Below are 45,706 nucleotides of genomic sequence, written 5' to 3' on the forward strand. Positions count from 1 at the left end.
CTCTACTCTCCCTTGTCTAAAACGTGGTTTTGGGCGGCCCACCCCCGCGGCCCCCGGGGGGGGGCGGCCCCCCCGGGGGGGGGGGGGGCGGCCCCCCCCCGTCCACGCGGGCGGCGCTCCACGCCCTGCCCCGGAGGGCCTGCCTATGCCTCCCCGTCAGCGAACGGCCGCGGCCAACGCGTGTCGTACGTCCGCCACCAGGTCGGCGGTGTCCTCAGCGCCGGCCGAGAAACGGACGAAGCCCTCCGGCACGGCGTCGCCGCCCCATCGGCCGCGGCGTTCGGCGCTGGACCGGACACCCCCGAAGCTGGTGGCTTCGTCTACGAGCCGCAGCCCGGCCAGGAATCTTTCGGCGTGCGCGCGGTCGGGGAGGGTGAAGGAGAGTACGGAGCCGAATCGGTGCATCTGGGTTGCCGCGATCGCGTGCGAGGGGTCGTCGGGCAGCCCGGGATACCGCAGCCCGGTCACCTCCGGGCAGTTTCCCAGCGCCAGGGCGACGGCGAGCGCGTTCGCGCACTGGCGGTCTGTCCGCAGCTGCAGGGTGGCCAGGGAGCGGTGGGCGAGCCAGGCTTCCATGGGGCCGGGGATCGCACCGACGATCTTGCGCCAGCGGCGCACGCGGGCCGCCGACTCCGCGTCGCGGCAGACGACATAGCCGAGCAGCAGGTCCCCGTGACCGGTGAGGCCCTTGGTGCCGCTGGCCACGGCGAAGTCGGCGCCGAGCGCCAGCGGCCGCTGGCCGAGCGGGGTCGCCAGCGTGTTGTCGACCGCTACCAGGGTCCCTGCGGCGTGGGCCGCGGCCACGAGCCGCCGTACGTCGCACACATCGAGCCCGGGGTTGGACGGTGTCTCGATCCACAGCAGCTTCGCGCCGTCGAGTACGGAGAGCTGGGCGTCGCCGCCCGTCGGCGCGGTGCGGACCTCGACCCCGTAGGCCTCGAGCTGCTCACGCACGAGCGGCAGCGCCTGGTAGCCGTCGTCCGGGAGTACGACCGTGTCGCCCGCCTGTGCGTGGGACAGCAGCACCGCGGAGATCGCCGCCATGCCGGAGGCGAAGACCACGGTCTCGGGGGCCTCGGCGGCCCCGGCATCGCCGGACGGTGCTTCGAGCTCACCGATGGCCCGTTCCAGCAGGGTCCAGGTCGGATTGTCGTCCCGGCCGTAGGCGTAGGGACCGGTCGGCTCGCCTGGCAGGTGGTAGTGGGCGGCGAACACGGGACCGGGAAGCGTCGGCTCGTGCTTCCTGGCCTCGGGGAGGCCTGCCCGTACGGCTCTGGTGCCCTCGCCCGTGTTCTCGGTCCCGTTGACGCCGTTCATGGTGGTTCAGTCCTTCTCGGGCAGCACGATGTTCAGCGCCCACGACACGATCGAGATGACAAGACCGCCCAGCACGGCCGTCCAGAAGCCTTCGACATGGAATCCAAGGTCCAGCTTGTCGGCCAGCCAGGAGGTCAGCAGCAGCATCAGGGCGTTGATCACCAAGGTGAAGAGCCCCAGCGTGATGACGAAGAGCGGGAGCGTCAGCAGCTTCGCGATCGGCTTGACGAAGAAGTTCACCAGGCCGAAGAGCAGCGCGACGAGGACCAGAGTCAGGGTCTTCTGCCCGGTGGTGTCACCGGTGAGGGTTATGTCCTGGATAAGCCAGATCGCCACGGCCAGGGCGCCGGCGTTGGCGATCGTCTTGACGAGGAAATTCATCATGTGTCTGATCGTGGCAGACGTGATGGGACCAAGTGCAGGGGCAGGCAGGTAGTAACGGCGATGAAGGCATTCCGACTGGATGAGCTGGAGGCGGAGCGTGCCGCCAATGACGGGGCGTATTTGCAGTTTCTGCGCGAGCGGAACATGTCGGCGGGGCTCTACGCGCTGGACGCCGGGGAACTCGACCCCCAGCGCCCGCATGGCCAGGACGAGATCTACTTCGTGGTGAGCGGCCGAGCTTTGATCACGGTCGGGATGGAGACCACACAGGTCGGTCGGGGGAGTGTGGTCTACGTACCGGCGGGAGTGGCCCACAAGTTCCACCACATCACCGAGGATCTGCGGGTCCTGGTGGTCTTCTCTCCGCCTGAGAGCTGACCCGCCACCCCGGCTTTCCCTAGGGGGCGGATCAGGGGACTCCAAGGGCTGCCGGGCCCCCGCAAGACCCCTGTCCCGCCCTAGCATCGAATCAAGCCGGAACAACTCTCACAGAGGCGAGGTAGGGGCGATGGCGGTACAGGAAGTGCTTTCGGGGATGCCGTGGTGGGTGAAGTGGGTCGCGATCCCGCTGATCGCCATCGTGGTATTCGGTGGGCTCATCGCGACGGTGATCGGTTTCGTCATAGGCCTGCTCTTCAAGGTGCTGCTGTTCGCGGCGCTGGTCGGTGGGCTCGTTTACCTCGTACGGAAGTTCAAGGGATCGTCTGCCAACTCCTCGCACAGCGAGTGGTAGTACGTACGCGTGTTAGCCCGCTCGGGGGAAGGTGGGCATGAGCCCATGCGGCAGGGGGAGGGTCCTGGCGGACGGGCACGCGGCCCGTCACCACGCCTTCCTTGGCCTTCCCCGCGGCCAAGCCTCAGCGGGCACAAACGGAATATGCGCGGGGCATCCCACCCAGCGGGCGCTCTCTGTCAGTATCTGAAAAATCACTCCTTGTGATCTCCGGGCATGTGCAGCACCATGTCGGGCAAGAGGGCCAAGGCAAAGCATTCCTTGGCCGTTTTCATCTACTGCGGGGTACTGATGCGCGAGTCCGTTCGGGCCGAGGTCCTGATGAGCTTCTTGGTCTCCGAGGAGCTGTCCTTCCGGATCCCGGTGGAACTCCGATATGACACAGAGGATCCGTATGCGGTTCGGATGACCTTCCATTTGCCCGGCGATGCCCCCGTGACCTGGGCCTTCGCTCGTGAGCTGCTCCTGGAAGGCATCGGCGCGCCCAGCGGTGACGGCGATGTGCGCATCGCGCCGACCGACTCCGAGGCGGGCTCCGAGGTCGCCATCCGGCTCCAGGTCGGGGGTGAGCGGGCGCTGTTCCGGGTGGGCGCCGCTCCCCTGGCCGCGTTCCTCGACCGTACGGACAAGCTCGTACCGCTCGGTCAGGAGCGCACACTCGGCGACTTCGAGGAGCATCTGGAGGAGACGCTCGGGCGCATCCTCGCTGAGGAGAACGCCGGTTGAGGATCCCATGGGGACTCGCGGGTCGGAGCCCGACGAGGGAGCGGCGGGTGCGCTCCGCCCTACGTGCCCGTGGTCATGTACGGCGCCGACGGCCCTTGCCGCCGCGTGCCCGTGCTGCCGTACCGGCGGTGGTGCCCGGTCGGTCCGCGGAGACCACCAGGGCGGCCAGCGCGGTGGTCAGCGGGACCGACGCGACGAGGCCGATCGATCCCACCAGCGTCCGCACGATCTCCTCGGCCACCAGCTCGCTGGTGGCGACCGTGCCCACGCTGGACTGCGCGATGGAGAACAGCAGCAGCAAGGGCAACGACGCGCCCGCGTAAGCGAGTACCAGAGTGTTGACCACCGAGGCGATATGGTCCCGGCCGATCCTGATGGCGGACTGGTACAGCCTGCGCGGACCCATGGTGGGATCAGCCTGGTGCAACTCCCACACCGCCGAGGTCTGGGTCACCGTCACATCGTCCAGTACACCCAGCGAGCCGATGAGCACGCCCGCGAGCAGCAGACCGGACATGTCGATCTCCGGGTAGAGACCGTGGATCAGACCGGTGTTGTCGTCAGTGTTCCCGCCCAGCACCGCCCAGCCGATGAACAGCGAGCCCAGCAGCCCGATCAGCAGCAGCGAGATCAGGGTGCCCAGCACCGCGACCGAGGTACGGGCGGAGATCCCATGGCACATGTAGAGCGCGATCAGCATGATCGCGCTCGCCCCGACCACCGCCACCGCAAGAGGATTCGAGCCCTGCAGGATCGCGGGGAGGATGAAAAGGGTGAGCACCGCGAAGCTCACGGCCAGTGCGATCAGCGCCATCACCCCGCGCATCCGCCCCACCAGGACCACGGCGAGCGCGAAGAGCCCGGCGAGCAGCGCCATCGGCAGTTCCCGGTCCACATCGGTGACCGAGTACTGGAGCTCGCGCGGTGCGTCGGGGGCGTACGCCACCACCACTCCCTGGCCCGCACGCAGTTGCCGCGAGGAGTCGGGCTGCACGATCTCGATGAACGTACGCCCCTTGTCCTTGCCTGTGGTGACCTCGACGGTGGCCTTTCCGCACACACCCTGCTGCGGGTCCTCCGCAGGTCCCTCGGGCGTGGTGGTCTCCCCGGTCGGCGGCACCTGTCCGGCGTTAACGTCGGCGCAGTCGACCCGTTCGACCCGTACCACCCGTCCCTGCTCGGTCTGCCGGTCGAAGCCGACACCGGTGCGTTCATGGTCCGGCGCGCCACCGGGCCACAGCACCACCAGACCCACCGCGACGGCGGCGGCGAAGGGGATCACCACCGCGGCGATGATCCGCCGCAGATGACGGGATACGGGCGCGGGCGGGCCGTGCCCGTGGCTGTGCGCGTGACCGGGCTCAGGAGCGTGCGCGGGGCCGTGGGCGCCATCCGGTTCGTGGTCGGGTCCGTGGGACTGCGGCGAGGAAGTCACCGCCCGATCATCCCAACCCCGGAGGGGGCCCACTGTTCAGCACGCCAGACGGGGCGCTAGCGTGGTGACACCTTTGCACACGCGGGAGCTCGGAGCACCGGGCTGAGAGGGCGCTGAGATCAGCTGCGCCGACCGCCGAACCTGTTACCGGGTAATGCCGGCGTAGGGAGTAGGTCACGATGACCGTTCAGGACACACGCATGCCCGCCTCCGGCCCGAACGAGGGCGAGAACGAGGGCGGGAGGTCCATCGGCTGGCACAAGGGATACATCGAGGGCTCCCGCCCCGACATCCGCGTGCCGGTCCGTCAGGTTCACCTCACCAATGGCAAGGACGTGACCCTGTACGACACGTCCGGACCGTATACCGACCCCCGCACCGAGACCGACGTCCGCCGCGGGCTGCCGCCGCTGCGCGAGAACTGGATCATCGCCCGCGGGGACACCGAGGAGTACGCCGGCCGCCCCGTGCGCCCGGAGGACGACGGGATCAAGCACACCTCGCCGCGTGGCGGACTGCGCAACCTCGACGCGGTCTTCCCCGGCCGCCCGCGCCAGCCCCGCCGTGGTCGTGGCGGACAGGCGGTGACCCAGCTCGCGTACGCCCGCCGCGGCGAGATCACCCCGGAGATGGAGTACGTGGCCATCCGGGAGAACGTCTCCCCCGAGGTCGTACGCGAGGAGATCGCCGCCGGGCGCGCCGTCCTCCCGGCGAACGTCAACCACCCCGAGATCGAGCCGATGATCATCGGCAAGCGGTTCCTGGTGAAGGTCAACGCCAACATCGGCAACTCCGCCGTGACCTCATCCATCGAGGAGGAGGTGGAGAAGATGACCTGGGCGACCCGCTGGGGCGCGGACACGGTCATGGACCTCTCCACCGGCCGCAACATCCACACCACCCGCGAGTGGGTGCTGCGCAACTCCCCCGTGCCGATCGGCACCGTGCCGCTCTATCAGGCCCTGGAGAAGGTCGACGGCAGGGCCGAGGAGCTGACCTGGGAGATCTACAAGGACACCGTCATCGAGCAGGCCGAGCAGGGCGTCGACTACATGACGGTCCATGCCGGAGTGCTGCTGCGGTACGTGCCGCTGACCGCGCGCCGCAAGACCGGAATCGTCTCGCGCGGCGGCTCGATCATGGCGGCCTGGTGCCTCGCGCACCACAAGGAGTCGTTCCTGTACGAGAACTTCGAGGAGCTCTGCGAGATCCTCGCCGCGTACGACGTGACGTACTCGCTCGGCGACGGCCTGCGGCCCGGCTCGATCGCAGACGCCAACGACGAGGCGCAGTTCGCCGAGCTGAGGACGCTGGGCGAGCTCAACCGGATCGCCAAGCGGCACAACGTGCAGACCATGATCGAGGGCCCGGGACACGTCCCGATGCACAAGATCAAGGAGAACATCGACCTCCAGCAGGAGATCTGCGAGGAGGCGCCGTTCTACACCCTCGGCCCCCTGACGACGGATGTGGCACCCGCCTACGACCACATCACCTCCGGCATCGGCGCCGCGATGATCGCCTGGTGGGGCACGGCGATGCTCTGCTACGTCACCCCCAAGGAGCACCTGGGCCTGCCGAACCGGGACGACGTCAAGACCGGCGTCATCACCTACAAGATCGCCGCCCACGCCGCCGACCTCGCCAAGGGCCACCCGGGCGCCCAGGAATGGGACGACGCACTCTCGGACGCCCGCTTCGAGTTCCGCTGGGAGGACCAGTTCAACCTGGCCCTGGACCCGGACACGGCCCGGGAGTTCCACGACGAGACACTTCCCGCGGAACCGGCGAAGACCGCGCACTTCTGCTCGATGTGCGGGCCGAAGTTCTGCTCGATGAAGATCAGCAGAAGCATCACAGAGCAGTTCGGCGGCGATGCGGACGCCACCTCGGAGGAGATCGAGGCCGGGATGCTGGAGAAGTCCAAGGAGTTCGCGGCGAGCGGGAACCGGGTCTACCTGCCGCTGGCGGACTGAGCCGCGGCACCACGGGACCGACCGGCGACTACCGGGGGGAGTCGCCGGTCATCCGAGGTCAAGAGCGCTGGGCGGCCCGCGGCCGCAGCGCAAGGCCGTGCTTGGGAACTCCGCCTGGCTCGCGACGCCTGGTACGCACTCCCCCTGGCTTCTCCCCCTGCTGTTGCGGGGGCCCCAGGAGGTGCCTCCACGCTGCGTTGTCGACGTCAGCGGCGTCATCCAAGGATGCCCGGTACGAGGATGACGTCCCCCTGCCTGCGGCGGGGGGACCCCACCGCCTTGCGATCGCGTCCCCTCGGCCCTTGCGGGCCTGGGGAGGCCCCACCCCCTCGGGCTCCTGCGGGCCGGGGAGGCCCCATGCACCAGACGCCGCGGGCCCCGCCCTCCGGGCGGACGGCGCTATTCGTCAGACACGGCCTAGTCGGGCTGGTGTTCCGGGGGCCCGAAGTCCGGGCTGGTGAAGTCCGGGCTGGTGAACGCCGGGCGGGATGAGCCTGATGAACCCTCGCTGGGGCTGGTGAAGTCGGGGCCGCTGTAGCCGACCTTCGGGATGCGGTTCAGCGGGCGGGGTGTGGTGGACGAGGCAGAGCCCGCGCTGGGGTCGGCCAGGGCGGAGCGGAGGAACGGGATGATCCCCCGTTCCAGCAGGGCGTGGCGCCAGGCTTCGCGGGCCCGGGCGACTTCCGCCACCTCCTCCGGGACCTCGCCGCTTGTCCCGTCGGCGGGGACCTCCGTCGCGCTGTTGCGCAGTGCGGTGATCAGCAGCCCTATCACCGCCGCGAGCAGGCTCACCGCTGTGAGCGCCCCGAAGAACCAGCCTGCTGCCAGCAGGGTTCTGGCGAAGGACGGCTCAGGTTTGAGGGCCTTCAGCACATAGCCCACGAAGAGCAGGATCACCGCGGCGGTGCCGGCCAGTACGGGGGCCAGTACGGTGAGCACCGCGCCGAGGCCCGCGCCTGAGCCGGTTTCCGCCAGGTCGGACGAAGCGGGGTCGGACCCGCTGCCCTGGGTGGGTGACGACGCGCTGGAAGAGCGCAGCTCTTCGCGGACCTTGACGAAGTGCTCGTACTCGGCGGCGGCCGCGCTGGTTATCAACGCGGTGGCGCCGAGGGCCATGGTGCGCAGTTGTTCGGCGTTGAGCCGTTCACCGACCGAGGCCAGATCCGGGCGATCGGGTGCCTGGCGCAGCACATCATCGAGGATTCGCTCGTACGCGGCGCGATCCTCGGACAGCAGGTGCGGAGCGCTTTTCATCTGCATCCCCCGATGCTCCGTAGGGCCGTATCGCCCGCTTGGGTGGGCGGTTGGGCGGAAACGGAGGAGAGCCTGCTACGGATAAGCCGATGGTAGAGCGGTCACGGCACGGGGTGACAGGGGGTTTCCGGAAATCGCTGATGCCGTATCGCCGCGGCTGCCACTCAGTCGGCGAGGGGAAGCTCGACCACCAGCAGTTTCCCGGCCATGGTCACTCCGCCGTCCATCGCGATCGCAAGTCCGTCCGCGTACACGTGCGGGCCGTCGACGACCGGTCCTGAACTCTCTTCACCGTCGGCGGCGTCCTCGGTCCCGACCTGCCCGAGCAGATAGGGGATGGGACTGTGGCCGTGCACGACGCGCGTGCCGCCGTACGCGTCGAGCAGCTCGCGCACCGCGTTCGGTCCGTCCTCGTCGTCACGGAAGGAGAAGCGCTTGGTGAACTTGCGGAACAGGTCCCAGCACTCGTCCGCGTCGTTGCGGGTGAGGATCTCGTGGACGGTGTCGTTGACGTCCTCGATGGTGGAGCCGTACTCCAGGTAGGCGGTCGTGTCGGAGTGCAGCAGCAGATGGCCGTCTTCCTCGGCCACCGCGTCCAGCCGGGACATCCACTGGAGATGGACGTCCTGGAGCCGGTCCATGTCGCTCTTCTGGCCCCCGTTGAGGAGCCAGGCGGCCTGGAAGGTCGCGGTTCCGGCGCCGGAGTTGACGGGGGTGTCGCTGAAGCGCTTGGCGCCGATCAGCAGCAGTTCGTGGTTGCCCATCAGGGCCTTGCAGTAGCCGCCGGCCGCCGCGGCCTCCGCGGAGAGCCGCATGACAAGGTCGATGACGCCGATCCCGTCGGGACCGCGGTCGGTGAAGTCGCCGAGGAACCACAGCCTGGTGCTGCCGGCAGACCAGTGGCCGTCGGCGTCGATCAGGCCCTGCTCTGTGAGCGCGGCGACGAGCTCGTCCAGGTAGCCGTGCACATCGCCGACGACATACAGGGGGCCGAGGCCGTCGGGCGCCTGCTGCGGTGCCTCGGCCTCAGCGAGTACCACCTGCACGGTGTCCCCGCGGCGGCTGATGACCGGAAGGTCGCGCTCGGTAGGGGTGTAGCCCTCCGGCAGCTCGTCGTCGGGGTGGGCATCGCCCGGATGGACGGGAGGCTGGGGGACAGGCGCAGGGGCAGGGGCGGTACGGGGATCGCTGGGTACCGCGGGCGCGCTCATGGCTTCCGCGGGCAGCCGCTCGGTGTCGGCGGGCGGCTGCTCGGAGTGTGCGGGCACCGTCGGTTGGGGCGCCGCCTGCTCCGGCCGGCCGGGCATCCCGTCGGGCAGCGGGACCTGCGACTGCACCGGGACCTGGGCGTACGGGGGCACCCGGAAGTCGCGCACCGTATCCGTCCGCACCACGGGTCCCTGACCGGCCCCCTGCGTCATCGACCCCTCCACCACCGTCGCACCGCCGTACACCGTCGGACCGTCCTGGTCGGGGAGCTCCCCGGTGTCGTGCGCCCATCATAGGAATGCGGCCCGTGTTGTGTGATGCACCAGGGGTGCTGAATCCGGGTACACCCCGGATTCAGGGACCGTTTCACCCTGATTTGGGAGCTCTCAGTCCTGGGAGGGCGAACGCGGCGGGCTGACGGTGGTCCTGGGTGAGCGGCGCTGTGAGGAGGTGCGGACGATCAGCTCCGTCGGTATCACCTGCTCGACCGGTCCCCCGCCGTCGACGCCCTCGATGGCGTCGATGAGGAGTTGCACGACGGCGGTGCCGATACGCCGGGGCTTGAGCGAGAGGGTGGTGATGGGGGGCTCGGTGTTGGCGTACACCGTCGACTCGCTGCAGCACACCAGCAGCAGATCGTCGGGTACGCGCAGACCGTAGCGGCGGGCGGCGGCCAGCAGATCCGTGCCGTTGGGGTCGAAGAGCCCGTACACGGCGTCGGGGCGGTCGGGGCGGGCGAGCAGCCGGTCGGCGGCGACGGCGCCAGCGCAGGGGTCGTGCGCCGGATAGGACTCGTAGACCGGGTCCTGGCCGACCCGCTCGCACCAGTCGAGGTACGCGGTGGTGGACAGACGGGTGTACGTGTCCGTGCTGGTGCCGGTGAGCAGTCCGATCCGGCGCGCACCGGCCGCCGCGAGGTGGTCCAGCAGATCGAGTACGGCCGCTTCGTGGTCGTTGTCGACCCAGGCGGTCACGGGCAGGGTGCCCGCCGGGCGGCCGTCGGAGACCACGGGCAGGCCTTGGCGGACCAGTTCGGTGACGACCGGGTCGTGGTCGGAGGGGTCGATCACGACGGTGCCGTCGAGTGCGACGTTGGACCAGACGTCGTGGCGGGAGGTGGCCGGGAGGATGACGAGCGCGTAGCCGCGGGCGAGCGCCGCGGAGGTCGCGGCCCTCGCCATCTCGGCGAAGTAGGCGAACTCGGTGAAGGTGAAAGGTTCATCCCCGTAGGTGGTCACCGTCAGACCGATGAGGCCCGACTTGCCGGTACGGAGGGTCCGGGCGGCGGCCGACGGGCGGTAGCCCAGCCGGTCGGCGACCTCGCGTACGTGGCGGCGTGTGGCGTCCGGGAGTCTGCCCTTGCCGTTGAGCGCGTCGGAGACCGTCGTGATGGAGACACCGGCCGCGGCGGCCACATCCCGGATGCCCGCCCTGCCCTGCCGACGGCCCCGGCGCGCTGTCTCTGTCCGGCTTACCTGGTGCTTCCCTGCTGCTGTCATGGCGAGCCGATAGTAGGGCGATGGCGAGCGGTTGGTCCGGTCGCATATGCAGCCGTTGACAGACACGATTCTGCATGGAGGTATGGGCATAAAGGCCTTTGAAACAAAGGCTGTTGAGTGCCTTCGGGATGGTCTTATGGGTTGGGTGGGGGAGGTGCCTGTCGATGGGGCTATGTCTCGAAGAGGTCTCAACTCACTACTACGGGTGATGCGCGCCACGGAGTGAGCCACCGGCGCGCGGTGTCGGAAAGGCGCTCCCCCACCCCCGTGCACAGCGGCTGGGAATCCTCATATGGTGAGCAGTATTGGCGAGTGAGTGCGTGAGTGCCTCAATGCCTGAAACGCGTGTACGACGGTCGAGGAGGACCTGCGGTGAGCGAGACAAGCCCCAAGCTGCGCGCCGAGCTGGACGGCATCCCCACCTACAAGCCGGGAAAGCCCGCCGCCGCCGGCGCCGACGGGCCCACCGCCTTCAAGCTGTCCTCCAACGAGAACCCGTATCCGCCCCTGCCCGGGGTGATGGAGTCGGCGGTCGCCGCGGCGTCGGCCTTCAACCGCTACCCGGACATGGCCTGCACCGGGCTGATGAACGAGCTCTCGGATCGCTTCGGCGTGCCGCTGTCGCATCTGGCGACCGGCACCGGCTCGGTCGGCGTCGCCCAGCAGCTGATCCAGGCCACCGCGGGCCCGGGTGACGAGGTCATGTACGCGTGGCGGTCCTTCGAGGCCTATCCGATCATCACCCGGATCAGCGGTGCCACACCGGTGCAGGTTCCGCTCACCGCGGGTGATGTGCACGATCTGGACGCGATGGCGGACGCGGTGACCGACCGCACGCGGCTGATCTTCGTCTGCAACCCGAACAACCCCACCGGCACGGTGGTGCACCGCGAGGAGCTGGAGCGGTTCCTGGACCGGGTGCCGTCCGATGTGCTGGTGGTGCTGGACGAGGCGTACCGCGAGTTCATCAGGGACACGGATGTGCCCGACGGGCTCGAGCTCTACCGGAGCCGCCCCAACGTCGCCGTCCTGCGTACCTTCTCCAAGGCGTACGGACTGGCCGGGCTGCGGGTCGGATTCGCCGTCGCGCACGAGCCGGTGGCGGCTGCCCTGCGCAAGACGGCGGTGCCCTTCGGGGTGAGCCAGCTCGCGCAGGACGCGGCGGTCGCGTCGCTGCGGGCCGAGGACGAACTGCTGGGGCGGGTCGGTTCGTTGGTGGGCGAGCGCAACCGTGTGTACGAAGGGCTGGTGAAGCAGGGCTGGACCGTGCCGCCGACCCAGGCGAACTTCGTCTGGCTGCGGCTCGGCGAGCGTACGGTCGACTTCGCGGCGGCGTGCGAGCGGGCCGGGGTCATCGTGCGGCCGTTCCCTGGGGAGGGCGTACGCGTCACCATCGGCGAGTGCGAGGCCAACGATGTGTTCCTGCACACGGCGGAGGCCTTCCGTACGGAGATGTAGCCCAGCCGTGGCCGATGCGGGTTGCCGCGATCGGCGCCTTCCGAGCCCTGGTGAGCCGCCGCTCACCAGGGCTTTCGGTATTCAGCGCGGGCTTTCGCGGTCGCCGGGCTTCCCGGGGCCTCGCGGCCCCCGGGCCGAGCCGGGTTGCTGATCACTCACAGGGAGGGGGGCCCGCCCACCAGTGCGGTTTTGAGGTGGGGCATAATGCTTGTGAATGTGAACGCGTTCACAAGCTCGCCCGCAAGGAGGACGACGTGGACCCAGTCCTGGCCTTGGCGCCGGAGACCCTGGCGCGCTGGCAGTTCGGCATCACCACCGTCTATCACTTCCTCTTCGTACCGCTGACGATCTCGCTGGCCGCCCTGACGGCAGGCCTCCAGACCGCCTGGGTGCGGACGCAGAAGGAGAAGTACCTCAAGGCGACCAAGTTCTGGGGCAAGCTCTTCCTGATCAACATCGCGATGGGTGTGGTCACCGGTATCGTGCAGGAGTTCCAGTTCGGTATGAACTGGTCCGACTACTCCCGCTTCGTCGGTGATGTGTTCGGCGCCCCGCTCGCCTTCGAAGCCCTGATCGCCTTCTTCTTCGAGTCGACCTTCATCGGACTCTGGATCTTCGGCTGGGACAAGCTGCCCAAGAAGATCCATCTCGCCTGCATATGGATGGTGTCGATCGGCACCATCCTCTCGGCGTACTTCATCCTGGCCGCCAACTCCTGGATGCAGCACCCCGTCGGCTACCGGATCAACAAGGCGAACGGGCGGGCGGAGCTCACCGACTTCTGGCTGGTCCTCACCCAGAACACCGCGCTCACCCAGGCCTTCCACACCCTGACCGCTGCCTTCCTGACCGGTGGCGCGTTCATGGTCGGCATCGCCGCCTTCCACCTCAGGCGCAAGAAGCACATTCCGGTGATGAAGACCTCGCTGCGGCTGGGACTGGTCACCGTCGTCATCGCGGGCCTGCTCACCGCGCTCAGTGGTGACCTCCTCGGCAAAGTGATGTTCAAGCAGCAGCCGATGAAGATGGCCGCGGCCGAGGCACTCTGGGACGGGGAGCAGCCGGCGCCGTTCTCCCTCTTCGCGTACGGCGATGTGGACGAGGGCCACAACAAGGTCGCCATCGAGATACCCGGCCTGCTGTCCTTCCTCGCCAACGACGACTTCACCTCCTACGTGCCGGGGATCAACGACACCAACAAGGCGGAGCAGGAGAAGTACGGGCCCGGCGACTACCGGCCCAACATCCCCGTCACCTACTGGGGCTTCCGCTGGATGATCGGCTTCGGCATGACCTCGCTCACCCTGGGCCTCATCGGGCTCTGGCTGACCCGAAAGAGGTTCCTGCTGCCGGCAGCGCTACGGGTGGGCGAGGACGAGGTGCCGCATCTGGTGCTCTTCAGGAAGCCGCTCGGTGCGAAGCTCAGCCGGCTCTACTGGCTCGCGGCGGTCTGGACCCTCGGTTTCCCGCTGATCGCCAACTCGTGGGGCTGGATCTTCACCGAGATGGGCCGCCAGCCCTGGGTGGTCTACGGCGTGCTGCGCACCCGCGACGCGGTCTCCCCCGGTGTCTCCCAGGCCGAGGTGCTCACCTCGATGATCGTCTTCACCGCGCTGTACGCGGTCCTCGCGGTGATCGAGGTCCGGCTGCTGGTGAAGTACGTCAAGGCCGGGCCCCCCGAACTCACCGAGTCGGACCTCAACCCGCCCACCAGGATCGGCGGCCATGACCGCGACCCCGACCGGCCGATGGCCTTCTCGTACTGAACCCGCGACTGAGTCTGGGACTGGGAGCTGACACATGGAACTCCACGACGTCTGGTTCGTCGTCATCGCCGTCCTGTGGACGGGCTACTTCTTCCTTGAGGGCTTTGACTTCGGGGTCGGCATCCTGACGAAGCTGCTTGCCCGCGGCCGGGCCGAGAAGCGCGTCCTCATCAACACGATCGGTCCCGTCTGGGACGGAAACGAGGTGTGGCTGCTGGCGGCCGGCGGTGCCACCTTCGCCGCCTTCCCCGACTGGTACGCCACCCTCTTCTCGGGCTTCTATCTGCCGCTGCTGGTCATCCTGGTGTCACTGATCGTGCGCGGTGTCGCCTTCGAGTACCGGGTGAAGCGGGCGGAGGAGCGCTGGCAGCGCAACTGGGAGCACGCCATCTTCTGGACCTCCCTGGTTCCCGCCGTGCTGTGGGGCGTGGCCTTCGGCAACATCGTGCGCGGGGTCAAGATCGACGCGGAGATGGAGTACGTCGGCACCCTCGGCGATCTGCTCAACCCGTACGCGCTGCTCGGCGGTCTGGTCACGCTCTCCCTGTTCACCTTCCACGGAGCGGTGTTCGCTGCGCTCAAGACCGTGGGGGACATCCGGGGAAGGGCACGAGGTCTCGCGCTGAAGCTCGGACTGGCCACAGCGGTGCTCGCGGTCGGCTTCCTGAGCTGGACCCAGGCGGACAAGGGCGACGGCGCCAGCCTGGCCGCGCTGCTCGTGGCGGTGGTCGCGCTGCTCGGGGCGGTCGGGGCGATCCGGACGGGCCGTGAGGGCTGGTCGTTCGGACTGTCCGGAGTCACCATCGCGGCCACGGTGGCGATGCTGTTCCTGACGCTCTTCCCGAACGTGATGCCGTCCTCGCTCAACGAGGCATGGAGTCTGACGGTGACCAACGCATCGTCCAGCCCCTACACGCTGAAGATCATGACGTGGTGCGCGGTGATCGCCACCCCGCTGGTGATGATCTACCAGGGCTGGACCTACTGGGTGTTCCGCAAGCGGATCGGTACACAGCACATCGCCGACCCGCACTGAATCCGCCGACCGGGCCGAGACCGTACCGGTCGGCACCGGCCAGCGGTGACCCCGCCGAGACCGTACCGACCTCAAGCGAGGGATGTTTCACGTGAAACCCATCGACCCGCGCCTGCTCCGGTACGCACGTTCCACCCGCCGTTTCATGGTGGCGGTGGTGGTGCTGGGCGCGATCGGAGCGGCGCTGGTCGTCGCCCAGGCGATGCTGATCGCCGAGGTGGTCGTGGGGGCGTTCCAGCAGGGGCTGGATGCCGCCGCGCTGGGGCTGCCGTTGTCCCTGCTGGCCGCCGTCGCCATCGGGCGGGCGCTGGTGAGCTGGTTGACGGAGCTCGCGGCCCACCGGGCGAGCGCCGCGGTCAAGAGCGAACTGCGGATGCGGCTGCTGGAGCGGGCGGCACGGCTGGGCCCGGGGTGGCTGAGCCGGCAGCGCACGGGCTCGCTGGTGGCTCTGGCGACGCGTGGTGTCGACGCGCTCGATGACTACTTCGCGCGTTACCTGCCTCAACTGGGGCTCGCGGTGGTCGTGCCTGTGGCGGTGCTGGCCCGGATCGTCACCGACGACTGGGTGTCGGCGGCGATCATCGTAGGGACGTTGCCGCTGATCCCGGTCTTCATGGTGTTGATCGGCTGGGCCACCGAAGCACGGATGAAGCGTCAGTGGGCGCTGCTGTCCCGGTTGTCCGGGCACTTCCTGGACGTGGTCGCGGGGCTCCCGACGCTGAAGGTGTTCGGGCGGGCGAAGGCGCAGGCCGATTCGATCCGCACGATCACCGGCGAGTACCGGCGGGCGACGCTGCGGACGCTGCGCATCGCGTTTCTGTCGTCGTTCGCGCTGGAGTTGCTGTCGACGCTGTCGGTGGCGCTGGTGGCCGTGGGTATCGGTATGCGCCTCGTGCACGGCGAACTCGACCTGTACACCGGTCTGGTGGTGCTGATCCTCGCCCCTGAGGCCTATCTGCCGATCCGGCAGGTCGGGGCGCAGTACCACGCGGTGGCAGAGGGGCTGTCGGCCGCTGAGGAGATCTTCGAGGTACTGGAGACCCCGGTGCCCGCGGCGGGTACGGGCGTGGTGCCGGGTCCTGGCGGGATCCGGCTGGAGCTGGACTCGGTGACCGTACGGCACAAGGGGCGCCCGGCGCCCGCGCTGGAGGGTGCCTCGCTGACCGTACGGGACGGTGAGACCGTCGCGTTGGTCGGGCCGAGCGGGGTGGGCAAGTCGACCCTGCTGGACGCGGTGCTGGGCTTCGTCCGCCCGGACGAGGGCGCGGTACGGATCGGGGCGGCCGATTCCGCGGCGGTGGACCTGTCCGGCGTAGACCTCGACGCATGGCGTGAACGCATCGCCTGGGTGCCGCAACGGCCGTATCTCTTCGCCGGAACGATCGCCGAGAACATACGGCTTGCCCGCCCGGACGCCAGCGACGGGCAACTCGCGGCGGCGCTGCGGGACGCCGGGGCCCAGGACTTCGTGGCCGGGCTGCCGGACGGAGTGGAGACCGTGCTGGGGGAGGACGGCTCGGGCCTGTCCGCGGGGCAGCGGCAGCGGCTCGCGCTCGCCCGCGCGTTTCTGGCCGACCGGCCACTGCTGCTGTTGGACGAGCCGACCGCCGCGCTGGACGGCGAGACCGAGGCGGGCGTCGTGGCCGCGGTAAGGCGGTTGGCCGAGGGACGCACAGTGCTGCTGGTCGTGCACCGGCCCGCCCTGCTGGCCGTGGCGGACCGGGTGGTGGAGCTGCGCCCGGGTGCGGTGGTGGGGGGAGGCGGTACGGGCGCCGCTGCCGGCAGCGGCGCGCGGGCGGTGCGTGGGGCGTACGGCCCGGAGGTGGGTCTGGAAACCGGCCAGGCCGGAGCCGCGCCGGTTGCTGCCGCGCCGGCCGGAGCCGCGCCGGTTGCTGCCGCGCCGGTGTCATCCGTGGACGCGCTGTCCGCGGTGGGCTCTCCAGGCGGGGTGCTGCGCCGGGTGCGTGCGATGGCCGGCGTGTCGCGCAGGCGGCTCGTACTGGCGCTGCTGCTGGGAAGTCTGGCGCTAGGGTCCGCGGTGGGCCTGATGGCGGTGTCCGGCTGGCTGATCTCCCGGGCCTCCGAACAGCCGCCCGTGCTCTATCTGATGGTGGCGGTGACGGCCACGCGTGCCTTCGGGATCGGCCGTGCCGTGTTCCGCTACGCCGAGCGGCTGGTCTCCCATGACGCCGTGCTGTCGATGCTCGCCGAGCTGCGGGTCGGCGTCTACCGGCGGCTGGAGCGCATCACCCCCGCAGGACTGCGCGACACCCGGCGCGGCGATGTGCTGTCCCGGCTCGTGGCCGATGTGGACGCGCTCCAGGACTACTGGCTGCGCTGGCTGCTGCCCGTGGGAGCGGCCGTCATCGTCGGTGCCCTGTCCGCCGGATTCACGGCCTGGCTGCTGCCCGAGGCCGGCGCCGTACTGGCCGTGGGGCTGCTGGTCGCCGGAATCGCCGTGCCGATGGCCGGCGCGGCGTGGGCGCGGCGGGCCGAACGCGCTGTGGCTCCGGCGCGCGGTGTGCTCGCCACCCGGATCGTGGAACTGCTCCGGGGCACAGCCGAGCTGACCGTGGCCGGAGCGCTCGGCAGCAGGGTGGGCGCGGTGCGCGAGGCCGATGCGCGGCTCGCCCGGATGGAGGCGCGCACCGCGTCGGCGTCCGCGCTCGGGGGCGCGCTGTCCGCCCTGACCTGCGGGCTGACCGTCGTGCTTGCGGCGTACGTGGGTGTGTCGGCCGTAATCGCGGGCCGAATCGAGGGCGTGGAGCTGGCCGTGGTCGTACTGACCCCGCTTGCCGCCTTCGAAGCGGTCAGCGGACTGCCGCTCGCCGTCCGCTACCGGCAGCGGGTGGTGCGCAGTGCGGAGCGGGTCTTCGAGGTGCTCGACGCCCCGGTGCCCGTCCAGGAGCCGGTGGATCCGGCACCTGCGCCCGGCTCGGCCTTTCCGCTCCGGCTGCGCGGGCTCTCGGCGCGGTACCCGGGACAGGAGCGTGACGCTCTCAACGGATTCGAGCTGAGCCTCACCGAGGGCAAGCGGATCGCCGTCGTCGGCGCGTCCGGATCGGGCAAGACCACCCTCGCCCAAGTGCTGCTGCGCTTCCTCGAAGTGAGGGAGGGGACGTACACCCTCGCCGGCAGGGATGCGACCGCGCTGGACGGCGACACGATCCGTCGTCTCGTCGGGCTCTGCGCACAGGACGCCCATATCTTCGACAGCTCCATCCGGGAGAACCTCCGGCTCGCCCGTACCGACGCGTCCGAGACCGAACTGCGCACCGCACTCGCCGGAGCACGGCTGTCGGAGTGGGTCGAGAGCCTGCCGGACGGCCTGGACACCCTGGTGGGCGAGCACGGTGCCCGGCTCTCGGGTGGTCAGCGCCAGCGCCTGGCCCTCGCCCGTGCGCTGCTCGCCGACTTCCCCGTACTGCTGCTCGACGAGCCGGCCGAGCATCTGGACCTCGCCACGGCGGACGCCCTCACGGCGGATCTGCTGGCGGCGACACAGGGACGCACCACTGTGCTGATCACCCACCGGTTGCATGGTCTCGATGCCGTGGACGAGGTCCTGGTGCTGGACGGCGGCCGGACCGTACAGCGCGGTCCGTACGCCGAACTGGCCGCTGTGGAAGGCCCGCTGCGGCGCATGCTGGAGCGGGAACACGCTGCTGAGCTGCTTGCCCTGCCGCACCGCTGATTGGGCCGATTGGCGCTACGACACCAACTAAATGCCACACAGCAGACAAATGTGGTGTGACGATCCGTGAATGGGTCATCACCACGGAGACCGCTGCCGGCTGCTGGAACACGGCCTGGTGCAGGGCCTGGTGGTGCTGGCCTGCCTGGTGCTCCTCCTGCCCGCGCTGCCGGCCGCCGCCAGCGACGGGCCCACCGTCAGCGCCCAGGTGGCAAGGCTGTATGAAGAGGCGTCAGAGGCGGCCGCGTCGTACGAGCAGGGCAGACGCGAAGCCGATGCCGAACGGGCCCACACCGAGGAGCTTGAGGAGCGGCTGTGGCAGGCGCGCGGTGAACTCGGGCGGCTGCACGACAGGATCGGCGGTGTTGCCCGCGCCCAGTACCGCAGCGGCGGGTCCCTCGCGGTCACGGCGAAGCTGCTGCTGGCCGACGATCCCGAGGAGATGATCCGCGGCTGGCAGCTGGCCTGGCGCATGGAGCTGACCGTGAACCGGCTGCTGGACGACGCGAGGCAGGCCGAGCGCCGCAGCGCCGAGGCCGAGCAGAGGGCGCAGGAGGCGCTGGCGGTACTGGATGCGCAGGCCGCCCGGCTGGCCGAGATCAAGAAGAAGATCGAGACCAAACTCCAGGCGGCTCAGTGGCTGCTCCAGGACAAGGCGAACCGCAGCGCCGCCGCCGGCCAGTGCGCGGGAGCGGTACGGCTGGACCAGTCGGAGCAGCCGGACGGCTCCCAGTGGGTGGCGCCGGTGCGGAACTACTCGCTTTCGGCCGGCTTCGACAGTGCGGGTGAACGCTGGGCGAAGCGCCACACCGGCCAGGACTTCGCCGTCGGCATCGGCACTCCGGTGCGGGCCGTCGGCGACGGCCGGGTGGTGTCGGTGTCGTGCGGTGGCGGCTTCGGCATCGAGATCGTCATCCAGCACGAGGACGGCTGGTACACGCAGTACGCGCATCTCGCCGCGGTCACCGTGGACCAGGGGGAGTGGGTGAGCGCCGGGCAGTGGATCGCCCAGGCGGGGACCACAGGGAACTCGACCGGGCCGCATCTGCACTTCGAGGCGCGGGTCACCCCGTATCTGGGGTCGGGGGTGGACCCGGTGGGGTGGCTGGCGGATCGCGGGGTCTTCGTCTGAGGGGCGCGGCCCCCGCGCCTCAGGCCTTGAGCGAGGCGAGGATCTCCTCGATGACGACGGCGACGCCGTCCTCGTTGTTGGCGACGGTGCGCCCGGACGCGGCGGCGACGACCTCCGGGTGAGCGTTGCCCATCGCGTACGACCGGCCCGCCCAGGTCAGCATCTCCACGTCATTGGGCATGTCCCCGAAGGCGACGACCTGGTCCGACGAGATCCCGCGCTCGGCGCAGCAGAGCGCGAGCGTGGATGCCTTGGAGACGCCCTTCCCGCTGATCTCCAGCAGGGCGGTGGGGCTGGAGCGGGTGAGGGAGGCGATGTCACCCGCGGCGGTCCTCGCCAGGGCGAGGAAGCCGTCCGGGGTCAGCTCGGGATGCTGGGCCAGCAGTTTGAGCACCGGGGCGGCGGGGTCCGGGCCGTCGTCGCCGAGCAGTTTCTCCGCGGTGGCGGTGGTGGCGCCCGGGTCCAGATAGAAGGGCGGGTAGTCCGGCTCGTAGTGGATGCCGGTGCTCAGCTCGACCGCGAAGGTGGTGCCGGGCGCGGCGTCACGCAGGGTCCTGACGACCTTGAGCGCGGTCGACCGCTCCAGCGGCCGCGCCTGGATCAGCTGTCCGCCGGCGTGCAGATCCACGACCGCGGCGCCGTTGGCGCAGATCGCCAGACCATGCCCATGGACATGGTCGCTGACGACGCCCATCCACCGGGCCGGGCGGCCGGTGACGAAGAAGACCTCGATCCCGGCGTTCTCGGCGGCGGCGAGCGCGGCGATGGTCCGGTCCGAGACGGACTTGTCGTCGTGCAGCAGAGTGCCGTCGAGATCGGTGGCGATCAACCGGACGACGGCGGGGAGCGGCAGGGGCTCGGTAGCTGAGGTCACACTCGCATTCTCGCGTACCTGCCGCACGTGCGTGCGGCAGGGTGCACATATGAGTAGGCGCACGGAGACACAGCGTGGTCGTCATGAACATGGCTTGCTGCTCGGCACTCAGGCTCCGCCGAGATGCTGCCGAGCCTCTGCCGGGCGCTGCCGGACCTTCTGCCGGGACGTCTGTGCGAGGGACGTAGGCTCGACTTCATGAGCCTGCGTCTGAGCACCGTGATCCTCCCCGTCGACCGCTGGCGTGAGGGAGGCCGCGAGAAGTGGCAGCGGGCCGAGGAGCTCGGTTTCCACGCTGCCTACACCTACGACCACCTGTCCTGGCGCACCTTCCGGGACGGGCCGTGGTTCGGCGCTCTGCCCACACTCACGGCCGCTGCCACGGCCACCGACCGGCTGAGGCTGGGCACCCTCGTCACCTCGCCCAACTTCCGGCACCCCGTGACGCTCGCCAAGGAGCTGATCTCCCTGGACGACGTCTCGGACGGCCGGATCACCCTGGGTATCGGGGCTGGTGGCAACGGCTTCGACGCGACGGCGCTCGGGCAGGAACCATGGACGCCGAAGGAGCGGGCCGACCGGTTCGCCGAGTTCGTAGCGCTGCTCGACCGGTTGCTCACCGAGGGCGCGGTCAGCGCACAGGGCAGCCACTACTCCGCCGTGGAGGCGCGCAACGTTCCCGGTTGCGTCCAGCGCCCCCGCCTTCCCTTCGCGGTGGCGGCCACCGGCCCGCGCGGGCTGAAGCTGGCGGCCCGGTACGGACAGGCCTGGGTGACGACGGGTGACCCGAAGCTGTACGAGGAAGGCACCCCCGAGCAGTCGGTAGCCGCGATCAGCGGCCAGGCGGAGAAGCTCGCCGGGGCCTGCGCGGACATCGGACGGGCGGCGCCGCTCGACAAGATCCTGCTCACCGGCTTCACCCCGGATCGCGCCCGACCCCTGGAGTCACTGGACGCCTTCGTGGACTTCGCCGGGCGGCACCAGGACCTGGGCTTCACCGAGCTCGTGATCCACTGGCCCATCCCCGACTCGGACTTCGCCGCTGACCTGTCCGTCTTCGAGAAGATCGCCACCGAGGCCCCCGCCCAGCTCCGCTGAACCGCGTGCTTCGCCGGGCGGGGAGCTCAGCCTCTCCCGTCCGGGAAGCGCAGGAACTCCGGGGGCACCGTGTCCGCGAGCCAGACGCCGTTCGCGCTCACATGGAAGACATGGCCGGCTCGGTGCATGGCGCCCGCGTCCACGCTGAGGACGACCGGGCGGCCCCGGCGGGCACCGACGCGGGTCGCTGTCTCGCGGTCGGGTGACAGGTGTACATGGTGGCGGGCCATGGGACGCAGCCCTTCGGCGCGGATCGCGTCCAGGTGCCGGGCGACGGTGCCGTGGTAGAGGTACGGAGGTGGTTCGGCGACCGGGAGTTCCAGGTCGACCTGGACGGTATGCCCCTGGCTGGCTCTGATGCGGTCGCCGTCGATCGTGTAGCGCCGTTTGTCGTTGACGGCGACGACATGTTCCAGCTCCTCCCGGGTGATGGGGAAGCCATGCGCGTCAGCGGCGCGGATCAGCTCCTCAATGGAGATCCAGCCGTTCGGGTCGAGAGTGATCCCGATCCGCTCCGGCTGATGCCGCAGATGCTTCGCCAGGTACTTCGACACCTTCACGGTGCGTCTTTCGTCCATCCCGCTCGACCTGTCCGTCCCGCTCATCCCGTCCACCTCGTCAGCGTGCCCGGCCGGTCGTCTCAGCGCCAACGAGATTTCATCCGGACGATAGTGCTCCACATGTTTGATCCACAGCCAAGTCCGTTATCCACAAGGAGACTTGACTGTCCTGTGGACAACCTTCCTTTGATTCATAGCATTTGATCAACTTAACCTGATTTGGACTGAATTGGTGCCATTGAGTCCAAGGTCCGGGCGTGCAGCTCGCGTTCCACCGCCGAAGTGATGAACGTCCTCGCCTGTGCCGCCCCAACAAGACGCTCGACGGCATGGATTGTCGTGAGCGGCAGGATCACCGAGCGGGTCTCCTCATCGCGGATCGGCGGGCTTTGCGTCCTCAGGTGATGGTCGAGCTCCCTGGTGGCGAACAGTCGCATGGCCCGAGCCAGTTCGGCAACGACGGCCTGCCGCGCCAGCGGCCTGAGTCGCCGCACCATCACCGCCGCCTCCGCGGCGTCCGCGTCAGTCGGCGAGTGATGGCCCAGGTAGCGGGCGAAGACATGCTCGGTGGTGAACTCCAGGAAACGGGAGGCTATGTGCTCCATATGTACGCGTAGTTCCCGTAGGTGAAGGCCGATCGCGGCGAGTGGCACCCCTGCCTCATACAACTCGAATGCCACGGAGAGCTCTTGGGGGCTCGGCACCAGGAACTCATCGTCCATGCCTGGGATGCGTTCCAGCACGCCGAGCTCCAGGGCCTCGGCGATGGCCGCCTCGCCTGGTGACTCCGGGAACCTCGCGGCTAGTTGGGCGCGGCTGATGCGGTCGGGCACCTCGTCGCTCCAAGGGCCCTGGACCTCGGCGACCAGGCCGAGTATGCCGCCGAGTCCCCGGCCCGTGTCCCACGCCTCCAGCAACTCCTTGATCGAGGCCAGTGTGTAGCCCCGGTCGAGGAGTTCGGCGATCTGACGCAGCCGGGCCAGATGTGCGTCTCCGTACACATTGGACCGCCCGCGCCGCTCCGGCTTGGGCAGCAGGCCCCGGTCCTGGTAGGCGCGTATCGTCCGGACCGTGGCGCCACTGAGGTGTGCCAGGTCCTCGATGCGGTACCCGGCACGGTAAGCGGGCGTCGGCTGCCCGGACATACTCACAGCCGTGGCTCCCAGCGGGCCATCGCGCGTGTCGCCCCGGGAGCGGCGCGGGACAGCAAGCGGGCACCGCGGGCCTCCGGTGTCACCGGGACCACCGCCTCGTTCCGCAGCACCGCGCGCAGCACCGCGTCGGCGACCCGCACCGGGGGGTAGTTGCGCCGTGCGTACAACCGTGACGACTTCTGCCGCCGGCGCCGCTGCTCCTCGTCCGACACTCCGGTGAACCGTGTGGTGGCGGTGATGCGCGTGTTCACGATGCCCGGGCAGATCGCCGAGACACCGATGTCCCGGACCGCCAGCTCTGCCCGCAGGCACTCGCTGAGCATCAGCACGCCCGCTTTCGACGTGGCATACGCGGACAGTGTCCTGGACGGCTGAAACGCCGCCGCCGAAGCGATGTTGACGATATGGCCGCCCTGGCCGCGCTCGACCATCTGCCTACCGAAGATCCGGCAGCCGTGGATGACACCCCACAGATTGACGTCGAGCATCCTGCGCCAGTCCTCGTCCGTGGTGTCGAAGAACGAGCCCGCGAGCCCGATACCGGCGTTGTTGACCAGCACATCGACGATGCCGTAGTCGGCGGCGACCCGTCCGGCGAGCTTCTCCACCGCCTGCTCGTCACCGACGTCGGCCTGCTCTCCCCAGGCTTCCGGAGCGCCGAGCTGCCGGGCCTTGGCGGCGGTCCTGGCGGCTCCCGCGGCATCCACGTCGACGGCGACGATTCGTGCCCCCGCCCTGGCGAAGGCCAGCGCGGTGGCCTGCCCGATCCCGCTCGCCGCGCCTGTCACGAGCACCAGCTGTCCACCGAAGCGCTCGGCGAAGGTGCGATGCAGGCGCCGATGTCGCCCGGCGCTCCGGGAGGCGCCTTTCGTACCGGTCGCCGGAGCGGGTATGGCATCCGCGTCCGCTTCCTGTGCGTTGACGAAGTCAGTGATCCAGACAGCCAGTTGGTCCGGCCGTGTGCGCGGCAACCAGTGCTTGGCGGGCAGGGTGTGGCGCACCAGCCGTGGCGCCCACTGCCCGAGGTCGTCGTAGAGCCGCCCGGACAGATAGGCGTCCTTGGTCGGGGTGATCAGCTGCACCGGCACGTGCGCGTACGCGTCCGAGCGGGGGCGCCGCAGCCGGGCGCGCACATTGTCACGGTAGAGCCAGGCGCCGTGCGCGGCATCGGACGGCAGCGAGGCCGTGGGGTACTCCCCGCTGGGCAGCTTCTCCATCCGCTGGAGGAGCTTCGGCCATCGCCTGCCGAGTGGACCGCGCCACGCCAGCTCGGGCAGTGCCGGGGTGTGCAGCGCGTACACGTACCAGGACTTGGCCCACTGGTCGACGAGCTGGCCGACGCGGCGCGGCGTCGGCCGGGTGATGCGCTGCTTGATCCAGTGCCCGAAATGGTCGAGAGAAGGCCCGGACATCGAGGTGAACGAGGCGATCCGGCCCCTGGTCCGCTCGACCGTGGCGAACTCCCAGCCCTGCACGGACCCCCAGTCGTGCCCGACCAGATGCACCGGCCGGTCGGGGCTGACCGCGTCCGCGACCGCCAGGAAGTCGTCCGTCAGCTTCTCCAGGGTGAAGCCACCGCGCAGCGGCAGCGGAGCCGTCGAGCGCCCGTGCCCCCGCACGTCGTACAGCACCACATGGAAGCGCGTGGCCAGCCGGGAGGCGACCTCGGACCACACTTCCTTGCTGTCGGGATAGCCGTGCACCAGCACCACCGTCGGCCGGGTCTCGTCGCCGAGCTCGGCGACGCACAGCTCGATCCCGCCCGTCCGCACCCGTCGTTTGCGTGCGCCCTCAAGGCTCATGCTCACACCGCCTCCCACCGCTTCGGCCCCGTTTCGCCCCGAGCTTCCACCCGTGCCGCATCGCGCTCTGTATCCGCAATGTGACAGTGATGAATGTGACAATGCCCGGCGACTGCGTCAAGGGCAGTGCACAAGCCTGTGGATAACTCCGCCGGCGTCTCCTCGACCGGCTCCGCTCTCCCCCAGCCTGCTCCTCCTCTCGGTGCTGCCGCCCCTACGGGCCCGTACGACCAGAGTCTGATGTGGAACAACCGCCAAGGCTGACGACGGCTGTGGCCCCCGCCACTACCGTCGAAGCGTGACTGTGATCGTGACCGAAAGCCTCAGCAAGCGGTTCCCCCGGGTGACCGCGCTTGACCGGCTCTCCCTGGACATCGGGCCCGGCGTGACCGGACTCGTGGGCGCCAACGGGGCCGGCAAGTCCACACTGATCAAGATCCTGCTGGGTCTGTCCCCCGCCACGGAAGGCCGCGCGGAAGTGCTCGGCCTGGACGTCGCCACCTCCGGCGCCGCCATCCGCGAGCGGGTCGGCTACATGCCCGAGCACGACTGCCTGCCGCCGGACGTCTCCGCCACGGAGTTCGTCGTCCATATGGCGCGAATGTCCGGACTCCCGCCGACCGCGGCCCGCGAGCGCACCGCGGACACCCTGCGCCATGTCGGGCTCTACGAGGAGCGCTACCGCCCCATCGGCGGCTACTCGACGGGTATGAAGCAGCGGGTCAAGCTCGCTCAGGCACTGGTCCACGATCCCCAGCTCGTGCTCCTCGACGAGCCGACCAACGGCCTGGACCCGGTCGGCCGCGACGAGATGCTCGGCCTGATCCGCCGCGTCTACACCGACTTCGGCATCTCCGTCCTGGTCACCTCCCATCTGCTGGGAGAGCTCGAACGCACCTGTGACCATGTGGTGGTCGTGGACGGCGGCGCCCTGCTGCGCTCCAGCTCCACCAGCGACTTCACCCAGACCACGACCACCCTGGCGGTCGAGGTCACCGACAGCGACGCCCACCCTGACGGGGCCACGGCGCTGCGAAAGGCCCTCACCGCCGCCGGGATCACCCTGCACGCCGGAGTCGAGGAGGGACTGCCGGGCGCCGGCCACATCCTCCTGCTGGAGGCGACCGGCGAGGAGACCTACGACATCGTCCGCGACACCGTCGCCGCCCTCGGCCTCGGACTCGTACGGATGGAACAGCGCCGCCACCACATCGCGGAGGTCTTCCGCCCGCAGGCAGCGGCCCAGCCCATGGAGGTCCCGGCGCGATGAGCACCCCGACACCCCGCACCGTGGACGCCCACCGCGACACGGGCGAGCGCGGCAGCGTCACCCGTATCCACAACATCGGCTACCGAAGCTACGGCGGCGCCCGACTGGGCCGGGCCTACGCCCGCCGCTCGCTCTACTCGCAGTCGCTGCGTGGCGCTTACGGCCTCGGCCGGAGCGCCAAGTCCAAGGTGCTGCCAATGATCCTTTTCGCCGTGATGTGCGTGCCGGCGGCGATCATCGTCGCGGTCGCGGTCACCACGAAGATGACGGCGCTGCCGATCGAGTACACGCGCTACGCGATCATCATGCAGGCGGTCATCGGCCTCTTCCTGGCCGCACAGGCGCCGCAGTCGGTCTCCAGGGACCTCAGGTTCAAGACGGTGCCGCTGTACTTCTCCCGCCCGATCGAGCGGGTGGACTACGTGCTCGCCAAGTACGGCGCCATGGCGTCCGCGCTGTTCGTGCTCACCGGCGTGCCACTGCTGATCCTCTACATCGGATCGCTGCTCGCGAAGATGGACTTCGTCGACCAGACCAAGGGGCTGGCCCAGGCGCTGGTGGCCGTGGCTCTCCTGTCGCTGCTGTTCGGCGGACTGGGGCTGGTCATGGCGGCGCTCACGCCCCGCCGCGGCTTCGGAGTCGCCGCCGTCATCGCCACCTTCACCCTCTCCTTCGGAGCGGTGTCCACGGTCCAGGCCATCGCCGGAGAGACCGGGGCCACCGGAGTGGTGCAGTGGATGGGGCTCTTCTCGCCCATCACGCTGATCGACGGGGTGCAGACCGCCTTCCTCGGCGCGACCACCTCCTTCCCCAGCGGTGATGGGCCCGGCGGCGCTGCCGGTGCGGTCTATCTGCTGGTCGTCCTCGCGCTGATCCTCGGCTCCTACGCCGTACTGATGCTCCGCTACCGAAAGGTGGGGCTGTGATCTCCCTCCCGTCGCCCGCCACCACCCTTCTAAGGAATGGGCTGCGCCCATGAGCACTCTTTCTATCGACCACACCTCCCGCTGGTTCGGCAACGTGGTCGCCGTCAACGACGTGACCATGGAGATCGGTCCGGGAGTGACCGGGCTCCTCGGGCCCAACGGCGCGGGCAAGTCCACACTCATCAACATGATGGGCGGCTTCCTCGCCCCCTCCACCGGCACCGTCACCCTCGACGGGCGGCCGATCTGGCGCAATGAGTCGGTCTACCGGCAGGTCGGTGTCGTGCCCGAGCGCGAGGCCATGTACGACTTCCTCACCGGCCGGGAATTCGTCGTCGCCAACGCCGAGTTGCACGGGCTCGGCGCCAAGGAGGCCCAGCAGGCCCTGGCGACGGTCGAGATGGAGTACGCGCAGGACCGCAAGATCGCCACGTACAGCAAGGGCATGCGCCAGCGGGTCAAGATGGCCTCCGCCCTTGTCCACCAGCCCAGCGTGCTGCTCCTGGACGAGCCGTTCAACGGCATGGATCCGCGCCAGCGCATGCAGTTGATGGAGCTGCTGCGGCGGATGGGTGCCGAGGGCCGTACGGTCCTGTTCTCCTCGCACATTCTGGAGGAGGTCGAGCAACTCGCCTCGCATATCGAGGTGATCGTGGCAGGCCGGCATGCCGCGAGTGGCGACTTCCGCAAGATCCGGCGCCTGATGACGGACCGGCCGCACCGCTACCTGGTGCGCTCCAGCGATGACCGGGCGCTCGCCGCCGCGCTGATCGCCGACCCGTCGACGGCGGGTATCGAAGTGGACGTACACGAAGGCGCGTTGCGGATCCAGGCGGTCGACTTCGGGCGGTTCACCGAACTGCTCCCGCGGGTCGCCCGCGAGCACTCGATCCGGCTGCTCACGGTCTCGCCCTCGGACGAGTCCCTTGAGTCGGTCTTCTCCTACCTCGTAGCGGCCTGAAAGGAGCCATCGACATGTACAACCCCACTGTCGCCCGGCTCACCTACCGGGCGCTTCTCGGCCGCCGCCGGGCCGCGGTCCTTTTCGTACTGCCCGGACTGCTGCTGCTGATCGCGGTCCTGATCAGGGTGTTCAACGGAGTTGACGACCAGATCGCCTCCGATGTGCTGGGCGGTTTCGCCATCGCGACCATGGTGCCGCTGATCGGTGTGATCGCCGGTACGGGCGCCATCGGGCCGGAGATCGACGACGGCTCGATCGTCTATCTGCTCGCCAAGCCGGTGAAACGCCCGACCATCATCACCACCAAGCTGATCGTCGCGATCGCCGTGACGATGGCTTTCTCCGCCATCCCCACGCTGCTGGCGGGTCTCATCCTGAACGGCAACGGCCAGCAGATCGCCACGGCCTACACGGTGGCGGCACTGGTCTCCTCGATCGCGTACAGCGCCCTCTTCCTGCTGCTCGGCACGGTCAGTCGGCATGCTGTGGTGATCGGACTCGTCTACGCCCTGGTGTGGGAGACCCTCTTCGGCAGCCTGATCGCCGGTGCGAAGACGCTCAGTGTGCAGCAGTGGTCGCTTGCGCTGGCCGAGAAGATCGGCCCCGAGGGCATGATCGCCTCGGACGTGGGTCTGCCGGTGGCCGTGTCGCTGCTGGTGGGTGTGACGCTGCTCGCGACGGCGTACGCGGGGCAGAAGCTGCGGACGCTGACCCTGGCCGGAGACGAGTGACGCGGAACAACAAGCCGACGCGGAACAACAGGTGACGCTGTACGGCAAACGCGTTGTCGGAGGGCCCCCGGAATCCACCGATTCACCGGTTCCGGGGGCTCCGCCGTGTCCCGCAAATTCGGTGGCGACGAACCGCCCCGCACGGCAGAGTGGTTGAGGCGTCGCACACAAGTGCGATGCGGAAGTCCGGCGAGATACCGAGACCGGGGAGGAGCGCGGCGATGACCGGATGCACGAGTCCGCCGAGCTCCCTACAGGGCAGCGCGCGGCAGGCTTCGGAGTAATCATCGGACTCCGTCGAGCCGCCCGCACACTGCCCGGGTGGCCGCTTCGAGCGCGCGAAAGCGCGGGCCGCCCTCCCGGAGGATTGGCCGAGTGGTAAGGCACCGGCTCGCGCTGTGACCGACGTTCGATGTCGGTCGGCGGAGAGTCGTGGTCGGGGTATCCCCCGCGCGCGTTCGATCCGCGCATCCTCCGCGATCCGGCGTACTCAGCCGGCCAGCAGCTTCTCGATCACCAGCGCGATGCCGTCGTGGTCGTTCGAAGCGGTGATCTCCTGGGCCACCGCCTTGAGTTCGGCATGGGCATTGGCCATCGCCACGCCATGACCGGACCAGGCGAGCATCGGGGTGTCATTGGGCATGTCCCCGAAGGAGATCGTCTGCGCGGCCTTCACATCCAACCGGCGTGCGGCCAGCGAGAGCCCGGTGGCCTTGGTGAGCCCCAGGGGCAGCAGCTCGATGATCCCCGCGCCCGCCAGGACCACATCGACCAGGCCGCCCACCGTCTCACGGGCGATCCGCGTCAGCTCGTCATCGCCGAGCGTCGGATGCTGCACATAGACCTTGGTGAGCGGCGCCGACCATATCTCGGCCGTATCGGTCGCGGCGACCACCGGCAGCTCGTAGCCCTGGAACTCGTAGCCGGGCCCGAGGACGACCTTGCCGTCCAGACCGTCGCGGCACGCGGCCAGCGCGAGCGGCCCGACCTCCGCCTCCAGCTTGGCGACCGCGATCCCGGCCAGTTGCCGGTCCATGGTCACCGAGGTCAGCAGCCGGTGCTCCCCCGCGTGGTAGACCTGAGCACCCTGGCCGCAGACCGCGAGACCCCGGTAGTCCAGATCGTCCAGTATGTGGCGGGTCCAGGGCACGGCCCGGCCGGTGACGACGATATGTGCCGCGCCCGCCGCCGTAGCGGCGGCGAGCGCTTCGCGGGTACGTCCGGAGACCGTGCCGTCGGAGCGCAGCAGCGTTCCGTCGAGGTCCGTGGCTATCAGGCGGTAGGGAAGAAGAGGAGGGGTGGGGATCACTTGCCGACCGGCTCCAGGACTTCACGGCCGCCGAGGTAGGGGCGCAGGATCTCGGGCACGCGCACCGAACCGTCCGCCAGCTGGTGGTTCTCCAGGATCGCGACGATCGTGCGCGGCACGGCGCACAGCGTGCCGTTCAGCGTGGCGAGCGGCTTGACCTGCTTGCCGTCCCGCATGCGCACCGACAGACGCCGGGCCTGGAAGCCGTCGCAGTTCGACGCGGAGGTCAGCTCGCGGTACTTGCCCTGGGTGGGGATCCACGCTTCGCAGTCGTATTTGCGCGAGGCGGACGAGCCCAGGTCGCCTGAGGCCACGTCAATGACCTGGAACGGCAGCTCCAGCGCGTTCAGCCACTGCTTCTCCCACTCAAGGAGCCGCTGGTGCTCGTTCTGGGCGTCGTCCGGGTCGACGTAGGTGAACATCTCGACCTTGTCGAACTGGTGCACGCGGAAGATTCCGCGGGTGTCCTTGCCGTACGTGCCGGCCTCACGCCGGAAACACGGCGAGAAGCCCGCATACCGCAGCGGCAGCTTGTCGGCGTCGATGATCTCGTCCATGTGGTACGCCGCCAGCGGCACCTCGGACGTGCCCACCAGATAGAAGTCGTCCTTCTCCAGGTGGTAGACGTTCTCCGCGGCCTGGCCGAGGAAACCGGTGCCCTCCATGGCGCGCGGGCGGACCAGCGCCGGGGTCAGCATCGGGATGAAGCCCGCTTCGGTGGCCTGGGCGATCGCGGCGTTGACGAGCGCGAGCTCCAGCAGGGCTCCGACACCCGTCAGGTAGTAGAAGCGCGAGCCCGAGACCTTGGCGCCCCGCTCCACGTCGATGGCGCCGAGCGCCTCGCCGAGTTCCAGGTGGTCCTTGGGCTCGAAGCCTTCGGCGGCGAAGTCACGGATCGTGCCATGGGTCTCGAGGACGACGAAATCCTCCTCACCGCCGACCGGCACATCCGGGTGGACCAGGTTGCCGAGTTGCAGGGCCAGCCGACGGGTCTCCTCGTCGGCTTCGTGCTGCTCCGCCTCCGCCGCCTTGACGTCGGTCTTCAGCTGCTCGGCCTTCTTCAGCAGTTCCGCGCGCTCGTCGGGCGATGCCTTGGGGATGAGCTTGCCGAGCGACTTCTGCTCGGAGCGGAGTTCGTCGAAGCGGATGCCGGACGACCTGCGCCGCTCATCGGCTGAGAGCAGGGCGTCGACAATGCCGACGTCCTCTCCTCGGGCGCGCTGGGAGGCGCGAACACGGTCGGGGTCCTCACGGAGCAGGCGAAGGTCAATCACCCCACCAGGCTACCGGTGCCGCCTGTGGCCTCCCCACCCGATTGATATCGCGTGCGTGTCACTTTGCCCCTTATTGCCTGAACTGCCAGAAAATGTCGGATATCGGGAAAGTGGCGATGAATCCATGACGGCATCGGCATCGGCTATTGGCCTCGGCGTTGACGCGGCCGGGCGATGACCGGCTGATGATCCCGTCGGTGAGGGAATCCCTCGGCGGTGCGGCGGAGGGGCTCCTCGGCGCGGGTTGTCCACAGGGCAGGGGTGTCTCGCGAAGTTATCCACAGGGCGTCCGGCTGGTCTGTGGATTGCGGAGGAGATCGTTCCGGGTGCGAGGCTCACACAGGTTTAAGGATCATCAAGTTTCAGGCGAGTCTTCTTTCAAACCTGCCTCATGCACTCTTTCGAGTGTTAATTCCTGGATCTCTGGAGATGATCAAGGGGATTGCCGTGGCGGGGTTGCGATGCCTCGCTGTGGATGCGCGTGGGGCGACTAGGGCGATTTGTCGACTATGGCGATCGGCGGTATCGACTTGTCCCCAGGCGGCAAAGCGATCCTGTGGATAACTTCTTGCCGGTGGGTGACGAAAACCCCCGCGGGCTGCACGAAAGCGCGAAGGTGTGAAAGGAAGGAATAGAGAAGGACATAAGGTACGAAAGATGATCAGGGTAGCGGTTACGCGCGGCCGTCCTGGCAACGCGCCAGCCACTCAGCAGCCGCTACGAATTCCGCGTCCGACGTGCCTCGGCGCAGCGCACGCGCCTGGAGATCGTGTGCCTCCTGCGGTGGCACACCCGCCTGCGGATACGACCCGAGGAACCGCACCTTCGGGCAGATCCGCTTCAACCCCATGAGTGCCTCGCCGACCCGGTGGTCCGCGATATGACCCTCAGCGTCGATCGCGAAGCAGTAGTTCCCGATGCCGGCGCCGGTCGGCCGCGACTGGAGCAGCATCAGGTTCACCCCGCGTACAGCGAACTCCTGGAGCAGTTCGAGCAGCGCGCCCGGGTGGTCGTCGCGCTGCCAGATGACGATCGAGGTCTTGTCGGCACCGGTCGGTGCGGCGGGCCTCGCGGGCCGCCCGACCAGCACGAACCGCGTCTCCGCGTTCTCGGCGTCGTGAATGTCGGTGACCAGCGGTTCAAGCCCGTATGTGGCCGCGGCGAACTCCCCCGCGAAGGCGGCGTCGAAACGCCCTTCCTGCACCAGCCGTGCCCCGTCCGCGTTCGACGCGGCGGACTCCCACACGGAGTCGGGCAGCTGGGACCGCAACCAGTTGCGCACCTGCGGCTGCGCCACCGGATGGCCGGTCACCGTCTTCACGTCGGACAGCTTGGTGCCAGGACGCGCCAGCAGCGCGAACGTGATCGGCAGCAGCACCTCTCGGTAGATCATCAGCGGTTCGCCCGACGCCAACTCGTCCAGCGTTGCGGTGACCCCGCCCTCAACCGAGTTCTCGATCGGTACGAGCGCGGCGGCGGCCTCCCCGTTGCGTACGGCGTCGAGGGCGGCCGGTACGGACACCATCGGGACGAGCTCCCGGGTCGCTGCCTCGGGGAGCGTGCGCAGGGCCGCCTCGGTGAAGGTGCCCTCGGGGCCGAGATAGGTGTAGCGCATGGCGGACATACCGTCACCCTAGTGCGCTCGTGCTCCTCGCCGCGTTCGCGATCACGCTTCCAGGAGCCGCTGCCCCACGTACTCGCCCTCTGCCGGCCCGCCAGGCACGGCGAACAGCCCGCTCGCCTCGTGCCGGATGAACGGGGACAGGGCGTCGCCGCGGTCCAGCTTGCGCTGCACCGGGACGAAGCCCTTCAAGGGGTCGGCCTGCCAGCAGACGAAGAGCAGCCCGGCGTCCGGCGTACCGTCGGCGGCGATTCCGTCGTGGAAGGAGAAGGGGCGTCGCAGCATCGCCGCTCCGCCGTTCTGTTCCGGAGCGGAGATCCTGGCGTGGGCGTTGTCGGGGATGACCAGCTTTCCGTCCGGTCCGGTCTTGTCGAGCGCGAGTCCGGTGGTCTCGTCGCCGCCCGTCAGCGGGGCTCCGTCCGACTTCCGGCGGCCGATCACCCGCTCCTGTTGAGTCAGGGACAGCCGCTCCCAGTCGTCGAGCAGCATCCTGATCCTGCGGACGACCGCGTACGAGCCGCCCGCCATCCACGCGGGCGTTCCCCCGGCCGGTACGAAGATCCGCCGGCTGAAGTCCTGGTCCGACGGCTTCGGATTACGGGTGCCGTCGACCTGGCCCATCAGATTGCGGGTGGTCATCGGCTTGGCCGTCGCCCCCGGCGAGCGGTTGAAACCGTTCATCTGCCAGCGCACGCGCGCCGCGTCGTCCGCGTCCTTCTGGATCGCCCGCAGGGCGTGGAAGGCGACCAGCGAGTCGTTGGCGCCGAGCTGCACCCAGAGATCACCGTCCGAACGCCGGCTGTCGAGCCGGTCGGACGAGAACGGCGGCAGCGGGTCCAGTTCTACCGGGCACCGCGCGGTCAGGCCGGTGCGGTCGAAGAAGGTGCGGCCGAAGCCGAAGGTGATCGTGAGCGAGGAGGGGCCCGCGTCCAGGGCCACGCCCGTGTCGCCGCTGCTCGTGGGCTTGCCCGCCATCAGCAGGGCGGCTGTCGCCGACCAGCGGCGCATCAGCGCGGCGGCTCTCCTGCGGCTCGTGCTCGCGTCCCCGGCGGCGAGGTCGAAGGCGATGAGATGGCCGCAGGACTGGAGAGGCGTGGTGATCCCCGCCTGGTGGCCGCCCGTGCCCGAGGTGTGGAAGCGTTCGGACGCGGAGCCGACCGCGGCCAGCGCGATCGGTGCCTCACCGGCTGCCGCGGCATGGGTGGCGGCCCCGGCGACACCGCCCAGTGCGAGACCGGCGGCCCCGGCCGCGCCTGCTGTGCCGAGCAGCCGCCGCCGCGAGATACCGGGGGCGCGGCCGTCATCGGCGGCCGCGGTGGCGGCTGGGGGCGCCGCGGTGGCTGTGGTGGTGGATTCGGTGGCTGTCGTGGTGCTGTCGTTCATGGCCCTCTTCAGCCGCCGATCTTCACGTTCTTCTCGACGGACGTCTGATCGATGTCCGACGTCCGTACGGTGAGCAGGATGCGCCACTCGCCCGGCAGCGGGATCTGGATGTTGTCCGCCCCCCACCGGCCGGGCGCGGAGCGGGCGAGACGGGCTGGAAGCGGCCCGATCGCCTGCTCCGTGAGAGTGAAGGAGACCTTGACCTCGGGTACGTCCAACGGGCGCCCATCGGGTCCGTTCACCTGGATCCGCAGCGCGTTGGCACCGGAGCTGCCGGGACTGACGTTCATCAGGACCGTGCCCTTGCCGTTGGCGCCGCCGGTGTCGAAACCGACGGCGAAGTCGACGGGCTTGCCCGGAGCCGTACCGGTGGACGCCTGGGAGCCGCTCGCCCGTGCCGCGTTCTCCTCGGTGCGCCCCGGTTCGGTGGAGGTCAGCGCGGTGGTGACGGCGAGCAGGACGACGGCGATGCCCGCCTCTGCCAGCACCGATCGCCGCAGGCCGGTGCGGGCGGGGTCCGCGTCCCTGACTCGCTTGCGCCGGGCGGTCGCCAGCGCGACCTGCTGGCGGGCGAGTTGAGCGGCACGCTCGGGATCGACCGCCTCCGGCTCCGGCGCGGTCTCAGTCCCGGTGCCGACCCCGGTGTCGCTCTTGGCCTCAGCCGCGGTCTCAGCCGCGGTCTCAGCCGCGGTCGCGGACGTGGACGCGCTCGTGCTCTCCGTGCTCTCGGCGAGCCGCGTGGTCCAGCGCCGGGAGATCGCCGCGGCCGCGACCAGCACAGCGACCAGGCCCACCTTGATCAGCAGCAGCCGCCCGTACGAGGTCCCCGTCAGCGCCGACCACGAGCCGACCTGGCGCCAGGACTGGTACACGCCCGTCAGCGTCAGGACGACCACCGAGACGAAGGCGAGCCGCGAGAAGCGGAGTACTGCCGTGCGGTCCAGTGACGGAGTCCGGTACAGGGCCACGAGTACCGCGGCCAGGCCCCCCAGCCAGGTGGCGACGGCCAGCATGTGGAGCACGTCCACCGGCATCGCGATGCCCGGCTGGAGGCCGGTCGACGCGTGCTCGGAGAGCGCCCAGCTACCGGCGATCCCGGCGGTGATGACCGTGCCGCCGATGGCGAGTCCGAAGGTGAGGTCGTTCTTGTCCGCCCGGCTTTCCTGTTCTCCCCGCTCGGCCCGTTCTCCCCGGCCGGTTCGCTCTGCCTCGGCGCCGCGCCTCGCGTATGCCCCGAACAGCACCGCCAGGAACAGCGCCGCCGCCCCGAGCAGGAGCAGCCGGGACACCAGCGCCGTCCCGGTCTTGGTCTCCAGGACCGCCTTGAGCCCGCCCAGATCGAGCACGTCCGCAAGCTCCCCGGAACCGGTGTACGGAGTGCGCAGCAGCAGCATCGCCAGCGTGGCCGCGATCAGCGTCACCCAGCCCCGTACGATCAGCCGCTGCAACGGCCGCTCGCCCGCACCGTCCCGCCAGCAGGCGAGGATGAACGCCGCACCGCCCGCGAGCAGGATGAAGCCCGCGTAGGCCGCGTACCGCGCGATCCCGTACAGCGTCCCGACGAGCCCGCCGCCCGCCTCCTGATTCGGCAATGCGACCGCGGTCCGCGAGGGGGCGCCGATCGAGAAGGTGAAGGCGCCGGCGATCGGATGGCTGTCGGCCGAAACCGCCTGCCACGCCACGGTGTACGTGCCCTTGGCCAGACCGCCGGTCTGGAGGGAGACGCTGTACCGGACGACGCCCGCACCGGACAGATCGCGCAGTCGGCCGCTGTCCACCCGCTTGCTCTTGGGATCGAGCACGCGGATCGAGTCGTTCCCCATGGCGACCTGCTCGGAGAAAGTGAGCGTGACGTCCTTGGGCGCGGTGGCGAGCACCGCCCCGTCCTTCGGGTTGCTCCCGGTCAGCGCGGCGTGCGCGCTCGCCGGTGTGGCGCCGACGAGCAGCGCGCCGAGTAGGGCGGCAGTGACGAGCAGCAGCCGGACCAGGGGGGTGCCCAGGGTCCCGAAGCGCGGGGCGGTGGCCGTCATGGTGTGTTCCCTCGGTACGTCAGTGGTGCTTCGGGTTGTACGTGGCTTCCTTCACCGGAAGCTCAACCTCGACCTGGCCGGATTTCTCGAAGTGCAGTTTCACGGACACGTTGTCGCCTGCCTTGAGCTGCCGCTTGAGCCCCATGAACATCATGTGACTCGCGCCGCGTTCGAGGTTCAGCTCCCCGTTCGCGGGGACGTCGAAGGCCGTCACCTGGCGCATCTTCTGGCCCTTGGTCTCGTGGATCGTCACCTCGTCGGCTATCGCGCTGGTGACCGAGGTGAGCTTGTCGCCCTCACCTCCGCTGTTGGTGACGATGAGGAAACCGGAGGCCGTGTCCCCGACCGGCTGGGGCATGAACGCCCCGCTGACCTTGATGTCCGGACTGCCCGATACTGCGCCGGACGAGCACCCCGCCCCGGCCAGGCCGGTCGTCACGGCGAGGGCCGCGGCGAGGGCGGCAGCGGTGCGGCGGCTCACGGACGCTCCCCTTTGATGAGTTTCGGCAGGTCCTTGGTGTAGTCCTCGACGCTGGTGTCCTCCCCGTAGAGGACATAGCCCTGGTCGGTCTTCGGCGAGAAGGCGACCACCTGTGCGCCGTGCATGGAGACGACGGAACCGTCCTTCTCCTTCTTCGGGGGGTCGATTCCGATGCCGAGCTGCCGCGCACCCGCCTGGATGGTGGGAAAGTCGCCGGTGAGTCCGGTGAACGAGGCGTCGCCTGCCGACGGCAGCCATTTGGCGAGCTCGGCGGAGGTGTCACGTTCGGGGTCGGTGGTGACGAAGACGACCTGGAGCTTGTCCTGGTCGGCCTTGGGCAGCTTCTTCCTGGCGATGGCGATGTTGCTCATCGTCAGAGGACACACGTCCGGGCAGTGGGTGTAGCCGAAGTAGACCAGAGTCGGTTTGCCCTTGGTCCGCGCGCGAAAGTCGTAGCTCTCGCCCTTGGTGTCCTTCAGGACGAGGTCGGGCTTGGTGAAGGGGCGGTCGAGGACCGTGGCCGCCTTGGTCTTCGGCTCTGCGGAGACATCGCCGAAGCCGCCGGCCCCGGCCGGTGCCGGGTCGTCGGTGGGGCCGCAGGCGGAAAGGGTCATGGCGGCGGCCACCGCGAGGGCGGCGGCTGTCAGCTTCTTCTTGTTCTTCTTGTGCATGGAGGAATGTCCCAGTGGTGACGTGATGAGGCGCCGTTACGCGTTACGTAGGAGGCACGGGGCCGTTGGCGCGGGGTCAGCAGTCGCGGAGGTCGGTCAGGAGGCGCGTCGGCGCCCGGCCAGCACGCCGAACGCGACACCCGCGACGCCCAGCGCGATACCGAGGACGGCCAGTACGCGGGCGGTGGTGTCGCTGTCCGCCGAGTCGGCGGCGGTCTCGGACCCGCCCTCGCCGTGCTCGCCGCCCTCGTGCCCGCCCTTGGCGTTCTTGTCGTCGCTCGCGGCGGCACCGCCGTGATGATCACCCGTCGCGGCTGACAGGGCGAGCACCGGTGCCGGGTTCTCCGGCTCCGCGGCGCCCTGCTTCGGCTCCTCGATCCAGCGCACGACCTGCTTGTCGTCGTACGTCTGGAGGGCCTTGAAGACCAGCGAGTCGGTGTCCTCGGGCAGCTTGCCGAGCGACACCGGGAACTGCTGGAACTCACCGGGGGCGATCCTGCCGCCGTCAGCGGTCCAAGTGATCTTGGTGACGGCCTTGGTGATCTGCTTGCCGTGCACGGTGAGCGGCTTGGCCAGCTCGGTCTTGGTGGTGACGGCCTTCCAGCCGGGGACGGGCTGCGGCATCACGGAGGACAGCGGGTGCTCGGTGGGGAGGCTGACCTCCAGCTTCACCGTGGAGGCGGTGTCGCTCTCGTTGGGGACCTTGAAAATGACCGTGGCGTAGCCGCCCTTGGCCGCCTCGCCCTGCGGCTGCACGCTGACATGGGCGAAGGCGGGGACGGAGAGCAGGAGTACGGAGGAGGCGGTGATCCCGGCGGCGATGGTGAGACGGGAGAAGGTGTTCACGGTGAAGGACACTCCACAGAGCAGAAGCTGAAGGGTGATCGGCCAGGTCCGTGCGCGGGTACGCCCGGACACTGCGGCACCACCCTGTGGGGGCGGTCCGCGTCAGGCTGCGAGTTCGAGTTCGAGCTCGCGTACGAGTGCGAGTTCGCGTACGGGGGCGGTCGGCGGGCCGCGCCTGATCACCGTGTGCTGGAGTGCCCCGGGCGCCGGTGGCGGGGATGTGTCGAGAGGTACGGGCAGGGCACGCGGAGCCCGTCCGGGCGCCCCGGGCAGTCCGGCGAGCAAGGCCCGTACGAACGCGAGTGCGGCACGCAGGGCTCGTGCCCGCGTCTCTTCGGCGAGTTCCGTGACCCCTCGCGCAGACAGCCGGGCCAGCCGGAACAGCGCGATCTCACCGCGGCGCAGCAGCCAGCCGACCGCGAGGGCGGCCAGCAGATGACCGAGCACCATCGGGAGGCTGGGCAGCAGTCCGGTGGCCTCCGCGGGGGCGAGGGCCGGATGCTGATGCGCCGTACCCGAGGGGGACTGGAGGCTCGCCGGGTCGATCCCGGCGCGGGTCACGATCCGGTGCGCGTCGGCTGGGCTCAGGGCGGCGGCGCCTGATCCGCACAGCAGCTTCGCCGCGGTCCTGATCAGGGCGTCGTCCGCGGTCGGCACCAGCGTGAGCTGCCGCTGACCGAGCCCGAAGAGGGCGTGCAGGGCGAGTTGTCCGCCGGTCAGCGCGGTGGCGATGACCGGCATCGACCGCTCCCGCCCGGCGAGTGGTGCCGCCGCGGCGAAGACGCCCAGGAAACCGGCCGCCAGCGTCCACCACGGGACCGCCGCGCACGACGCCATGACGTGCCCGAGCGCGGACAGCACGACGCAGACCGCGGCGAACACCGCGGCCCTCAGCAGCCGCAGACCGGCTCCGGCGTGTGCGGTCGAGGGCTCGACCGACGGTGGGGCAGACATGGCCGGGTCATCATCCCACTGCGGGTATCGCCGCCGGGCGGCAGGTCCGGAAGGTCGCTTTACGGCGGCTACAGGGCCGCTCTGCGGCGGCTCTACGCGCGGGTCGAGCGCCTTTCGAGCTGCCTCGCCTCCGCTCGCGCCCCCTCGTACCGACCTCATGCCCCGGTGCGCGCCACCCCGGACGCGGGCGTAACCGGCTCTCGTACCCCGGTGTGGGCCACCTTCGCGTCGGCCGAATGAGGGGCAATGCCGTCTCTCGGCTCAAAGAGGCGCTTACGAACGGTGCAGGGCGGCAATACGTATCGGTATGTCGAGCCGCAGCCAGGAGGCTGGAGCATGAGCATCTGGTGGACCCTCCACTTGCGGCGCGAGGCTGCGAGCGTTCCGCTCGCCCGTCGTCTCCTTCTCGGCACGATGGAGACCGCGGGCGTCGATCCCGATATCTCCTACGACTTGTCGGTCGCGCTGAGCGAGGCATGCGCCAATGCCGTGGAGCACGGCGGCGGCGACGCGCGGACCGGTGCGCCATCGGCGGCGTACCGGGTGACGGCTTACCTCGACGGGGAGAAATGCCTGATCGAGGTGGCGGACTCGGGCCCGGGTTTCCCCGTCAGCCGGGCGGCGGCCCCGTACGCACCTCTCGCCAATGGATCCTCCCTGTCCGCCGAGTCAGGGCGGGGCCTTTGTCTGATCGAGCAGCTCGCCGACCATGTCCACTTCGGGAACAGGCCGGGGCGTGGAGCTGTGGTGAGCTTCGACAAGATCCTCAAATGGCGGGAGGACGCCCTGCTCAGAGTCACCTGAGCGGGCGCCCTCCGAAAGCCGCGGCGTCCCGTCCGATCGTGGAGCCGGGCGCGGTGGTCGGCCCGGTGAGGCCGGACCCGGCCGTCAGGCTGTCAGGCCGTGTCAGCCATTGAGTCGCGCCATCCATGCCTCGACCTCGTCGGCTTGCCGCGGCAGCGCCTCCGACAGGTTCCGGTTGCCGTCCTCCGTGACGAGGATGTCGTCCTCGATCCGGACACCGATACCGCGGTACTCGGCCGGCACGGTCAGATCATCGGCCTGGAAATACAGACCCGGCTCCACGGTCAGGCACATACCCGGTTCCAGGGTGGTGTCCACGTACCGCTCGGTCCGCGCGGCGGCACAGTCGTGTACGTCCATGCCGAGCATGTGGCCGGTGCCGTGCAGGGTCCAGCGGCGCTGGAGGCCGAGCTCCAGGACCTTCTCCACGTCCATGTCGCCGAGCAGTCCCCACTCCACCAGCCGGGTGGCGAGCACGCGCTGCGCGGCGTCATGGAAGTCCCGGAAAGCGGCGCCGGGACGCACCGCGGCGATTCCGGCTTCCTGGGCCTCGTGGACGGCGTCGTAGATCTTGCGCTGGAGCGGGGTGAAGCGGCCGTTGATCGGCAGGGTGCGGGTGACATCCGCGGTGTAGAGCTCCGTGGTCTCGACGCCCGCGTCAAGCAGGAGCAGCTCACCGGAGCGGACGGCACCGTCGTTGCGCACCCAGTGCAGGGTGGTGGCGTGCGGTCCGGCGGCGCAGATCGAGCCGTAGCCGACGTCGTTCCCCTCGACGCGGGCGCGCAGGAAGAACGTTCCCTCGATGTAGCGCTCGCTGGTGGCCTCGGCACGGTCGAGGACCTTGACGACGTCCTCGAAGCCGCGAGCGGTGGAGTCGCAGGCCTTCTGGAGCTCGGCGATCTCGAAGGCGTCCTTGACCAGCCGGGCTTCGGAGAGGAAGACCCGCAGCTCCTCGTCGCGCTCGGCGGTGACCTTGTCGGTCAGGGCCGCCTCGATGGCGGCGTCATGCCCGCGGACGGCGCGGACCGGGCCGGTCGCCTCGCGCAGCCGCTCCGGGAGTTCGCGGACGTCCTTCGCCGGGATGCCCAGCAGCTGCTCGGCTTCGGCCAGCGAGTGGCGGCGGCCTACCCACAGCTCGCCCTGGCCATCCAGCCAGAACTCGCCGTTCTCGCGGTTGGAGCGGGGCAGCAGGTAAATGGTCGCCTTGTGGCCGCCGGTGCCATCCGAGCCGGCCGCCACCGGCTCCATGACGAGGACGCCGTCCTCGCTCTGGTCACCGGTGAGATACGCGTACTCGGTCGAGGCCCGGAAGGCGTACTCGGTGTCGTTGGAACGGGTCCGCAGGTTCCCCGCGGGGATGACGAGACGCTCACCAGGGAAGTGCGCGGACAGTGCGGCGCGGCGGCGGGCGGTGTGCTCAGCTTGTGCGATCGGCTCCAGGCCGTGCAGCTCGGTGTCGGCCCAGCCGGACTTCATGTTCTCCGCGAGCTCGTCGGAGACCTCCGCGTACAGACCGTTCTTGCGCTGCTTGATCGGCTCTTCGCCCGACTCTTCCGGGGTCTCCGGAGTGAGCTCCTCTGCCACGGGTCCGCCTCCTTTTGGTACGCCACTGAACCCTCACCCATCGTACGGGCGTGCGGAAGAGCGTCAGCTCTGCCGAGTGGGGGCCGTCACTCGAACCAGGCGGCCAGCATCACCACGTCCTCGGCGGCGCCGCACCCGTCGGCCCCGCTCGTCCCCTGCCCTGACTCCGGCCCCTCGGCGTCGGGCCCCGGCAGCGAAGCCCCCGGCAGTGCGGTCCGCAGCACATGGTCGACGACCGCCGCCGGGTCGTCCCGCAGGGCCCTCGGCACACTCGCCGCCGCCGAGTGCAGCCGCGCGAAGGCCCGGTCCATGGAGTCCCCGGTACGTCGGAGCAGCCCGTCGGAGTAGAGAAGCACCGTTTCTCCGGGAGCGGGTGAGAACTCCACGCTCGGTGCCTCCCAGCAGGCCAGCATCCCCAGGGGCGCCGACAGCGAGGTCTCCACGAACTCGGTCCGCCTGGTGCTGGTGATCAGCGGCGGGGTGTGCCCGGCCCCGGCGAGTACGACCTTGCGCAGTGCGGGCTCGCAGTAGGCGAACAACGCCGTCGCCGAGCGGGCCGGTTCCGTCAGCCGCAGCAGCAGCTCGAGGTCGGAGAGTACGGCGACGGGGTCCTCGCCCTCCATCACCGCGTACGCCCGCAGGCTGGCGCGGAGCCGTCCCATCGCGGCCAGGGCACTCGGGCCCGACCCGGACACCGCGCCGACGGCCAGCCCCAGCGCGCCCTCGGGCAGTGGCAGCGCGTCGTACCACTCGCCGCCGCCGCGCGATCCCCTCAGATGGCGGGCGGCGAGCCGCACTCCGGGCACCCGGGGCAGCCGGCTGGGCAGCAGCTCCTCGGTGATGGTGGCCAGCCGCCGCCGCGCCCGGTCCAGTTCGAGCAGCCGGGCCAGATGCTCGGTGGCGTAGCGTCCGTACAGGCCGACGAGATGGCGCTGCCGTTCGACCGGCTCCGCCGGCTCGTCGTAGAACCAGACGGCCACGCCCAGCTTTCCCGCCTCCTGGGTCGCCAGCGGCAGGGCGTAGCTCGCGGCATAGCCGAGGCGGGCGGCGACCTCGCGCAGCCGTGGGTCCAGGCCCTCGTCCCGGAACAGGTCGGCCTGGGCGACCGCGCCGGGAACCGAGGTCGGGGCTCCGTCGAGGATCCGGCCGTGGGGGGTGGCGCTGCGGGGGACGGTCTCGATGTGGCCGAGGTCGGCGTGAGCGAGGCCCAGACCGGTGGTGATGGCGGGGCCGCGACCCTCGGGGGGTTCGAGTACGACCATGCCCCGCCGGGCGCCGACCAGGGCGGCCCCCGCGCGCAGGAGTTCGTCGAGGGCGTCGTCCAGGGTCGCGGTCCTGGCGAGACGCTCGGTGAGTTCGTGCAGGGTGGTGAGGTCGGATACCCAGCTCGCGAGCCGGTCCTGGATCAGTGCTCCGGGGCCGATGGCCGGAACGGGGCCACGGTCGGCGGCGGTGAGGGCTTCGGCGGCGGTCAGGGAGGCGGAAGCGTGCGCCTGCTTGTGCGCCGCAGTGTGCGCGGGATCGTGAGTGGATGAATTGATTCCGGCCACTTTCGGCAGGTGAGGGGTGCTCATGGCTGCGGGCTTTCCGGCTGGCGCGTTTCGGCCAATAGCATCGCAAACCCCCATGTCGCGCTGCTCCGCTATCAATGCATCCACATCTACACGTACTCGTGAGGGGATGTCCAGCATTGTCCTCGCGGAATCGCTGGTGTCCACGGGGTGTTCGAGAGGTTGCCGTGCGGGAGGGAACCGGGAGAAATCTGGCCAAAAATTGCCTCAGATGACAGTCGATTGCGGTCGACTGAGCGCGTTCGAGAGGCCGAACCTCCCGGAGCGGACGCCGTAAGGCGGTGTTCCAGGAGGAGCGTCTTTCCGAGCGCGTTGGGTACGTACATTACGTACACGGTGATGGCCAGGGGTAGTTGAGACGGCCCTGGAACCTGGCGGGGAGCCCGGGCGTCTTAACCGCCGAGGCCGCCGCGCCCCATCCCTGGCGGCGGGACCAGTTCCACGGGACAGCAAAGCGCCATGCATGCGCCACCCCTCGCCATGCGTTTAATGGACACAGCCCATCTCGTTCGGCCCATGCGGTGCTCCTTGCCGCAGCTCATGCCTGTGGCAAGTCCACGGTGCGAGGTGGTGACGGCCGACTTGGACGCACAGCGAGACATACAGACGCACGTCACGTACAGACATATGTACGGCCACACACGTACGAGCACACGGCGAGTCGTACGGCGGTACGCGAGTAGGACGCGCACGAAATGCGCGCTGGACACACAGCGCCATGCATGACCGTTCGCACGGTAGTACGCAGCAGTACGTACAGCGGCACGCACAGTGAAGTGACGCACACATGGTGTCATGTGGCCCTCGGCGTTCAACGGAAAGGAACGAGCGCTCATGCGCGAGATCCCTGGAAGGCGACGCAGGCTCTGGTTCCGGCAGGACCGGGAGAACCTTCAGGACCGGGAGAACCGGGAGAACCGGCAGGACCGGGAGAACCGGCGGAGCCGGGAGAACCGGCGAACGGGGACGCCTGCCCTGCTCGAAACGGCGCTCGTCTGCGCCACGGAGTGGCACTGGCCGGTGCTCCCCGGAGTGGGGCTCGGGCCCGAAAGGCGCGGGGAGCGGGCGCGCGGCTGCGCCTGCCCCGATCCCGAGTGCGTCGTTCCCGGCGCGCATCCCTTCGACCCCGGAATCCTCGCGGCGACCACCGACGAACGCATGGTGCGCTGGTGGTGGACCAACCGCCCCAAGGCTCCGATCGTGCTGGCGACAGGCGGCCGGGCCCCCTGCGCGGTGAGCCTGCCCGCTGCGGCGGGGGCACGGGCGCTGGCCGCGCTCGATCGGATGGGCATTCGACTCGGCCCGATCGTAGCCACACCGACCCGCTGGTCGCTGCTGGTGGCTCCGTACTCGATGGAACGGCTGGGCGAGTTGCTGCACGCCAAGGACAGCGTGCCCGGCTCGCTCCGATTCCATGGCGGTGGCGGCTATCTGGTGCTGCCCCCGTCGGAGGCGGGTGCGGGGCCGGTGCACTGGGTGCGCGCGCCGCTGCCCGGGTCGGCGCGGCCCTGGCTGCCGGATGTGGAGGCGGTCGTCGACGCGCTGGTCGAGGCGAGCGTGCCGGCCGACGGGTTCAGCCCCCCGGAGGCGGGCGACGGGGCGTGGCTCAGCTACTGAGCACGCGGGTCACTCGCCGGGCGCCTGGTTGCTACTGAGCCTGGTGCGGTGTTCGCAAGAGGGCGTGGCAGTCGCGAATTCTGGCTGGAATCGATATGCCTCTACCGCGCCCTTTGCCGCGCCTATGCCTCGTTGTCACGCGGAAGCGGCGGACGAGCCCCGACAGGAACAGCGAGTGCGTCGCCGTGGGGTCGGCCGCAGCTGCGAAAGACCGTCGAGACCAACCTGGGAACACCCTGTGTGAAGACGGTGGCTATGTGCCGGTCATCGAGTTCGGGGATGAGCGAGTTCCGTGCGCAGTTCGCGGATCACAAGGCTCTGCTGGGCTCTCGGAGAAGAGTCGCGCCACTGCGCAGCGTGAGCAACTGGTCTGCCTTCAGCGGGAGTTGACAGAGGCTGACGGACTCGACGGAAGCTGGGGCCGATCGGCGGATGCGGGGGCCCGTATTCCGGAAATAGCGGCGCGCCGGGGGGGGGGGCGGGGGGTGGGGACCCCCCGCCCCCGAGCGCGAAAGTTAAAAAATATCATGAGTTTGGAATAAGATATTAGGGATTTGGGGAAG

General features: G+C 69.6%; 37 protein-coding genes, 1 tRNA gene and 1 riboswitch. Of the genes, 17 read left to right on the forward strand and 21 right to left on the reverse strand.

The features are described from left to right. Window positions 1–156: 156 nt before the first annotated feature. Both ACFWI9_RS07735 and ACFWI9_RS07740 read right to left on the reverse strand, forming a co-directional pair. A complete protein-coding gene (locus ACFWI9_RS07735) occupies window positions 157–1,317 on the reverse strand; it encodes a cystathionine gamma-lyase (RefSeq protein ID WP_387159685.1) in 1,161 nt (386 codons plus the stop codon). A 6-nt stretch (window positions 1,318–1,323) separates the two neighbouring features. Next, complete coding sequence (locus tag ACFWI9_RS07740) at window positions 1,324–1,701, reverse strand: phage holin family protein (RefSeq protein WP_387159686.1); 378 nt, start codon at window positions 1,699–1,701, stop codon at window positions 1,324–1,326. A gap of 60 nt (window positions 1,702–1,761) precedes the next feature. On the opposite strand from ACFWI9_RS07740, the gene ACFWI9_RS07745 reads away from it, so the two are divergent. The 3 genes from ACFWI9_RS07745 (at window position 1,762) to ACFWI9_RS07755 (ending at window position 3,160) form a co-directional block, all read left to right on the forward strand. Then, window positions 1,762–2,079, forward strand: a complete 318-nt coding sequence (locus ACFWI9_RS07745) for a cupin domain-containing protein (RefSeq protein WP_387159687.1) — start codon at window positions 1,762–1,764, stop codon at window positions 2,077–2,079. Window positions 2,080–2,209: 130 nt separating this feature from the next. Then, window positions 2,210–2,434, forward strand: coding sequence for a DUF5326 family protein (locus ACFWI9_RS07750; protein ID WP_387159689.1), 225 nt, complete (start codon window positions 2,210–2,212; stop codon window positions 2,432–2,434). A 291-nt stretch (window positions 2,435–2,725) separates the two neighbouring features. After that, window positions 2,726–3,160 (forward strand): SsgA family sporulation/cell division regulator, encoded by a 435-nt coding sequence (locus tag ACFWI9_RS07755; protein ID WP_387159735.1) that lies wholly within the window; start codon window positions 2,726–2,728, stop codon window positions 3,158–3,160. A gap of 73 nt (window positions 3,161–3,233) precedes the next feature. Here the strand turns inward: ACFWI9_RS07755 and ACFWI9_RS07760 are convergent, their stop codons facing one another. Further along, window positions 3,234–4,595: a YibE/F family protein gene (locus ACFWI9_RS07760; protein WP_387159691.1), complete on the reverse strand. Its 1,362-nt coding sequence runs from the start codon at window positions 4,593–4,595 to the stop codon at window positions 3,234–3,236. A 71-nt stretch (window positions 4,596–4,666) separates the two neighbouring features. Next, window positions 4,667–4,781: riboswitch (TPP riboswitch) on the forward strand. Here ACFWI9_RS07760 and thiC point away from each other — a divergent pair. Further along, window positions 4,775–6,571, forward strand: coding sequence for a phosphomethylpyrimidine synthase ThiC (gene thiC / locus ACFWI9_RS07765; protein WP_387159692.1), 1,797 nt, complete (start codon window positions 4,775–4,777; stop codon window positions 6,569–6,571). Its footprint overlaps the riboswitch before it by 7 nt. 417 nt (window positions 6,572–6,988) lie before the next feature. On the opposite strand, the gene ACFWI9_RS07770 is transcribed toward thiC, so the two are convergent. The 3 genes from ACFWI9_RS07770 to ACFWI9_RS07780 form a co-directional block, all read right to left on the reverse strand. Next, the gene (locus ACFWI9_RS07770; protein ID WP_387159693.1) at window positions 6,989–7,831 is read right to left on the reverse strand and encodes a hypothetical protein; all 843 of its coding nucleotides are present in this window, start codon (window positions 7,829–7,831) and stop codon (window positions 6,989–6,991) included. A 158-nt stretch (window positions 7,832–7,989) separates the two neighbouring features. Then, window positions 7,990–9,261, reverse strand: coding sequence for a metallophosphoesterase (locus tag ACFWI9_RS07775; protein ID WP_387159736.1), 1,272 nt, complete (start codon window positions 9,259–9,261; stop codon window positions 7,990–7,992). 159 nt (window positions 9,262–9,420) lie between these two features. Beyond that, window positions 9,421–10,533 (reverse strand): LacI family DNA-binding transcriptional regulator, encoded by a 1,113-nt coding sequence (locus tag ACFWI9_RS07780; RefSeq protein WP_387159695.1) that lies wholly within the window; start codon window positions 10,531–10,533, stop codon window positions 9,421–9,423. A 372-nt stretch (window positions 10,534–10,905) separates the two neighbouring features. On the opposite strand from ACFWI9_RS07780, the gene hisC reads away from it, so the two are divergent. From hisC to ACFWI9_RS07805, 5 genes are all read left to right on the forward strand, one after another. Further along, entirely contained in the window at window positions 10,906–11,991 is a 1,086-nt protein-coding gene (gene hisC / locus ACFWI9_RS07785; protein ID WP_387159696.1) for a histidinol-phosphate transaminase, read from the forward strand. Between the two features lie 254 nt (window positions 11,992–12,245). Next, window positions 12,246–13,757 (forward strand): cytochrome ubiquinol oxidase subunit I, encoded by a 1,512-nt coding sequence (locus ACFWI9_RS07790; protein ID WP_387159698.1) that lies wholly within the window; start codon window positions 12,246–12,248, stop codon window positions 13,755–13,757. A gap of 34 nt (window positions 13,758–13,791) precedes the next feature. Then, a complete protein-coding gene (gene cydB / locus ACFWI9_RS07795) occupies window positions 13,792–14,793 on the forward strand; it encodes a cytochrome d ubiquinol oxidase subunit II (protein WP_387159699.1) in 1,002 nt (333 codons plus the stop codon). Between the two features lie 82 nt (window positions 14,794–14,875). Beyond that, window positions 14,876–18,487 (forward strand): thiol reductant ABC exporter subunit CydD, encoded by a 3,612-nt coding sequence (gene cydD / locus ACFWI9_RS07800; protein ID WP_387159700.1) that lies wholly within the window; start codon window positions 14,876–14,878, stop codon window positions 18,485–18,487. Between the two features lie 70 nt (window positions 18,488–18,557). Further along, on the forward strand, window positions 18,558–19,619 hold the full coding sequence (locus ACFWI9_RS07805) for a peptidoglycan DD-metalloendopeptidase family protein (RefSeq protein ID WP_387159701.1): 1,062 nt from the start codon (window positions 18,558–18,560) through the stop codon (window positions 19,617–19,619). A 19-nt stretch (window positions 19,620–19,638) separates the two neighbouring features. Here the strand turns inward: ACFWI9_RS07805 and ACFWI9_RS07810 are convergent, their stop codons facing one another. Beyond that, the gene (locus ACFWI9_RS07810; RefSeq protein WP_387159702.1) at window positions 19,639–20,493 is read right to left on the reverse strand and encodes a Cof-type HAD-IIB family hydrolase; all 855 of its coding nucleotides are present in this window, start codon (window positions 20,491–20,493) and stop codon (window positions 19,639–19,641) included. 198 nt (window positions 20,494–20,691) lie between these two features. Between ACFWI9_RS07810 and ACFWI9_RS07815 the strand changes: the two genes are divergently transcribed. Next, window positions 20,692–21,591 (forward strand): LLM class flavin-dependent oxidoreductase, encoded by a 900-nt coding sequence (locus tag ACFWI9_RS07815; RefSeq protein ID WP_387159703.1) that lies wholly within the window; start codon window positions 20,692–20,694, stop codon window positions 21,589–21,591. Between the two features lie 26 nt (window positions 21,592–21,617). Here ACFWI9_RS07815 and ACFWI9_RS07820 read toward each other — a convergent pair whose 3' ends face one another. The 3 genes from ACFWI9_RS07820 to ACFWI9_RS07830 form a co-directional block, all read right to left on the reverse strand. After that, window positions 21,618–22,169 (reverse strand): RNA 2'-phosphotransferase, encoded by a 552-nt coding sequence (locus ACFWI9_RS07820; RefSeq protein ID WP_387159738.1) that lies wholly within the window; start codon window positions 22,167–22,169, stop codon window positions 21,618–21,620. Between the two features lie 191 nt (window positions 22,170–22,360). Beyond that, window positions 22,361–23,296, reverse strand: a complete 936-nt coding sequence (locus tag ACFWI9_RS07825; RefSeq protein WP_387159740.1) for a MerR family transcriptional regulator — start codon at window positions 23,294–23,296, stop codon at window positions 22,361–22,363. Between the two features lie 2 nt (window positions 23,297–23,298). Further along, on the reverse strand, window positions 23,299–25,107 hold the full coding sequence (locus ACFWI9_RS07830) for an SDR family oxidoreductase (protein ID WP_387159705.1): 1,809 nt from the start codon (window positions 25,105–25,107) through the stop codon (window positions 23,299–23,301). A gap of 304 nt (window positions 25,108–25,411) precedes the next feature. Between ACFWI9_RS07830 and ACFWI9_RS07835 the strand changes: the two genes are divergently transcribed. The 5 genes from ACFWI9_RS07835 to ACFWI9_RS07855 all read left to right on the forward strand — a co-directional run bounded on the left by ACFWI9_RS07835 (window position 25,412) and on the right by ACFWI9_RS07855 (window position 29,475). Further along, window positions 25,412–26,377 (forward strand): ABC transporter ATP-binding protein, encoded by a 966-nt coding sequence (locus ACFWI9_RS07835; RefSeq protein WP_387159741.1) that lies wholly within the window; start codon window positions 25,412–25,414, stop codon window positions 26,375–26,377. Beyond that, the gene (locus ACFWI9_RS07840) at window positions 26,374–27,303 is read left to right on the forward strand and encodes an ABC transporter permease (protein WP_387159707.1); all 930 of its coding nucleotides are present in this window, start codon (window positions 26,374–26,376) and stop codon (window positions 27,301–27,303) included. The genes ACFWI9_RS07835 and ACFWI9_RS07840 overlap by 4 nt, the downstream gene beginning before the upstream one ends. Before the next feature lie 49 nt (window positions 27,304–27,352). Then, a complete protein-coding gene (locus tag ACFWI9_RS07845) occupies window positions 27,353–28,264 on the forward strand; it encodes an ABC transporter ATP-binding protein (RefSeq protein ID WP_387159709.1) in 912 nt (303 codons plus the stop codon). A gap of 14 nt (window positions 28,265–28,278) precedes the next feature. After that, window positions 28,279–28,998: an ABC transporter permease subunit gene (locus ACFWI9_RS07850; protein WP_387159710.1), complete on the forward strand. Its 720-nt coding sequence runs from the start codon at window positions 28,279–28,281 to the stop codon at window positions 28,996–28,998. A gap of 361 nt (window positions 28,999–29,359) precedes the next feature. Further along, window positions 29,360–29,475 (forward strand) — tRNA-OTHER (locus ACFWI9_RS07855). Between the two features lie 13 nt (window positions 29,476–29,488). On the opposite strand, the gene ACFWI9_RS07860 is transcribed toward ACFWI9_RS07855, so the two are convergent. The 9 genes from ACFWI9_RS07860 to ACFWI9_RS07900 form a co-directional block, all read right to left on the reverse strand. Beyond that, a complete protein-coding gene (locus ACFWI9_RS07860; protein ID WP_387159711.1) occupies window positions 29,489–30,307 on the reverse strand; it encodes an HAD family hydrolase in 819 nt (272 codons plus the stop codon). Next, window positions 30,304–31,581, reverse strand: coding sequence for a serine--tRNA ligase (gene serS, locus ACFWI9_RS07865; protein WP_387159713.1), 1,278 nt, complete (start codon window positions 31,579–31,581; stop codon window positions 30,304–30,306). Before serS ends, ACFWI9_RS07860 begins: the two co-directional genes overlap by 4 nt. 673 nt (window positions 31,582–32,254) lie before the next feature. Further along, on the reverse strand, window positions 32,255–33,205 hold the full coding sequence (gene pheA, locus ACFWI9_RS07870; protein WP_387159715.1) for a prephenate dehydratase: 951 nt from the start codon (window positions 33,203–33,205) through the stop codon (window positions 32,255–32,257). A gap of 42 nt (window positions 33,206–33,247) precedes the next feature. Beyond that, complete coding sequence (efeB, locus tag ACFWI9_RS07875) at window positions 33,248–34,585, reverse strand: iron uptake transporter deferrochelatase/peroxidase subunit (protein ID WP_387159717.1); 1,338 nt, start codon at window positions 34,583–34,585, stop codon at window positions 33,248–33,250. 8 nt (window positions 34,586–34,593) lie between these two features. Next, window positions 34,594–36,615: a copper resistance protein CopC gene (locus ACFWI9_RS07880; RefSeq protein ID WP_387159718.1), complete on the reverse strand. Its 2,022-nt coding sequence runs from the start codon at window positions 36,613–36,615 to the stop codon at window positions 34,594–34,596. A 19-nt stretch (window positions 36,616–36,634) separates the two neighbouring features. Then, window positions 36,635–37,096 carry a copper chaperone PCu(A)C gene (locus tag ACFWI9_RS07885; RefSeq protein ID WP_387159720.1) on the reverse strand — a complete coding sequence of 154 codons (462 nt, stop codon included), beginning with the start codon at window positions 37,094–37,096 and terminating at the stop codon, window positions 36,635–36,637. Further along, on the reverse strand, window positions 37,093–37,767 hold the full coding sequence (locus ACFWI9_RS07890; protein ID WP_387159721.1) for an SCO family protein: 675 nt from the start codon (window positions 37,765–37,767) through the stop codon (window positions 37,093–37,095). The genes ACFWI9_RS07885 and ACFWI9_RS07890 overlap by 4 nt, the downstream gene beginning before the upstream one ends. A 96-nt stretch (window positions 37,768–37,863) precedes the next feature. Continuing rightward, window positions 37,864–38,625, reverse strand: coding sequence for a YcnI family protein (locus tag ACFWI9_RS07895; RefSeq protein WP_387159722.1), 762 nt, complete (start codon window positions 38,623–38,625; stop codon window positions 37,864–37,866). Between the two features lie 90 nt (window positions 38,626–38,715). Continuing rightward, entirely contained in the window at window positions 38,716–39,567 is an 852-nt protein-coding gene (locus ACFWI9_RS07900; protein ID WP_387159723.1) for a hypothetical protein, read from the reverse strand. A 336-nt stretch (window positions 39,568–39,903) separates the two neighbouring features. Here ACFWI9_RS07900 and ACFWI9_RS07905 point away from each other — a divergent pair, with 336 nt between their 5' ends. Beyond that, a complete protein-coding gene (locus ACFWI9_RS07905) occupies window positions 39,904–40,371 on the forward strand; it encodes an ATP-binding protein (RefSeq protein WP_387159724.1) in 468 nt (155 codons plus the stop codon). A 102-nt stretch (window positions 40,372–40,473) separates the two neighbouring features. Here ACFWI9_RS07905 and ACFWI9_RS07910 read toward each other — a convergent pair whose 3' ends face one another. Further along, window positions 40,474–41,955, reverse strand: coding sequence for an aminopeptidase P family protein (locus ACFWI9_RS07910; protein ID WP_387159726.1), 1,482 nt, complete (start codon window positions 41,953–41,955; stop codon window positions 40,474–40,476). An 86-nt stretch (window positions 41,956–42,041) separates the two neighbouring features. After that, complete coding sequence (locus ACFWI9_RS07915) at window positions 42,042–43,646, reverse strand: PP2C family protein-serine/threonine phosphatase (RefSeq protein ID WP_387159743.1); 1,605 nt, start codon at window positions 43,644–43,646, stop codon at window positions 42,042–42,044. Between the two features lie 714 nt (window positions 43,647–44,360). Here ACFWI9_RS07915 and ACFWI9_RS07920 point away from each other — a divergent pair. Then, window positions 44,361–45,143: a bifunctional DNA primase/polymerase gene (locus tag ACFWI9_RS07920; protein WP_387159728.1), complete on the forward strand. Its 783-nt coding sequence runs from the start codon at window positions 44,361–44,363 to the stop codon at window positions 45,141–45,143. Window positions 45,144–45,706: the final 563 nt, after the last annotated feature.

It is taken from the genome of Streptomyces sp. NPDC127084 (assembly GCF_042724175.1).
Classification (GTDB): Bacteria; Actinomycetota; Actinomycetes; order Streptomycetales; family Streptomycetaceae; genus Streptomyces.

Excerpts from the sequence above, each read along its gene's own strand:
- ACFWI9_RS07735 (WP_387159685.1), bottom strand. The coding sequence starts at position 1,317 with ATGAACGGCGTCAACGGGACCGAGAACACGGGCGAGGGCACCAGAGCC.
- ACFWI9_RS07740 (WP_387159686.1), bottom strand. The coding sequence starts at position 1,701 with ATGATGAATTTCCTCGTCAAGACGATCGCCAACGCCGGCGCCCTGGCC.
- ACFWI9_RS07745 (WP_387159687.1), top strand. The coding sequence starts at position 1,762 with ATGAAGGCATTCCGACTGGATGAGCTGGAGGCGGAGCGTGCCGCCAAT.
- ACFWI9_RS07750 (WP_387159689.1), top strand. The coding sequence starts at position 2,210 with ATGGCGGTACAGGAAGTGCTTTCGGGGATGCCGTGGTGGGTGAAGTGG.
- ACFWI9_RS07755 (WP_387159735.1), top strand. The coding sequence starts at position 2,726 with ATGCGCGAGTCCGTTCGGGCCGAGGTCCTGATGAGCTTCTTGGTCTCC.
- thiC (WP_387159692.1), top strand. The coding sequence starts at position 4,775 with ATGACCGTTCAGGACACACGCATGCCCGCCTCCGGCCCGAACGAGGGC.
- ACFWI9_RS07770 (WP_387159693.1), bottom strand. The coding sequence starts at position 7,831 with ATGCAGATGAAAAGCGCTCCGCACCTGCTGTCCGAGGATCGCGCCGCG.
- ACFWI9_RS07780 (WP_387159695.1), bottom strand. The coding sequence starts at position 10,533 with ATGACAGCAGCAGGGAAGCACCAGGTAAGCCGGACAGAGACAGCGCGC.
- cydB (WP_387159699.1), top strand. The coding sequence starts at position 13,792 with ATGGAACTCCACGACGTCTGGTTCGTCGTCATCGCCGTCCTGTGGACG.
- cydD (WP_387159700.1), top strand. The coding sequence starts at position 14,876 with ATGTTTCACGTGAAACCCATCGACCCGCGCCTGCTCCGGTACGCACGT.
- ACFWI9_RS07805 (WP_387159701.1), top strand. The coding sequence starts at position 18,558 with ATGGGTCATCACCACGGAGACCGCTGCCGGCTGCTGGAACACGGCCTG.
- ACFWI9_RS07815 (WP_387159703.1), top strand. The coding sequence starts at position 20,692 with ATGAGCCTGCGTCTGAGCACCGTGATCCTCCCCGTCGACCGCTGGCGT.
- ACFWI9_RS07820 (WP_387159738.1), bottom strand. The coding sequence starts at position 22,169 with ATGGACGAAAGACGCACCGTGAAGGTGTCGAAGTACCTGGCGAAGCAT.
- ACFWI9_RS07825 (WP_387159740.1), bottom strand. The coding sequence starts at position 23,296 with ATGTCCGGGCAGCCGACGCCCGCTTACCGTGCCGGGTACCGCATCGAG.
- ACFWI9_RS07830 (WP_387159705.1), bottom strand. The coding sequence starts at position 25,107 with ATGAGCCTTGAGGGCGCACGCAAACGACGGGTGCGGACGGGCGGGATC.
- ACFWI9_RS07840 (WP_387159707.1), top strand. The coding sequence starts at position 26,374 with ATGAGCACCCCGACACCCCGCACCGTGGACGCCCACCGCGACACGGGC.
- ACFWI9_RS07845 (WP_387159709.1), top strand. The coding sequence starts at position 27,353 with ATGAGCACTCTTTCTATCGACCACACCTCCCGCTGGTTCGGCAACGTG.
- ACFWI9_RS07850 (WP_387159710.1), top strand. The coding sequence starts at position 28,279 with ATGTACAACCCCACTGTCGCCCGGCTCACCTACCGGGCGCTTCTCGGC.
- pheA (WP_387159715.1), bottom strand. The coding sequence starts at position 33,205 with ATGTCCGCCATGCGCTACACCTATCTCGGCCCCGAGGGCACCTTCACC.
- efeB (WP_387159717.1), bottom strand. The coding sequence starts at position 34,585 with ATGAACGACAGCACCACGACAGCCACCGAATCCACCACCACAGCCACC.
- ACFWI9_RS07880 (WP_387159718.1), bottom strand. The coding sequence starts at position 36,615 with ATGACGGCCACCGCCCCGCGCTTCGGGACCCTGGGCACCCCCCTGGTC.
- ACFWI9_RS07890 (WP_387159721.1), bottom strand. The coding sequence starts at position 37,767 with ATGCACAAGAAGAACAAGAAGAAGCTGACAGCCGCCGCCCTCGCGGTG.
- ACFWI9_RS07900 (WP_387159723.1), bottom strand. The coding sequence starts at position 39,567 with ATGTCTGCCCCACCGTCGGTCGAGCCCTCGACCGCACACGCCGGAGCC.
- ACFWI9_RS07905 (WP_387159724.1), top strand. The coding sequence starts at position 39,904 with ATGAGCATCTGGTGGACCCTCCACTTGCGGCGCGAGGCTGCGAGCGTT.
- ACFWI9_RS07915 (WP_387159743.1), bottom strand. The coding sequence starts at position 43,646 with ATGCTGGACATCCCCTCACGAGTACGTGTAGATGTGGATGCATTGATA.
- ACFWI9_RS07920 (WP_387159728.1), top strand. The coding sequence starts at position 44,361 with ATGCGCGAGATCCCTGGAAGGCGACGCAGGCTCTGGTTCCGGCAGGAC.